Genomic DNA, 56,966 nt, shown 5'->3' on the forward strand with positions numbered 1-56,966 from the left:
AAAAAGCGCGGGCCATGGTACAACAAATCAACAAAGCCGCTGAAACCGACGGTTTCCGGCCGATTATCTTCGACACCATCGTCAATCAGGACATTCGTGAGATTCTCGCAACCTCCAATGGTTTCATGATCGACATTTTCTCGACGTTCCTCGCCCCGCTCGAGCAGGAACTGACCGAGCATTCTTCCTACACCGTCGGCAAATCCCACTCCATCGGTCACAACTCCAATTACATGGAGCGGATCGAGGCGGTGAACTTCGCCCTCGACAACGATGACGGCGCCCGCACCCACTATTACGACAAGGCCGATCTGATACTAGTGGGTGTGTCGCGTTGTGGTAAGACGCCGACGTGCCTGTACATGGCGATGCAGTTCGGCATCCGCGCGGCCAACTACCCGCTGACCGAAGACGACATGGAACGCCTGCAATTGCCGGCCGCCCTGCGCGCCCACCAGCACAAGCTGTTCGGCCTGACCATCGACCCGGACCGCCTCACCGCGATCCGCAACGAACGCAAGCCCAACAGCCGTTACTCGAGCTACGCCCAGTGCGAGTTCGAAGTGCGCGAAGTGGAAAACCTGTTCCGCCGCGAGAACATCCCGAACATCAACTCCACGCATTTTTCGGTGGAAGAAATTTCCGCGAAGATTCTCGTGGAAAAAGGCGTGGAGCGGCGCTTCAAATAGATTCTCGACGCCTGATCTATCGCTATCGCGAGCAGGCTCGCTCCCACAGGAGGTTTGCATTCCAGATGTGGGAGCGAGCCTGCTCGCGATTGAACGATAACGCGGTCTCTCAGATCACAAACAAATCGACAAACCGGTTCACCGGCGTGGCTTCAAGCCGCGCCTGATCCTTGCACAGCGCAAGAATCTCCCCGCTGCGCTGCCCGGTGAAACGGGTGGCCAGGTTCGCCCTGAACTTGTCCTCCAGCAATGGAATACCCTCGGCGCGACGCCGGCGATGGCCGATCGGGTACTCCACCACCACGTTTTCCGTGCTCGAACCGTCCTTGAAAAACACCTGCACCGCATTGGCGATCGAGCGCTTGTCGGCCTCCAGGTATTCGCGGGTGAAGCGCGGGTCCTCGACGATGACCATTTTTTCGCGCAGCACATCGATGACCGGATGGGCCTTATGGAAATCGTCTTCGTACTGCTCAGCCACCAGATTGCCGAACGCCAGCGGCACGGCGGTCATGTACTGGAGGCAGTGATCGCGGTCGGCAGCATTGGCCAGCGGCCCGACCTTGGAAATGATGCGAATCGCCGATTCGTGTGTGGTGATGACGATCCGGTCGATCTCATGCAGACGGTTGCGCACCTGCGGGTGCAGGGTCACGGCGGCTTCGCAGGCGGTTTGCGCGTGGAATTCGGCGGGGAAGCTGATTTTGAACAGCACGTTCTCCATCACGTAGCTGCCGAACGGTCGCGAAAAGCTGAAGGCGCGCTTGTCTTCAGGCTTGAGTGCCAGATCATTGTTGGTGTGGCTGAACAGAACGTCGTAAAAGCCCCACTGTCTGGCACTCAAGACGCCGGGAATGCCCATTTCGCCGCGCATCGCGATATCCGCCAGCCGCACGCCTCGGCTCGACGCATCCCCCGCCGCCCAGGATTTTCGCGAACCGGCGTTCGGCGCATGGCGGTAAGTGCGCAATGCCTGACCGTCGGCAAACGCATGGGACAACGCCGATAACAGCTGCTCGCGGTTGGCGCCCATCAGTTTGGCGGTCACGGCGGTCGAGGCCACTTTCACCAGAATGACGTGGTCGAGGCCTACACGATTGAAGGAGTTTTCCAGAGCGATCACGCCTTGAATCTCGTGGGCCATGATCATGGCTTCGAGTACATCATGCATGGTCAGCGGCGCTTCACCGTTGGCCAGACGCTTTTGCGACAGGTGATCGGCCACCGCGAGAATCCCGCCGAGGTTATCCGACGGATGGCCCCATTCCGCGGCGAGCCAGGTGTCGTTGTAATCGAGCCAGCGCACGATGCAGCCGATGTCCCACGCGGCTTTCACCGGGTCGAGGCGATAGGAGGTGCCTGGGACCCGCGCGCCGAATGGGACGACGGTGCCTTCGACCATCGGGCCAAGGTGTTTGGTGCATTCGGGAAAGCGCAGGGCCAGCAGGCCGCAGCCCAGGGTGTCCATCAGGCAATTGCGGGCGGTGTCGAGGGCTTCGGCGGATGTGATTTTGTAGCTGAGGACGTAATCGGCAATGTCCTGCAGGACACGGTCGTAGTCGGGGCGGTTGTTCAGGTCGACGTTGGCGCTCATGTTCGATTCACTCTTGAAAGTGGTTCGTTGATGGGACCTCGGTTCAGGACTAATTTTCTTCTTATTGAAATGCAGACAACTGTGGGAGCGAGCCTGCTCGCGATTGCGGTTTATCAGCCGACATCAATCCTGAATGTCAGTCCGTCATCGCGAGCAGGCTCGCTCCCACATGTGCTCGGTGTCGGGATCAGAAAGAGTCGCCAGGAACGCGGACGTAACCTTCCATCAGGACGCGCGCACTTCGGCTCATGATCGCCTTCTTCACCACCCACTCACCATTTTCCAGGCTAGCTTCTGCGCCAACACGCAACGTCCCGGACGGATGCCCGAACCGCACCGCATTCCGCTCCACACCACCAGCCGCCAGATTCACCAAAGTGCCCGAGATGGCTGCTGCGGTGCCAATCGCCACCGCCGCCGTCCCCATCATCGCGTGGTGCAGCTTGCCCATCGACAACGCCCGCACCAGCAAATCCACATCCCCGGCGCCAATGGCTTTGCCGCTGGACGCGACGTAATCCGCAGGCTTGGCGACAAACGCAACCTTCGGCGTGTGTTGTCGCTTGGCCGCCTCATCCAGATTCGAAATCAGCCCCATGCGCAGCGCGCCATAAGCACGAATGGTCTCGAACATCTGCAACGCTTTCGGATCGCTGTTGATCGCGCTCTGCAGTTCGGTGCCGGTGTAACCGATGTCTTCGGCGTTGACGAAGATCGTCGGGATACCCGCGTTGATCATGGTCGCCTTGAACGTGCCGACGCCCGGCACTTCCAGTTCATCGATCAGGTTGCCGGTGGGGAACATCGAACCACCGCCGCCCTCTTCTTCCGCCGCCGGGTCCATGAATTCGACCTGGACTTCGGCGGCCGGAAAGGTCACGCCGTCGAGTTCAAAATCACCGGTTTCCTGAACTTCGCCGTTGGTGATCGGCACGTGGGCAATGATGGTTTTGCCGATGTTGGCCTGCCACACGCGAACCACCGCCACGCCGTTGTGCGGAATGCGGCTGGCGTCCACAAGACCGTTGCTGATGGCGAACGAACCGACCGCCGCCGACAGGTTGCCGCAGTTGCCGCTCCAATCCACGAAGGGCTTGTCGATGGACACCTGACCGAACAGGTAATCGACGTCGTGATCGGCCTTGATGCTTTTCGACAGGATCACGGTTTTGCTGGTGCTGGACGTGGCGCCGCCCATGCCGTCGATCTGCTTGTCGTACGGGTCGGGGCTGCCGATTACTCGCAGCAGCAGCGCATCGCGGGCCGGGCCGGGAATCTGCGCGGCTTCGGGCAGATCCTTGAGGCTGAAAAACACGCCTTTGCTGGTGCCACCACGCATGTAGGTGGCGGGGATTTTTATTTGCGGTGCGTGAGCCATGGTGCTCCTTAACGAAGACATGGGACTTGAAGTCCCATGCCCACATCAGTTGATTTAAACGGCAACCGCCGACTCTTCGAGGAAGTCTTGGGCAAAGCGCTGCAACACGCCGCCGGCCTCGTAGATCGACACTTCTTCAGCGGTATCCAGACGGCAGGTCACCGGCACATCAACGCGTTCGCCGTTCTTGCGATGGATCACCAGCGTCAGGTCGGCACGCGGCGTGCGCTCGCCGATCACGTCGTAGGTTTCGCTGCCATCGATACCCAGGGTCTTGCGGTCGGTGCCCGGTTTGAATTCCAGCGGCAACACGCCCATGCCCACCAGGTTGGTGCGGTGAATGCGCTCGAAACCTTCGGCGGCAATCGCTTCCACACCCGCCAGCCGCACGCCTTTCGCCGCCCAGTCGCGGGACGAACCCTGGCCGTAGTCGGCGCCGGCGATGATGATCAGCGGCTGCTTGCGCTCCATGTAGGTTTCGATGGCTTCCCACATGCGCATCACTTGGCCTTCCGGCTCGACACGGGCCAGCGAACCCTGTTTGACCTTGCCGTTTTCCACGACCATTTCGTTGAACAATTTCGGGTTGGCAAACGTCGCGCGCTGCGCGGTCAGGTGGTCGCCACGGTGGGTCGCGTAAGAGTTGAAGTCCTCTTCCGGCAGGCCCATTTTCGCCAGGTATTCGCCGGCGGCGCTGTCGAGCATGATCGCGTTCGAAGGAGACAGGTGATCGGTGGTGATGTTGTCCGGCAATACCGCCAACGGACGCATGCCCTTGAGCGGCCGCGCCCCGGCCAACGCGCCCTCCCAGTACGGCGGACGGCGGATGTAGGTGCTCATTTCGCGCCAGTCGTACAGCGGCGTTACTTTCGGGCCGGTGTCTTCATGGATGGCGAACATCGGGATGTAGACCTGACGGAACTGCTCGGGCTTGACCGAGGATTTCACCACCGCGTCGATTTCTTCGTCGCTCGGCCAGATGTCTTTAAGGCGGATTTCCTTGCCGTCGACCACGCCCAGCACATCTTTTTCGATGTCGAAACGGATGGTGCCAGCAATCGCGTAAGCCACCACCAGCGGCGGCGAAGCGAGGAACGCCTGCTTGGCGTACGGGTGAATCCGGCCGTCGAAGTTGCGGTTGCCGGACAGCACAGCGGTGGCGTACAGATCGCGGTCGATGATTTCCTGCTGGATCACCGGATCCAGCGCGCCGGACATGCCGTTGCAGGTGGTGCAGGCAAACGCGACGACGCCGAAACCGAGCTGCTCCAGTTCCGTGGTCAGCCCCGCTTCATCGAGGTACAGCGCCACGGTTTTCGAGCCCGGCGCCAGCGACGACTTGACCCACGGCTTGCGGGTCAGCCCGAGCTTGTTGGCATTGCGCGCCAGCAGGCCGGCGGCGATCACGTTGCGCGGGTTGCTGGTGTTGGTGCAACTGGTGATGGCGGCGATGATCACCGCGCCGTCGGGCATTTGCCCCGGCACGTCCTCCCACTGGCCGGCGATGCCTTTGGCCGCCAGATCCGACACCGCCACGCGAGCGTGCGGGTTGCTCGGGCCGGCCATGTTGCGCACCACCGAAGACAGATCGAAGGTCAGGCCGCGCTCGTATTGCGCGCCTTTCAGGCTGTCGGCCCACAGGCCGATCTGCTTGGCATATTGCTCGACGAGTTGCACTTGCTGGTCTTCGCGACCGGTCAGTTTCAGGTAGTCGATGGTTTGCTGGTCGATATAGAACATCGCCGCCGTGGCGCCGTATTCCGGGGCCATGTTGGAGATGGTTGCGCGGTCGCCGAGGGTCAGTGCCGAAGCACCTTCGCCGAAGAACTCCAGCCATGCGCCCACGACTTTCTGTTTGCGCAGGTATTCGGTCAGGGCCAGCACCATGTCGGTGGCGGTGATGCCCGGTTGCAGCTTGCCGGTCAGTTCGACGCCGACGCTTTCCGGCAGGCGCATCCACGATGCGCGGCCGAGCATCACGCTTTCAGCTTCGAGACCACCGACGCCGATGGCAATCACGCCCAGCGCATCGACGTGCGGGGTATGGCTGTCAGTGCCGACGCAGGTATCCGGGAACGCCACGCCGTCGCGCACCTGGATCACCGGCGACATTTTCTCCAGGTTGATCTGGTGCATGATGCCGTTGCCCGGCGGGATCACGTCGACGTTCTTGAACGCCTTTTTGGTCCAGTTGATGAAGTGGAAGCGGTCTTCGTTGCGCCGGTCTTCGATGGCGCGGTTCTTCTCGAAGGCCTGCTTGTCAAAACCGCCCGCTTCCACCGCCAGCGAGTGGTCGACGATCAGTTGCGTCGGCACCACCGGGTTGACCTGCGCCGGATCGCCGCCCTGCTGGGCAATCGCGTCGCGCAGGCCGGCCAGGTCCACCAGTGCGGTCTGGCCAAGAATGTCGTGGCACACCACGCGGGCCGGGAACCACGGGAAGTCGAGGTCGCGTTTGCGCTCGATCAGTTGTTTCAGGGAATCGGTGAGCGTGGCCGGGTCGCAGCGACGCACGAGGTTTTCCGCCAGCACGCGAGAGGTGTACGGCAGGGTGTCGTAGCTGCCGGGCTGGATCCCATCGACAGCCGCGCGGACGTCGAAAAAGTCCAGCGGCGTGCCGGGCAGGTTCTTGCGAAATTCTGTGTTCATCGGTCAGGACTCGGTCACGGTAGTTTCAAAGAGGGGGCGCCTGTGCCGGCGCCCTCCCCGGTCAGCGCTGTTCGATTGGCACGAACTTGCGCTGTTCGACGCCGGTGTACTCGGCGCTTGGACGGATGATGCGGTTGTTGGCGCGCTGTTCGAATACGTGCGCCGCCCAGCCGGTCAGGCGCGAGCAGACGAAGATCGGGGTGAACAGCTTGGTCGGGATGCCCATGAAGTGGTACGCCGAGGCATGGTAGAAGTCGGCGTTGGGGAACAGTTTCTTTTGCTCCCACATGGTCTTGTCGATGGCTTCGGAAACCGCGAACAGCACCTTGTCGCCCACTTCGTCGGCGAGTTTTTTCGACCAGCCCTTGATTACCTCGTTGCGCGGATCGCTGTCCTTATAGATCGCGTGGCCGAAGCCCATGATCTTGTCCTTGCGCTCGAGCATGCCGAGGGTGCCCTTGATCGCTTCTTCCGGCGACGAGAAGCGCTCGATCATTTCCATCGCTGCTTCGTTGGCGCCACCGTGCAGCGGGCCGCGCAGCGAACCGATGGCCGCCGTGACGCAGGAATACAGATCGGACAGGGTCGAAGCGCACACCCGAGCAGTGAAGGTCGAGGCGTTGAATTCGTGCTCGGCGTAAAGGATCAGCGACACGTTCATCACTTTGACGTGCAGTTCGCTCGGCTTCTTGTCGTGCAGCAGGTGCAGGAAGTGGCCGCCGATGGACTGTTCGTCCGTCACGCAATTGATGCGTTTGCCGTCGTGGCTGAAGCGATACCAGTAGCACATGATCGCCGGGAACGCGGCCAGCAGGCGGTCGGTCTTGTCGCGTTGCTCGGAGAAGTCTTTCTCCGGCTCGATGTTGCCCAGGAACGAGCATCCGGTGCGCATCACGTCCATCGGGTGGGCGTCGGCGGGGATGCGTTCCAGCACTTCTTTCAGCGCTTGTGGCAGGTCACGCAGCTTGCTGAGTTTGCTCTGGTAGTCGGCGAGTTGCGCCTTGGTCGGCAGTTCTCCGTAGAGCAGCAGGTACGCCACTTCTTCAAATTGTGCGTCTGCCGCCAGTTCGCGCACGTCGTAGCCGCGATAGGTCAGCCCGGCACCGGCCTGGCCCACGGTGGACAGTGCGGTTTGCCCGGCAACCTGGCCCCGGAGCCCGGCGCCACTGAGTACTTTTGCTTCGGCCATTGTTGTCTCCAATCTTGAATTTATTAGGGAGTACGGTTGCGGCTTACTTCTTCGCCGCAAACAACGCGTCGAGCTTCTGCTCGAAGGTGTGGTAATCGATGCGATCGTAAAGCTCCATGCGAGTCTGCATGGTGTCGATGACATTTTGCTGAGTGCCGTCGCGGCGGATCGCGGTGTAGACGTTTTCCGCGGCCTTGTTCATCGCGCGGAACGCCGACAGCGGGTACAGCACCAGCGACACGTCGGCGCCGGCCAGTTGCTCGGTGGTGTACAGCGGCGTCGAGCCGAATTCGGTGATGTTGGCCAGGATCGGCGCCTTCACGCGGCTGGCGAACAGCTTGTACATCTCCAGTTCCGTGATGGCTTCCGGGAAGATCATGTCGGCGCCGGCCTCGATGCACGCGGCGGCGCGATCCAGTGCCGACTCCAGGCCTTCAACGGCCAGCGCGTCGGTGCGGGCCATGATCACGAAGCTGTCATCGGTGCGGGCATCGACGGCAGCCTTGATGCGGTCGACCATTTCCTGCTGGGTCACGATCTCTTTGTTCGGACGATGACCGCAGCGCTTGGCGCCGACCTGGTCTTCGATGTGAATCGCCGCCGCGCCGAACTTGATCATCGACTTGACGGTGCGCGCCACGTTGAACGCCGAGGCGCCGAAACCGGTGTCCACGTCCACCAGCAGCGGCAGGTCGCAGACGTCGGTGATGCGGCGCACGTCGGTCAGCACGTCATCCAGGCCGGTGATGCCCAGGTCCGGCACGCCGAGGGAGCCGGCAGCCACCCCGCCACCCGACAGGTAGATCGCCTTGAAACCGGCGCGCTTGGCCAGCAGCGCGTGGTTGGCATTGATCGCCCCGACCACTTGCAGCGGATGTTCGCTGGCGACCGCATCGCGGAAACGCTGGCCTGGAGTGCTCTTGTTGGAACTCATGACTCACCTCGTTCAGTGGCTGTCTTGTTGTCGGCGCCGTCCTGGTAGTGACGGGCGATGTTGCGTTTCGAGGCGCCGATGTGACGGCGCATCAACAATTCCGCGAGTTCGCCGTCACGGTCGGCGATGGCATCGAGAATCCGGTGGTGTTCGGCAAAGGCCTGGCGCGGGCGGTTGGGCGTGGTGGAAAACTGGATGCGGTACATGCGCACCAGTTGATAGAGCTCGCCGCAGAGCATTTGCGTAAGGGTGCGGTTGCCGCTGCCCTGGATGATCCGGTAGTGAAAGTCGAAATCGCCTTCCTGCTGGTAGTAGCCGACGCCGGCCTGAAACGCCGCATCGCGCTCATGGGTTTCCAGCACCCGGCGCAGTTCGTCGATTTCTTCGACGCTCATGCGTTCGGCCGCCAGACGGCAGGCCATGCCTTCGAGGGATTCGCGGATTTCGTAGAGTTCGAGCAATTCGGCGTGGCTCAGCGACACCACCCGCGCACCGACGTGCGGTACGCGCACCAGCAGACGCTGGCCTTCCAGACGATGGATCGCCTCGCGCAGCGGCCCGCGGCTGATGCCGTAGGTGCGCGCCAGTTCCGGCTCGGAGATCTTGCTGCCCGGGGCGATCTCGCCTTTGACGATGGCCGCCTGGATGCGTCGGAAGACGTTTTCCGAGAGCGTCTCGGAATCGTCGCCGCTGATCACCGGGGGATCGAGTTGATCCAGCATATTGTCGACACCTTCAAATCCAATGCGGCAAAAACTAGCGAATCAACCCGCATCAGTCAAAGGATAAATAGAGATTGTCGACAATCGTCTAATAAGCCTGCGTGTCAGCCCCAAGGGTTATAGACCGGCCCCGGCGCTGGCGCCATAAAACCACCGTGCTAGAATGCCGCCCGCATTTGCGAGTCATTTGCACGGCTTGTCATAAAAAGCTGATAGGCACACGAAGGCGCATGGGCAGACGGGATTTCCTGATGCCATGGCCCTGAACCGAGAACGGAACGCTGCTCGCCAGGATTTATGAGACTCAAGCCCTTCCCCACATTCTTTGCACTGTTTTGCCTGCCCGGCCTCGCTGCGGCGGGGGAAAAGACCGTGTACGGCCTCAACGAATACGCTGCCCTCGACGGGATCAACCTGGAAGTGGCGGCGAAACTCGACACCGGGGCGAAAACCGCCTCCCTGAGCGCCCGCGACATCAAACGCTTCAAACGCAACGGCGAGTCCTGGGTACGTTTCTACCTGGCCATCGACGCCGCGCATTCGCACCCGATCGAACGGCCGCTGGCCCGGGTCAGCAAGATCAAGCGCCGCGCCGGCGACTACGACCCGGAAGAAGGCAAGAAGTACACCGCCCGCCCGGTAATCGAGCTGGACATCTGCATGGGTTCGGCAATGCGCAGCATCGAAGTGAACCTGACCGACCGTAGTGCGTTCCAATACCCGCTTTTGATCGGCTCCGAGGCGCTGAAACGCTTCGATGCGCTGGTCGATCCCAGTCTTAAATACGCTGCCGGCAAACCCGCCTGCGCCATCGCCGCTCATACCGCCGAGTAATTTCCATGCGTTCTCTAACCTTCCACCTGAAAGTCCTGATCACCATCCTGGTGTTGCTGGGCGTTTCGGTTACGGCCTATCAGATTTTCGTGCTCGGCATCCCGGTGACCGAAGACGCCACCGACGACCTGTGGAACATCGACGCCAAGGTCGAGTTCGTCGCCAGCACCAAGGATCCGGTGAAGATCCAGATGTTCGTGCCGCCCCTGAGCCGCGATTACGTCAGCCTCAATGAAAGCTTCATCTCCAACAACTACGGCGTGGCGGTCAACCGCGTCGACGGCAACCGCAAGGTCACCTGGTCGGCACGCCGGGCCAAGGGCAATCAGACTCTTTATTACCGTCTGGTGCTGACCAAGCGTTACACCGCCGAAAAAACCAAGGTCAAGGGCCCGACCTTCCGCGACAGCATGGCCATCGAAGGCCCGGAAAAGATCGCCGCCGAAGCACTGCTCGCGCCGATCCGCCAGCACTCGGCCGACGTCGAGACCTTCATTGGCGAGGCGATCAAACGCGTCAACAACGTCAACGACGACAACGTGAAGCTGCTGCTGGCCGGCGATCCGTCGACGCCGCACAAAGCCAAGATCGTCGAGCTGCTGCTGTCCATCGCCCACGTGCCGGTGGAGAAAGTCCACACCATCCGCCTTGTCGCCGATCAGCCGCAAACCCCGGAACTGTGGCTGCGCAGCTTCAACGGCACCGACTGGCTGTATTTCAACCCGGAAACCGGCGAGCAAGGCCTGCCGACCGACCGCCTGCTGTGGTGGAGCGGTGATGAAAACCTGATCACCGTCGACGGCGGCAAGAAAGCCAACGTGACTTTCAGCCTGAACAACAGCGAGATGAACGCGATTCGTCTGGCCAAGCTGACCGACGAAAACACCGACGCCAATTTCCTCGAATACTCGCTGTACGGCCTGCCGCTGCAAACCCAGCAGACGTTCATGATCATGGTGATGATCCCGATCGGCGTGCTGGTGATCCTGATCCTGCGCAACCTGATCGGCCTGCAGACCCTCGGCACCTTTACGCCGGTGCTGATCGCCCTGGCCTTCCGCGAGACGCAGCTGGGCTTCGGCATCCTGCTGTTTACCGTGATCACCGCGCTCGGGTTATCGCTGCGCTCGTATCTGGAACACCTGAAGCTGCAAATGCTGCCGCGCCTGTCGGTGGTGCTGACCTTCGTGGTGGTGCTGATTGCGGCGATCAGCCTGTTCAGTCACAAACTCGGTCTGGAGCGCGGTCTGTCGGTGGCGCTGTTCCCGATGGTGATTCTGACCATGACCATCGAACGCCTGTCGATCACCTGGGAAGAACGCGGCGCCAGCCATGCCATGAAAGTGGCGATCGGCACGCTGTTCGCGGCGTCCCTGGCGCACCTGATCATGACCGTTCCGGAGCTGGTGTACTTCGTGTTCACCTTCCCGGCGATCCTGCTGATCCTGGTGGGTTTCATGCTGGCCATGGGTCGCTATCGCGGTTATCGCCTGACTGAACTGGTGCGTTTCAAGGCTTTCCTGAAGAAGGCTGACGCCTGATGTTCGGTTTCTGGAAGACCTGGAAGGCCCTGGAAGCCCGGGGCATCATGGGCATCAATCGGCGTAACGCGGACTACGTGCTCAAGTACAACAAGCGCAGCCTGTACCCGATCGTCGATGACAAGATCATCACCAAGGAACGCGCGATCGAGGCCGGCATTCACGTGCCGGAACTGTATGGCGTGATTTCCACGGAGAAGGAAATCGACAAGCTCGGCGAGATCATCGGCGGGCGCAACGACTTCGTGATCAAGCCGGCCCAGGGCGCCGGCGGTGACGGCATCATCGTTATCGCCGACCGTTTCGAGGGCCGCTATCGCACGGTATCGGGCAAGATCCTTGCCCACGAAGAGCTGGAGCATCACATTTCCAGCATCCTCACCGGCCTGTATTCGCTGGGTGGGCACCGTGATCGGGCGCTGATCGAATACCGGGTGACCCCGGACCAGATCTTCAAGAGCATCAGCTACGAAGGCGTGCCGGACATCCGCATCATCGTGCTGATGGGTTACCCGGTGATGGCGATGCTGCGTTTGCCGACCCGCCAGTCCGGCGGCAAGGCCAACCTGCATCAGGGCGCCATCGGCGTCGGCGTCGACCTGGCCACGGGCCTGACTTTGCGCGGCACCTGGCTGAACAACATCATCACCAAACACCCGGACACCACCAACGCGGTGGACGGCGTGCAACTGCCCTACTGGGACGGTTTCATGAAGCTCGCCGCCGGTTGTTATGAGCTGTGTGGCCTGGGGTACATCGGCGTGGACATGGTGCTGGACCAGGAGAAAGGCCCGCTGATTCTGGAGCTGAATGCGCGGCCGGGGCTGAATATCCAGATCGCCAACGATTGCGGGCTGACGTTGCGCACCCATGCGGTGGAAGCGCATCTGGAAGAGCTCAAGGCGCGCGGGGTGACGGAGTCGGTTGAAGAGCGGGTGGCGTTTGCTCAGGAGTTATTTGGGCATATTCCGGCGGTCGAGGGCTGACAGCCCACGACGATCTTTCCCACGCTCCGCGTGGTAACGCCGACATGGACGCTCCGCGTCCACTGTGACGCGGAGCGTCACGGGATGCATTCCCACGCAAAGCGTGGGAACGATCAAACGATCAAGCGTGATACCTGCCGCCAATCTGCCAATCCCCGACATCCCCTCTAGGAGCAATTCCCGGAGGGGACTACAATCCCCACCCCGCCTCAATGGCCGATCTGCCCCGCCCATGTTGACCTGTTCCGTACACCCGCTGCCCTACCGAGCCAACCCCGCCGACTATTTCGCGGCCGTCCGCCATGCGCCCGGCGCCGTGCTGCTCGACAGTGGCCGACCGAGTGCCGACCGTGGCCGTTATGACCTGCTCAGCGCCTGGCCGCTGGAACAACTGGCGGTGTTGCCGGACGAACACGGCGACGATTTCCTGCAACGCCTGCGGGAAAATCTGACCCGGTTGGGCGAGGCGCAATTGCCCGACGGCTACGAATTGCCCTTCGCCGGCGGCCTGATCGGTTACCTGAGCTACGACTTCGGCCGGCATCTGGAAAACCTGCCGAGCCAGGCCCGGGATGACCTGCAATTGCCCGATGCGCGTTTTGGTCTGTACGACTGGGCACTGATCAGCGATCACCAATCGGCAACCAGCCAACTGGTGTTCCACCCCTCGGTCAGCGCCAGCGAGAAACAACGGCTGATCGATGTGTTCAGCCAGCCGGTGGGCACCGCACTGACGCCTTTCAAGCTGAGCAGCCCGATGGCAGCCGATCTCTCGGCCGATGAATACCGTAAGGCGTTCGAGCGTATCCAGCATTACATCCAGGCCGGCGACTGCTATCAGGTCAATTTCGCCCAGCGTTTCCGCGCGCCGTGCCAGGGCGATCCATGGCTGGCCTACTGCAAATTGCGTGAGGCCTGCCCGACGCCGTTTTCCGGGTTCCAGAGCCTGCCCGACGGCAACGCAGTACTGAGCCTGTCGCCCGAGCGTTTCGTCAAAGTCAGTCAGCGCCAAGTGGAAACCCGTCCGATCAAGGGCACCCGCCCCCGTGGCGCGACCCCGGCCGAAGACGCGGCGAACGCCGCCGAACTGCTGGCCAGCCTTAAGGATCGCACGGAAAACCTGATGATCGTCGACCTGCTGCGCAACGACCTGGGCCGCACCTGCCGCATAGGCTCCGTGCGGGTGCCGGAGCTGTTTAGTCTCGAAAGCTATCCGAACGTGCATCACCTGGTCAGTAGCGTAACCGGTGAACTGGCGGAACATCGCGATGCGCTGGATCTGATTGCCGGCAGCTTCCCCGGCGGCTCGATCACTGGCGCGCCGAAGATCCGCGCGATGCAGATCATCGACGAACTGGAGCCGACCCGACGCGGCTTGTATTGCGGTTCGTTGCTGTATCTGGACGTGCGCGGCGAGATGGACAGCTCAATCGCGATCCGCAGTCTGCTGGTGAAGGATGGGCAGGTGTGCTGCTGGGGCGGTGGCGGGATCGTCGCCGATTCGGACTGGCAGGCGGAGTATCAGGAGTCGATTACCAAGGTCAGAGTCCTGCTAGAAACCCTGCAAAACCTTTAACCGTTGATCGTTGATCGTTGATCGTTCCCACGCTCTGCGTGGGAATGCAGCCCGGGACGCTCTGCGTCCCAAAGCGGACGCAGAGCGTCCATTGAGGCATTCCCACGCAGAGCGTGGGAACGATCATCAGGTTGCTAAAGGGATAAGTCGCGGTTCGAAGCTTTGAGAAACTCCTGCTTCAACTCGGCAAACGTATGCACCGCCGGAAACTGCGGAAACTCGCGAATAACGTTATCCGGCGCATGAAACAGAATCCCCGCATCCGCTTCGCCCAGCATGCTGGTGTCGTTGTAGGAATCCCCCGCCGCAATCACCCGGTAATACAGGCTCTTGAAGGCCAGGACCGACTGGCGTTTCGGATCTTTCTGACGCAACTGGTAGCTCGTCACCCGCCCGCTGTCATCGGTAATCAGTCGGTGGCAGAGCAAGGTCGGAAAGCCCAGCTGACGCATCAGCGGCTGGGAAAACTCGTAGAACGTGTCCGACAGAATCACCACCTGAAACCGCTCGCGCAGCCAGTTGACGAACTCCACCGCGCCGTCCAGCGGCTTGAGCGTGGCGATCACTTCCTGAATGTCCGAAAGTTTCAGGCCATGCTCATCGAGGATGCGCAGGCGCTGTTTCATCAGCACGTCGTAGTCGGGAATGTCCCGGGTGGTGGCCTTGAGCGATTCGATTCCGGTTTTTTCGGCGAAGGCGATCCAGATTTCCGGTACCAGCACCCCTTCAAGATCAAGACAGGCAATTTCCACAGGACACTCCATTTGTAATGTTTATTGAGCCGAGCGAGCCCGAACTCTAGCGGCTCGACCTGGAGCGCGCAACGCAGAGGCTGCCCCGGCGCGCGTTGCTTTTTGTTACCATCGCCGCCATATAGAGCGCCCAGCGCCACCGACCTGTAGGAAGCCGCCCTGATGAGCCCAACGTTCGACGTCGTGGAACTCGCCACGACCTATGCCAACAAATCCGCGCAGGACATCCTCAAACTCGCGTTCGCCGAGTTCGGCGATGACCTGTGGATATCTTTCAGCGGCGCCGAGGATGTGGTGCTGGTGGACATGGCCTGGAAGCTGAACAAGAACGTCAAGGTGTTCAGTCTCGACACCGGTCGCCTGCATCCGGAAACCTACCGTTTCATCGATCAGGTGCGCGAGCACTACAAGATCGACATCGAACTGGTCTCACCGGACTACACGAAACTTGAACCGTTCGTGAAGGAAAAAGGCCTGTTCAGTTTCTACAAGGACGGCCATGGCGAATGCTGCGGGATCCGCAAGATCGAGCCGCTGCGCCGCAAACTCTCCGACGTGAAGGCCTGGGCCACCGGCCAGCGCCGCGATCAAAGCCCTGGCACCCGCAGCGCCGTGGCGGTGATGGAAATCGATACAGCGTTCTCCACCCCGGAGCGCACCCTGTACAAGTTCAACCCACTGGCGCAGATGACCAGCGAAGAAATCTGGGGCTACATCCGCATGCTGGAGCTGCCGTACAACAGCCTGCATGAGCGCGGTTTCATCAGCATCGGCTGCGAACCGTGCACTCGTCCTGTCCTGCCGAACCAGCACGAACGTGAAGGCCGTTGGTGGTGGGAAGAAGCGACCCAGAAAGAATGCGGGTTGCATGCCGGGAACATCATCAGTAAGGCATAAGCATCGCTGTTGCCCCGTGGGAGCAATTCAGCTCCCACAGTGTTCACCGCCCGTCTTGAAAAATGTGTACACACGAATGTCACCATCGGTGCCATTTATGTGTGCACTTTTCGTTTCTGCGCCCTGAAAAGTTACATCAGGCTCCAAAAACACTCCCTCCCGGCGCCCGCCAAAATCCCTCCCGAAAAATAAATACCTGTTCGAACGGTCAACTTATATCGCCGGTATTTCAACGACTTGGTGTTCTTCAATAACTTTTCGAAATCAGCGGTGATTTTCATAGATCGCGGGCTGGCACAGATCTGGCTTTAGTGCATACATGTTTTGTATACAAAACCGCAAAACATGAACCCACACTTTCGATCCGCAAGCCTGAAGCGCCCTATCCCGTACAGGCTGCAGATGCCCCGAAACCAGTGATGTTTCACCGCCGCGACGAAGATCTGCCGAGCCCGAGCGCTCATGCACAGTCATCGCGACCCGGACATCAGGAGCCTGCCGGAATGCGTACGAGTCTCTCCAATAACAACATCGCGCTGAATCTGCCCGCCTCTTCAACCCTCGACCACAGCGTGGCCGGTGATGGCATCGCCGAACCGCTGCAATTGAGCCCGCGTCTGCACAACAGTGACCTCGCACCGACCAAGGTCGAAGGACGGCGTTGGGGCAAATACAGCATCTTTGCCCTGTGGACCAACGATGTGCACAACATCGCCAATTACTCGTTTGCCATCGGTCTGTACGCCCTGGGCCTGGGCGGCTGGCAGATTCTGCTGTCGCTGGGGATCGGCGCGGCGCTGGTGTATTTCTTCATGAACCTGTCCGGCTATATGGGGCAGAAAACCGGCGTGCCGTTTCCAGTGATCAGCCGGATCAGTTTCGGCATTCACGGGGCACAGATTCCTGCATTGATCCGGGCGGTGATCGCCATCGCCTGGTTCGGAATTCAGACGTACCTGGCGTCGGTGGTGTTTCGCGTGCTGCTCACGGCGATCCATCCCGGTTTCGCAGACTACGATCACAACTCGATCCTCGGCCTGTCGAGCCTGGGCTGGGTGTGTTTCGTGGCGATCTGGTTCGTGCAACTGGCGATCCTCGCCTACGGCATGGAAATGGTGCGCCGCTACGAAGCCTTCGCCGGGCCGGTGATTCTGCTGACCGTCGCCTGCCTCGCCGCGTGGATGTACACCCAGGCCAACGCGACCATTGCCTGGTCGATCCGCGAACCCCTGACCGGCGGTGAGATGTGGCGCAACATCTTTGCCGGCGGCGCCTTGTGGCTGGCGATCTATGGGACGCTGATCCTCAACTTCTGCGACTTCGCCCGCTCTTCGCCGTGCCGCAAAACGATCAAGATCGGAAATTTCTGGGGCCTGCCGGTGAATATTCTGGTGTTCGCCGGGATCACCGTCTTGCTGTGCGGTGCGCAATTTCAGATCAACGGGCGGATCATCGAAAGCCCGACCGAAATCATTGCTTCGATTCCCAACACGTTCTTTCTGGTGCTCGGCTGCCTGGCCTTCCTGATCGTCACCGTGGCGGTGAACATCATGGCCAACTTCGTCGCCCCGGCCTTCGTGCTGAGCAACCTGGCGCCGAAGTACCTGACCTTCCGCCGCGCGGGGCTGATCAGTGCCACCATCGCCGTGCTGATCCTGCCGTGGAATCTCTACAACAGCCCGCTGGTGATCGTGTACTTCCTGTCCGGCCTCGGCGCCCTGCTCGGCCCGTTGTATGGCGTGATCATGGTCGACTACTGGCTGATCCGCAAAGGCCGGATCCACGTGCCGCAGCTGTACAGCGAACACCCGAACGGCGCGTATTACTACAGCCGCGGGGTCAATCTGCGGGCGGTCGCAGCGTTTATTCCGGCCGCCTTGATCGCGATCGTTCTGGCGCTGGTGCCGGGCTTCCACAGCGTTTCGCCCTTCTCCTGGCTGATCGGCGCCGGCATTGCCGGGATGCTCTACCTGATCATCGCCAAACGCCAGCCGCACTACGCCGACGTCGACGGTGAAGCCATCGCCGTCGACAACGTCAGCCACTGAATCTTTTGGCGGCCCCTCGCGGGGCCGCAGAACCAACCGCAATAAGGACTTCCCATGCGCATTCTCGTGGTCAACGTCAACACCACCGAATCCATCACTCAGGCCATCGCTCGTTCGGCGCAGGCTGTCGCTTCCCCCGGCACCGAGATTGTCGGCCTGACGCCATACTTCGGCGCCGATTCAGTCGAGGGCAATTTCGAAAGTTATCTGGCGGCCATCGCCGTGATGGACCGGGTGATGTCCTACGACCAGCCGTTCGACGCGGTGATCCAGGCCGGCTACGGCGAGCACGGTCGCGAAGGCTTGCAGGAGTTGCTCAACGTGCCGGTGGTGGACATTACCGACGCGGCGGCCAGCACCGCGATGTACCTTGGCCACGCCTACTCGGTGGTGACCACGCTGGATCGCACCGTGCCGCTGATTGAGGATCGGCTGAAACTGTCCGGCCTGTGGGATCGCTGCGCCTCGGTGCGTGCCAGTGGCTTGGCGGTGCTGGAGCTGGAACACGAGCCGCAACGGGCGCTGGAAGCGATCGTCCATCAGGCGGAACTGGCGGTGACTCAGGATAAAGCCGAAGTGATCTGCCTCGGTTGCGGCGGCATGGCCGGGCTCGACGAGAAGATCCGTCAGCGCACCGGGGTGCCGGTGGTGGATGGCGTCACAGCGGCCGTGACCATCGCCGAATCGCTGGTGCGGCTGGGCTTGTCGACCTCCAAGGTACGCACCTATGCGACGCCACGGCCAAAAACCATCATCGGCTGGCCAGCACGTTTTGCGCGTTGAACCGTTCGGCGAGGCCCTGGGTTGAAAACTGCTCGATGACAAAATCGACGAACGCCCGAGTCTTGCCCGGTAGCAGTTTGTGTTCGGCGTAATAAATGGAGATGTTGCCGTCGTCGACGTACCAGTCCGGCAGGACCCGCTGCAACGTCCCCGCCTCAAGATAGCCGACGGCGAACGGCATGCTCACCAGCGCAATCCCCAACCCCTGCGCCGCCGTGGCGCAGGCGGCTTCGGAATCGCTCATGGTCATTCGCGCCTTGAGGGTCAGCGGGCTGTGTTGTCGGGTGCGATGCGTCAATTGCCAGGAGCGCACGCGACCAGTCTGCGGTGAGCGGATCAGGATGCCGTCGTGCAGTGTGAGGTCGTCCGGTTCGCTGATCGGTGCGTACCGATCCAGATAATCCTTGGAAGCCACCAACACCCGATGCGCTGGTGTCAGCCTGCGCGCCACCACGCCTTGGGGCAGTTCGAAGCCACCGCCAATCGCTGCATCGAAACCCTGGCCGATCAGATCGACCTGGCGGTTATCGAAGTGCCAGTCCGGGTTGATCGCCGGAAATCTTTTCAGGAATTCCCCCAGCAACGGCACGATGTACAAACGGCCGAACACCGTGCCCATGCTGACTTTCAGCGTACCCGCCGGTTGGCCGCCGGCGCTGGCCAGATTGTTCACAGCGTTCTGGATGGTGGTCAGGCTGCCGCTGACCTCACTCAGAAACAATTGCCCCGCTTCCGTCAGGGTCAACCGACGGGTGCTACGCTGGAACAGCCTCACGCCGAGGCGCGCTTCCAGTTTCGCAACACTCTTACCCACGGCGGCCGGTGTCAGGCTCAGGCGTCGCGCAGCCTCGGCAAAGCTGCCGACTTCGGCGCTACGCACGAAGCATTCGATACTGCTAAAGGTTTCCATGGCCGCCACTCTAAACTTTTGGTTTACACAGACTATAGCAACCACGGTCTACCCGCCTATTGGCGAGGGGCAGATACTCGACACCACACCAAGGCAGCCTGCCTTGAAACTTCTGGAGATCGAACATGACCACTCAACACCTCAGCGGTAAAGTCGCTCTGATTCAAGGCGGCTCTCGCGGCATCGGTGCCGCCATCGTCAAACGCCTGGCTGCTGAAGGCGCCGCGGTTGCCTTTACCTACGTCAGCTCGGCCGCCAAGGCTGAAGAACTGCAAAACAGCATCACCGCTACCGGCGGCAAAGCCTTGGCGATCAAGGCTGACAGCGCCGACGCCGGCGCCATCCGCAACGCGGTGAACGCCACTGTCAAAACCTTTGGCCGCCTCGACATCCTGGTCAACAACGCCGGCGTGCTGGCCGTCGCGCCGCTGGAAGACTTCAAACTGGAAGACTTCGACCAGACCCTGGCAATCAACGTGCGCAGCGTGTTCATCGCCAGCCAGGAAGCCGCCAGATACATGGGCGAAGGCTCGCGCATCATCAACATCGGCAGCACCAACGCCGACCGGATGCCCTTCGCCGGTGGCGGCGTGTATGCGATGAGCAAGTCCGCACTGGTCGGCCTGACCAAAGGCCTGGCCCGCGACCTCGGCCCACGCGGCATCACCATCAACAACGTGCAGCCTGGCCCGGTTGACACCGACATGAACCCGGCTCACGGCGAGTTTGCCGACAGCCTGATCCCGCTGATGGCGGTGGGTCGTTACGGTAAAGCCGAGGAAATCGCCAGCTTCGTCGCCTACCTCGCAAGCCCGGAGGCCGGTTATATCACCGGTGCGAGCCTGACCATCGATGGTGGTTTCGGCGCCTGATTGATCAGATAGTCGATAACGAAAAACGCCGCCCCTCCTTTGACAGAGGGGCGGCGTTTTTATGTCGGCGGTTTGATCAGGCCCAGTCGAGCGCCGGCAATCCGCATGCACTCGGCGTGAACGCTTTCAACGTACGAAGAATCCCGTCGGCGTGTGCGTATTTTTCATCGGCCATGGCGGCATCGGGAATGGCGATGGCAGTCATGCCGGCTGCTTTCGCGGCTGTCACGCCGAATGGCGAATCTTCGAACACCAGGCAATCTTCCGGCGCCACACCCAGGCGACGCGCTGCGGTAAGGAAGATGTCCGGTGCCGGTTTGGCTGCGCCGACTTCCGGGTCGTCAGCGGTGACGATGAAGTCGAACAGCGCGAACCAGTCGCGGTGCAAGGTGGTTTTCTGACCGAACGACTGACGCGATGAGCTGGTACCGACCGCAATCGGAATGTTGTGCGCCTTGAGGTGACGGATCAGTTCCTCGGCGCCCGGCATCGCTTGCGCGGTGGGAAAACGCTCGCGCATCAGCGGCTCGCGGATTACCAGAAACTCTTCGGCGGTGATCGGCAGGTCCAGCGCCTCAACCACGTAGCGCGCCAGATCGCCGGCGCCACGGCCGATGATGTTCTGCTTGATGCTCCAATCGAAGGTGCGCCCGTAACGCTCGGCAATCAGCGAGGTGACCTCGGTGTAGATGCCCTCGGTGTCCAGCAGCAAACCGTCCATATCGAAAATCACGGCCTTGATCGGGCCGAACGCCTTCAGCGGTGCATTCATCATCGGATCCGTTATCAAAGACATCCCGGGCGGCGTGGGTAGCGCCGCTGCTTGGATCTGATTAAAGGGTTCAGCAGCATAACGAGCGCGGCCGAGGTTGAGCAACGGGCAATGTCGGTTGTCCGCCGAACGCCCTCCCGCACATTTAGAGAATCGCCCTACAGACATCGCCTACTCGGCTGACTTCTTTCCTGTTCGATCCCCCGCAAAGTTTCGCGCCATTCCCCCGATGCGCGCGAGTGACTGCCAATGCTTCCACCTGATCCACTCCTGAAATTGAACAACAGCATTGGTTTGCTGGTGGTCGCTGCGCTGAACCCTGATCAGCCCGATGTCGAAAAGCTGTTTCAGGAGTTTCGCCTCTGTCTCAACAACTATGACGCCTGGGCCGAACAGTTCTGGACAGGCACCGCGCTGGGTGTCGAGCAAGTGTTCCAGGTCGGCAACGATGTCCGGCTCAGTGCACCGGTTGGCAGCCGCAGACCCATCAGTTCCTCCGTGGTCATGTGCCCCGCCACCGGCCCCCTGACGCTGGTGCACATGTTCGAAGCCGCACGGTTTGTGCCGATCGGCAACACGCCGGTGATCCTTGAACCGGTGATTTCCGATGTCGACGGCGTTTTGGGGTTCGGCGAACCGCTGCATCACACCATCGGCCCCACCGGCATTCTCGAGGTCAGCGACTGCGACCGGGGCCAGCGTTATCGCATCACCTTCTTTCCCGATGTTTCCACCGCGCATATCCAGACGTTGTACGCCTCGTATCAGGGCCTTGTTGATGGCCTGGAAGGCTGGCTGCGTGAGGAATGGAAAGGGTTTCAACCGCAGTGGACGGCGTTTTCCAGCGCCGGTTTCACCGAGCGTTACGGGCAGCTGCAACGGGCTGACTGGCACGGTTTCGAATCTGCGCTGAATGGCGTCTGGGATGACGTGAAACAGCTGTTTGCCCTGCTTGCAGACTTGCAGGCCAACAGCGAAAAGCTTCTGCAATACCTGTCCAGCGCTGAACTGGATGCTTTGCTCGCGGCGTCCTCCGAGGCCATCGCCAATGGCCTGCTGATGCTCGGCGACGAGCCGTTGCTGTTCATTTATCTGGCGGCCTTTACCAGCTGGCTGAAGATGCTGCCGCCGCAGTATCTGGCCGAGGTGCTGGCTGAAGTTCGGACTGAGCTGCTGGTCAGTTTTCTGCTGATGTGTGTGTCCGGTGGCATGGGTGTGCCGCTGCGGTTGAGCACCCAGGTACTGGGCAAGATCAAGTCGCCGCGTGCGCGGGAATGGCTGGCGGCTTCGGCGCTGCGGCTGGCGGAGCTGACCTCCGCGCCTGATCTGACCCGGCATGCGAGCGCGTTGAAACCGCTGATGGTCAATGCAGGCCCGGCACCGTTGCGGCCGACACCGGCTATTCCGCTGGAGGTTCGCACGGGGGATGCGCTGGTGCTGAAGGTGCCCAATCCGGCGGCCATTGCCCGCGACAAGTCCCACGGCATGACACGAATGGAACGGCACGAGCCTCGGGATGATGCTTCGGATCAGGCAAAAAATCCCAACGGTGACAGTGCCGATTGTGCACCGAGGACCTGCACCAATGGCTGTCCGGTTTCGATGGTCACCGGTGAAGAGCTGCTAACGCTGACCGATGGTGTGCTCGATGGGCTGCTTCCATTTGAGTTCAGCCGGTTGTACCGCAGCAGTGCGGCCGAGATCGATGTTGGGTTGGGGTTTGGCTGGAGTCATTCGCTGGCGCATCGGCTGGAGATTGATGGCGCTTCGGTGGTCTGGGTCGACCATGAGAACCGGCGGACGCGGTTTCCGTTGCCGAATGTCGAGCGGCCGGAAATCCACAACAGCTTGTCGCGGGCGGCGATCTTTCTGGGAGATGAGCCGGAGGAGTTGATCGTTGCGCTGGCGGGGGACGGGGCGCGGTTTTATCACTTTCGGGTTGGGCGTCTGACGGCTGTCAGCGATGCGTATGGCAATCGTCTGACGGTGCATCGGGATCTTTCCGACCGGATTCAGCGGCTGGATAACGGCGCTGGCCGGTCCTTGTTGCTGCGCTACGAGCGGGCGCATCTGGTCGCGGTCGATTATCAGGTTTTTCGGGAGTCGACCTGGCGCACCGAGCAGACCCTCGCCCGTTATCGGTACGACGCCCGTCATCGATTGATCGAGGCGACCAACGCGGTCGGCGAAAGCGAGCGTTACGACTACGACGACCAGCACGTCATCCTGCAACGGCAGCTGGCCGGTGGCGCGAGCTTTTTCTGGGAGTGGGAGCGTGCCGGCAAGGCAGCACGTTGCGTGCGGCACTGGGCCTCGTTTTCGCAGATGGACACGCGTTACGTCTGGGATGACGCCGGCCGTGTCACGGTGCATTACGTCGATGGCACTGAGGAAACTTACGTCCACGACGACACCGCGCGGCTGGTGCGTCAGGTCGCGGCGGACGGTGGCGAACAGCTCAAGGCTTATGACGCGCAGGGTCGGCTGGTCGCCGAGCAGGATGCGCTGGGGGCGGTTACCGAGTACCGCTACGACGATGCCGGACGGCTGATCGCGCTGATTCCGCCGGACGATGCGCCGACGTCCTACGAATACCGCAACGGTTTCCTGCACAGTCGTTCACGTGGCGATGCCGTGTGGACGTACCGGCGTAATGCCCAGGGTGATATCACCGAGGCGGTCGATCCGGACGGCCACGTCACCCATTACCACTACGACGCGCAGGGGCGGTTGCTGTCGGTCCGTTATCCGGACAGTGGCCGGCACGTGTTCATGTGGAATGACCTGGGCCAGTTGGTCGAGGAGAGTCTGCCGGACGGCGGGGTTCGCAAGTTTTCCTACGATGCCTTGGGGCGGCGGACGACGGTTCAGGACGAACATGGCGCGGTCACCCGTCATGCCTGGGACGCCGTTGGCCGGCTGATCCAGACGACGCTGCCTAACGGTGCCACCCGCGCCTGGTCCTACAGTGCCTACGGCCAGATCACCGCCGAACGCGATGAACTGGGGCGCATCACCCGCTACGAATATGACGACGACCTGCATTTGGTCAGCCGGCGGATCAACCCCGACGGCACGCGTCTGCAATACCGCTACGACCATGCGCAGCTGCTGCTCACGGAAATCGAGAACGAGTCCGGCGAAAAGTATCGGCTGGACTACACGCCCACCGGACTGATCCGACAGGAAACCGGCTTCGATGGCCGGCGCACCGCCTACGCCTACGACCGCAACGGTCATCTGCTGGAGAAGACCGAGTTCGGCGACGACGGCTCGACGCTGGTCACCGCTTACCAACGTGACAGCGCCGGACGATTGCTGCTCAAGACCCTGCCGGACGGGGTCGAGGTCAGCTACCGCTATGACCGTTTAGGCCGTTTGGTCGGCGTGGATGACGGCCAGGATCACCCGCTGGCCTTCGAATACGACCTGCAGGACCGGCTGGTGCGCGAGCATCAGGGCTGGGGCACCCTGCGTTACGCCTACGACGCCTGCGGCCAGCTCACCCGCCTGCGTCTGCCGGACAACAGCAAACTCGATTACCACTACGCCAAGGGCGGGGCGCTGACCGCGATCGACCTCAACGGTGCCTTGCTGACCCGCCACGTCTACCAGAACGGCCGCGAACAGCAGCGCCAGCAGGGCCTGCTGCTCAGCGAATACACCTACGACGAACAGGGCCGCTTACGCGCCCACGCCGTAGGCCATCAACGCAGTGCGCTGTACCGCCGCGACTTTGCCTACAGCGCCAACGGCAACCTCGAACACATCGCCGACACCCGCCACGGCCAGCGCAGCTACACCTACGACGCCCTAGACCGGCTGATCCGCGTACGCCACACCCGCGACGATGTGCCGGAAAACTTTGCCCACGACCCGGCCGGCAACCTGCTGCTGCAGGACCGCCCCGGCCCGACGCAGATCAAAGGCAATCGCCTGCGGATGCAGGGCGACCGCCATTACGACTACGACGCCTTCGGCAACCTGATCCGCGAACGCCGCGGCCGCGCGCAGATACTGATCACCGAATACCGCTACGACAGCCAGCACCGCCTGATCGGCCTGACCCGCCCCGACGGCAACAGCGCCAGCTACCAGTACGACGCCTTTGGCCGGCGCATCCGCAAGACCGTCGACGGCCAGACCACCGAATTCTTCTGGCAAGGCGACCACCTGATCGCCGAAAGCAGCAAGGAACAACACCGAAGTTTCATCTACGAACCCGGCACCTTCCGCCCGCTGGCGATGCTCGACGGCAAAGGCCCGAAACGCGCCTGCCCGTTCTACTACCAACTCGACCACCTCGGCACTCCGCAAGAGTTGACCGACTACAGCGGCGACATCGTCTGGTCGGCCAAATACAGCGCCTACGGCAAGGTCACCTCGCTGGAGCTGGCAACCGAGGACTACCTGAATCAGCCGCTGCGGTTTCAGGGGCAGTACTTCGATGACGAAAGCGGGCTGCATTACAACCGGCACCGGTATTACGACCCGGACGTGGGGCGGTATCTGACGCCGGATCCGGTGAAGCTGGCGGGTGGGTTGAATCAGTACCAGTACGTGCCGAATCCGACGGGGTGGGTGGATCCGTTGGGGTTAAGTAATTGCCCCGGAGCCGATGGCTGTAAAAAAACCTCAACTGAAGCAGTCGAGCCAACAAAAAAATCCAAGGTGGCGATATACCCCCTGCGCCCCCCACCCCAAAAATAGAACAAAGATATCTGTACCGTGGAGACCAGAGAGACCCAACAGAAATTTTTGAGAACGGTTTTACAAGCAAGGGAAACAGCAATGACTTGCTACTGCACTCGATTGATAGTGATTACCCTCCAAGCAACTTTATTAGCACATCGCTCTCCAGGGACATGGGCAAAGAATTCGCGACATCCAGCTTCACAACACCTGGATTTCTTTACACACTAAAAAGAGTCCCAGGACATGACTTAAAAAAGGAGCTGGGATCTGCTTATAGATTTGGCAGAGAACAAGAAATTGCGATCCCTAACAAGATAAAGAGGGAAGACATTCTAGGCGCTACTCTTATCATCGATGACGGCAGAGAGTTTGGTTATTCGATTCCAAACCCCTACAGGACAATAGACAAATGATCTCAAAATTCACCATATGCATAGGCATGAAGAACGAAAAAAAAGACATAGAATTGATATGCGACAGTGACGCAAAAGCCATAACAATAAAACTCGAAAACACCCCAAAAACATATGAGGCCAGCGACTTCTATAAGTGCTTTGGCTTACTACGGAAAGACAATCCAGAAATTACGTTTTTCTGCAAAGGATCCAAACTAAACGTCCACACATCAAGCATGTCTTCACAGATGTCACTAGGACTAAAAGCATACGAACTTTCATTAGGTAAAGAAGCGACATTGGACGACATTGTTTTTATTTTTGACTATGAAGATGAAAATCTAACAAACGATCCAGAGCTTCAGCGTTCCTTCTACCTCGAATGGATAAAATACTGAAAGTCAACATTAACCTGAAAGGGCCTGACCTCTGGCCCTAAAAATCTATAGGAGCCAATTACTCATCATCATCAAAATCCTCATACTCAAGCTCCTCCTCACCCTCCATAAGCGGAACCGTCGCATCATCCATCAACGACCCCGGATCTTCATTCCCCGGATCATTGATAAACGGCAATCCGCTCGGGCCTTTTTCTTCCTTGCCTTCGGTTTCGGGAGTCATGGCGCACCTCATTAATCTCAAATGTGTAAACGTTCGAAAAGTATGGTCGCTATTCGTTCCTGCGCATGACGCGCAGGCGCAAAAAACCCGGCATAAAGCCGGGTTTTCGTAGAACCGATCACTCAACGATGACGATTCTTGTGTTTGTACTTGTGCTTATGACCACCGCCGGAGTGCGACTTGCCGCCATCGTCACCCAGGTTGTTGCCGACCGCACCACCCGCTGCGCCGCCCAACCCTGCGCCGATGGTCGAACCGGTGGAGCCGCCGAGGCTGTTGCCGATCACTGAACCGCCTGCGGCGCCGAGGCCACCGCCAATGGCGGCTTCCGTGCGATTGCGTTTGTTCGCGCCGACAGCACTGCCGGCTGCACCACCAACACCAGCGCCCACCGCAGCACCGGTGCTGCCGCCGAGCTGGCCGCCGACCACGTTGCCCAGCGCGCCACCCAATCCGCCACCCACGGCGGCTGTGCCATCACCAGCGGCCATGGCGCCTTGAGCTACCAGTAATCCCAAAACCAATGCGGATAATGTCAAGCGCATACAGACCTCACAGGTCCCGAGTCGGGACGGTTCGCCCGCGGAGGGGGCTACGTAGCATTGGAGGCGAATTCGGGAAAAACGTTCAGCAACGAAAAGGCCCGGCATCAAACCGGGCCTTTTCAGACATGCGTTGGCAATCAGTGACGCTTGTGACCCTTGGACAGATTGCTGCCCACCGCGCCACCGGCTGCGCCGCCCAGGCCTGCACCGATGGTGGCGCCAGTCTTGCCGCCCAGGCTGTTACCGATCACCGAACCGCCCGCCGCACCGACACCGCCACCGATGGCTGCTTTGGTACGGGCACCTTTCTTGGCAGCCAATGCGCTGCCGGCAGCACCGGCTACACCAGCACCAATCGCTGCACCGGTGCTGCCGCCCATTTTCTGGCCAACCACGTTACCCAGCGCGCCGCCGAGACCGCCACCCAGTGCGGCGGTACCGTCACCAGCCATTGCACCTTGAGCAACCAGAAGCCCCAGAACCAGAGCAGGCAGAGTTAAACGCATGACGAAAACCTCAACAGAAGGAAGAAAAAAGGGCGCAGATTGAATGCTGTTGTCGCGGCAATGTCCAGCGTTGCAGCGCACTTGGCGCCGATTGGACAGCGGATATGGAAAAGGTTTTATGACGGACAAAAAAAAGCCCGCTGGGGAGACGGGCTGGAGACTTGCTTTCTAACGGATGGCTTCACCCTACTCAGGCGGGTGTGAAAAGTTTGTGAAAAAACCGGACAAAAGCTTCAATCAATGTAGGACGCTTCTCTACCAGGCAGGCATAAAAAACCCCGTTCAATGACGGGGCTCTGCGGGACAGGACTCACTTTCTGGAGCGGGTGGTGACCTTGGGCAGAAACTTCGCCTTCGGGCCCTTGGGTGCCGTGGACTTGATCTTGCCGGTCTGCACCGGATCCTCGCCAAATCCGGCCTGATACTCCGTCTGGCCGCAGCGCACGCAATTATTGAATGAAAATTCAGCCCCGTCGTCTTCGATGTACGGATCAGTCATCTTTGCTCCCCTTCTCAAATGCGGGCCGACACCGGCGAACCCTTTCGCCTGAAAAAATATCGACCTCCAAGGCTTTTGAGACTAGCCGGTCATTCCTGGACTTGTGGTTCAGATCACCCGGAGCCCGACGAATGGCCCACGGAAATTAAACACAATGACGAACCGTTGGTGTCACGCGGCTAAAGATTCCCGGCGACCGGCCGCTGCCCTTTTTCCTACGCAATAAATCTCAAGGAGAGAACATGGAAATCAAAGGATTACCGACACTGCCTGTTGTAAAGCTCACGGATGAACAGATCGCCGCCGGCAAGGCCGGGGCGGAGAAACTCAAGGAAAAGATCGCTTCGGGTGAAATCGTCATCAAGCAGCCAACCGGACCGAGTCCGTTGCAGCCTGGCGTGATCTACCACCCAGACCCGGTTCAGCCAGTTCAACCCGGCGATACGCCGCCTCTCGTCGCGAACGACACGCCGCTGACCTACGATTCGAAAGGCACCATCCTGCTCAAACCGCAGGGCTGATTATCAGCACAGAGCCCATTCCGTTGAATGGGCTCACTAGCCTCAGCGCAACTTGACCGCCGTAACGGTCGCAAACACCACAACCATGCCACCCTTCCCTGCGGGCATGCTGATCTCGAAATCCACCCCGACCACCGCATCCGCCTGCAAAGCCCGCGCACGTTCCTTGATCTCATCAGTCGCCTGGATACGTGCCTCCTTCAATGCCCGCTCCAGCGTCTGCGAACGCCCGCCAAAAAAGTCCCGCATGCCCGCGAACATATCGCGAATCACATTCACGCCCTGCACCGACTCGGCACTGACGATGTCCAGATACGCCGTAATCTGCCGGCCTTCGATGGAGTGGGTGGTGGAAATGATCATGGAGGTCGTCCTTTTACATGCCGGATAAAACCGCGATTGTAATGCCCTGGCAAAGGGATGCCGAACCGATCTCTGTGACCAAAAAAATCCGGACGCCAGAATGCACAAAACCCCTGGTTTCTTTCGAAACCAGGGGTTTTGTTTACATCGAATTTGGCGGTGAAGGAGAGATTCGAAACCGCCCGATTGAGATTTTCACGAGGCCAGTGCCCGGTTTATAAGGGGGTTTAGGCCGATAGTTAGCGCGCAAGCGTTCCCATGGCAGTCCCATGTTTTTTTGAGACAAACGACCGCGCAGATAGCTATAGGGGGCTCCTCGCTTTTTGGGGAGCGACATCGGAAAAAGGTAATTTCGAAAACTTAATCCACTGCCTAGCCTGAGAGCCTTGATTTATCTAGCCTGCAGAGGATCGGCATCAGGTAATTTTTGAGTAATGTAGAGGTAAGGTAATCACCTCTTTAAGAAGTAATTTTTTTACATATTAATCCATTATGAATCAATAGCTTACGCCAACATTACATTTTTCATTACTCAAAATCACTGTCTGCGGTAATCCAGTAGAGCCAATGAATACGGGGCTTTCAGCGGTCTACCGATATCCGAATTATCACATTACTTTTTTCCGACCGCGCTCCTGAAAATCAACACAAAATGGGGAGCGAAAGGCTTATTTTGAAGAGGCGCAATTGAAGTGGACCAACACCTACGGCGTCCCCAATTGCCCCTGAGCTATCGGTGGACTCGAGTCAAAAAAGGATTGACCAGAAGCCATGCAATACATAGTATGCGCATGAACGCATACAACGTATGCAACCTTCAATGCAACATCGTCGAGAATAGATATGTTATCCGTACGACTAAATGACACTGTCAGAGACCAACTGGATCTTTGGGCGCTACGCACGGGAGAACCGCGCAACTCTATCATTACCAAAGCCGTCACCCAGTACCTGAGCAGCCTCACATTGGGCGGTATTCCGCTCGAGGAAAGCGTTCAAGAAAACGCGTCCGAGCTGTTCAACAGCTGGTTTTCCAAGCCGGATGAAATGAATGAAAAATTTATGGAGATAAAACGCTGGATCGAAAATGAGGTGATCTGGACGAAAAAGCACTCCCATCCCGAAACGATGACGGGAGCGCCGACTCCAGGCATTTATGGGCGGAACGTCGTAACAGGCTACTACTTCAATCCTGACCGCGAAATTTTTGTGATCAGTAAACACGTAACCTGGCCACCGGCTTCCGGGCTGGACAGCCATCACCTATACGTTACGCCTTATGCTGACTGGACCGAGTACATGCAGGAGGTCAACCGTAAGGCCTAATAGTGCTCCGCCAATGCACTTCGGCTCGAAGGCGACGTGTCTTGATGACGTCGACAATCCGACCCGAAGTGCTTACGTGCGTTGTAGCTGAGCTGCCGCTCCCCTACCTTCACTTGAGTATTTCTATCCAGACTGTCACCTCGGGATACACTGGTGAGTAGATGTAACCGGTGAGCCAGTTCATATGCAATTGATTGTTCAGCGAAGTTTCAGATCAGTCCCTATCCCTACGACTAATCCGGCGTGTCCTTTGCAGGGATTCGCAGGCTTTCTCCCACCACACGATTATCATGACAACGCCCAACCGTGGCTGTCTTAAGTCTTCCGCAGAACTGCGGAAAAAAAGACCTATTTGTACCGCGGGCGAGGTGGGGGGACGACGGCGCGCGCTGTACTAAAGCACTCAAACTACAAACGGCAAACGGCAATCATTATCAGGCGCACGCGCAATTCGTATTGTGGAGTGTGAAAGGCCCTAGAGGGGCATGCAGGGAGACAATTTGCGCTGTAGTATCAAAATGTGGGCACGCGCAGGGCGCAGCCAGAGGTAAAGTCAGGAGAGGTAAATGCAAAGAGAAATGGATCTTATGCGACGGGTTGTTTTAGAAGTAGAGAGCGATCACCAAGGGCCAAACGATTTGGTTTCTTATGAAAATTTTGAGACCGATATGGTGATCGACGGATATACCCCTGCTCAAGTCGAGTATCACCTCAAACTTGCTATAAGTAGTGGTCTCTTTGAACAACCACGAAATGCTGGTGGCTTGTACATATTTTCGGGACTTACTCCTCTTGGGCACGATTTTGCCGACTCTGTCAGAGACGAGAAAATTTGGAGTCTGACAAAAGACGGTGCGCTCAAAGCGAGTGGCTTCACTTTCGACTTATTGGCTCAGTTGGCCAAAGGCTTGATAAAACAAAAGCTCGAAAAACATACAGGAGTCACGCTTTAACGAATAAATAAAAAAACTTGAGTGAATGGAGGCCACGTGAGCGAAGACGAAGAAATCCCTAAATACGACGCACTACTAGTTGATACGTCAATTTTTGATCGGCATGGCCTGCGCTTAGAGCGAGGTCTGCTGGGAAAACTGACTCAGTTTAAAGAGAGCAAATACATATACATACTTCCCGATGTAATAAAAAGCGAAATTAGTAGTCACCTAGAGCGGCATATCAAAACCGCACGCTTATCACTGGAAAAGTCCTTAAGCGATGCATCAGAACATCTTTTTTTCGACGGAAGTGCTTTAACCGATGCAAAAGACAAATTAATTTCAGAAGAAATAATTGAATCACTTGCAAAAAAAAGACTCGATGGATTCATAGAAAAAACTGGCGCACTGGTATTAAACTCTGAAAACCACGTTAGCCTTTCAAAAATCCTAGAAAAATATTTCTCTAATTGCCCTCCGTTTGCTGAAGCCGGGAAAAAGAAAAATGAATTCCCCGACGCAATCACTTTATTCGCTGTAGAGGGATGGGCGTCGAGTAATAATTACCAAGTTTTAGCGGTCGCTGACGATAAAGACTGGGAGGGTTTTTGTCATAACTCTCGGTTCATCACCTACGAAAAAGATCTAGCCGCAGCATTAGCACAACTGAACAAATCAGACCCTAAAATGGTGTTCAACTTGTTAGCAAATTTGAAACAAGCATTAACGGGGGATGAAGCCCAAGATTTTATTGAGAAAGTAGAATGGCTCTTTGAATCAGAGTTGGATAAATACACTCCCGACCAAGAGGCTGATGCATATCATTACTGGGAGGCGGATGGGTGCAGCGTAAAATTCTCTTCCTTCGAGTTCCAGACTTATGACTTTCGTGTAATTGTAAGAAAGCCAGAATATGTAGTACTTGAAACGGACGCCATTATTGCCATTGAGGTTACCGGTGAGTTTTCTCTGTCGGCGGAAGATCCTTATGACGGAGACTACGTCTCACTCGGGAGCATAAGCAAAAGCACAGAAGTAGAATTTGAATCCGAAGTACTTATAACCATTTCCGGCGATCTCAACGGGGATGTAAACCATTTAGATATCCATGACATCGAAATCGTTACAAAGCCAAGCAGCGTCAACTTCGGCACGCTCGAATTTGAGAGTTTTGAAGAATAACAAAGGACCGTTATACTTCACGAAACTTAGAAAGCTTGCAATTGAACATACGGCTAAATCACCGGTACGTCGCAATTGATGTATGTGTTCGGCATTCATTGAAACGACTCTGTATAACGTGCACCATAAATTGACGCTAAAGGATGTGACGATGGAGCAAGACTTTGCGATACTGGTAAGCGAAGCAGCGAATTCGCTTTTTAATATAGTTTTCAGCATTTCACAAGATTGCATCGCTTACGCCACTCTTATACTTCAGGCTCTCCAAGCATGGATTAAAGAAAATGGCTTCTGGTATCAACTTTCGCTATCACTATTCTCCGCCGTAGTTTTTTACACGATCTTCAATTTACTCCCACAGAGAGCGAAAAGAAAAAAACTACGACCTATAGTCATCAGAGACCTAAACTCTCTCAAACAAGATTTATTTTTTTTATTCTGCACAACCATGAAAGACACTTATTACAACTCTTCAAGCGACTTTCAATCAGAAATAAGATCGGGAAACTTAAACGAACACGATCTAAAGTTAGGACTTCAGAACAAATGCTTCACCCTAAAGCATGTCAGCGATATAAATCTGCAAAAAATAATGATACCCATCGGAGACACATTACTTGAGCACAAAATAACTTGCGAAGAAATCATTGATAAGATTTTTAACCTTAGTGACTACACAACTGCTAAAGAAATACTTTTGATTGAGGAAATACGACTAAAGTTAAACACTTACCGGATCGAAACCACTCCGGGGCCATTCATGGCACTTATTCCAAGCTGCTCATATTTAGCATACGCATATTACCCACTTTATTTGCTTTACCTAGAATTACAGGCCTCGCTTTTGAATCACACCCCGAAAAACGAAAAACAAGCTATAGATAAAATTGCCTTTCTATACGACTCAGGGAAATTCAAAGCATGCGCTAAACTAGCAAGAAAATGGCTAAAAAATGGCGACAAACACACATCACTCTATCAAATGAGGTTAATCGAGAGTCTCTATAAACTTGGACACTTAAAAAAAGCTTACAAACTCTTGAGAGGTTTTTATCACGACAAAGGGCCATACGGTAGCCTCATGTCAATGCGCAATCATCTTGATTTTTTTAAGGATGACGAGATTGCCTTATCAATTATAAAACAGGCTTTTGACACAAGTGAATATGAACAAGCAAAGGCCCAATTAGAAAAAGAAAAAAACAACCAAATAGCCTTCATAGAAAATAACAAAAAGCTTTCACAACTTTTTGCGTCAATTAGTCCGGGCTATGAAGCTTTCAAATAAAACGTCATACGCTATCGGTTGCTCAACGGTGGGGCATTAAGCCCCGCTAATCTCATACAACTTAAATTTTACAACCTCTTCGCCAAGCCATTCATTTATCTGCGTCATCCGAGTCTGAATCGGTTCCAACTCATTGGCCGCATAGATCTGTGCTGCCTCCCGAATTGATCCAAACCCACCCGCGTTTTGAGGAACGATGCCCATCAACTGCGGTGGAATGCGCAGGCTTGCCAACACGTCATCCCGCGTCTGATTCTTGATCGAATTGAATTCATCCTTCGCCGCCACCTCGCTGACCGGGATCAGCTGAATCCCGTCCTTCTTGCCAGTAGGCGAGTAGACGAACAGGTTGCGGAAGTTGCCTGGCCCCTTCGACTCCTTCAGCGCCTTGCGTAGCGCATCAATGTCAGCCTCGGTCTGCGCCGCGTCCGTCATGTACAGAATGAACCCTGCATGACTGCCATTCTCGTAATACTTGCGTCGAAACAATGTCGCCGACTCGTTCAATAACGCCGACTGCAAAGCGCTGATCCACTCCGGCAACCCATAAATCTCCTGGTGCAGATCCGCCTCACGCAGGTGAAAAATGCTGTCCGGCTCAAACGCATGCTCATCCTTCCACCCGCGCACCTGGTAAAACTGCCCGTCCGGCCCCGCGCGCATGTACTTAGCCAACGGCGTCTCCAGCTTCCGAACCCCGCCCAACCGCGAACGCCGCCCCTCAAAATACCCATTGCCCAGACACAAGAAGTCCAGGGCGAACTGCTCAAACGAAGCCCGCGACAGCAGCGGATGCGGGATAAACGTCTTGCTCAACAGGTTGCGCTTGAACATCAACCCCGAGTGCAGATGCACGCTCGCCCCCACTGATCGAGCCAACCCGTCCAGCGACAACGGCGGCTCATACCACCGCCCGTTGAACCAGCACTCCAGATAATCGAAGACCTCCCGGCCACCCAACACCGGCGTCGGCTCGCCGAAAGAAAACACCTGCGTCCCGGCGCCGGTAGCGGACGTGGTTGCGGGCAAAAGCGTCTGGTTGGCCATTTGTTCGGTCATCAGTAAATCTCCATGCGCCCGGTGTTGGCAGTGGTCTGCCCCTCAAGCGGTTCGTGGTGCAATGCGTGGAAGAGCGCCCAGGCCAGGTCGGCGTGGCCGGTGTTGTCGTTGCGGCCGGCGGTGTAGGTGTACTGGCGACCGCCAGCGGTGACGGTCTTGCGGATTGCCATCAGCGACTGCGCCATGTCGGTCCAGCCGGCGTCGAATTCGAGCCGCCCCTTGTGGATCACGTCGTAGGCCTTGAGTACGAGGCGGGTTTTGACTTCGGGGGAGTAGCTGAAGGTGGCCACCGCCGGGAAGAACTGGCGCACCAGTTGGGCCACGCCGCTGCCCAGGCCGGTCACGTCGATGCCGATATAGGTCACCCAGTAGCGGTCGCAGACGCTTTTGATGAACGCGGCCTGCGCGGCGAAGTCCATGCCCCGGAATTGGTGGCGCTCGAGGATGCGAAACTTGCCACCCGGTACCAGGGGCGGCGCGACCACGACCATGCCGGAACAGTCGCCCGTCTCGGCCGGGTCGTAGCCAATCCAGACCTGGCGGTCGCCGAACGGGCGCATGGCGAAAGGTTTGTAGTCCTCGGCCCACTCGACCCAGCTATCCACCATGCAGGACTGCAACAGGGTCAGCGGGAAGATGCTCGCGCCGTCATCGACAAACTCGCACATCAGCAGGTTGGCGAACGCCTCGGGGCTGTATTCGCGGCGCAGTTCTTCGATGTCGAACAGGTCACAACCGCCCCGCTCCGCGTCGAGGATCGTGACGATCTGCCGCCACAACCGATCCTCACAGAACCGGCCCTGCTGGAGCGCGCTGTGGGATACATCCACCTTCGTATGCTGCGCGGCGGGCTTGCCCTTGTTGAAGCGCTCGCCCGTCCAGAATGTGTACGCCTCATGGGCCATGCTCGACGGCGTGGAAAAGTAGGTTTTGCGCCACTTCTTGTGCATCGCCATGCCCGAGGCGACCTTATTCAGCTCTTCAAACTTGAACGTCCAGAAGAACTCGTCGAAGTAGAAATTGCCGTGGTAGCCCTGGGCGGTCCGAGCGTTGGTGCCGAGGAAAAACAGCTCGGCACCGTTGGGCAGAACGATGGGATCGCCAGTCAGCTCGACACCGATAATCTCGCGGCAGAACGCCTGAATGTAGCCCCGGAACAGGTAGGCCTGGTTCTTCGAAGCCGACAAGAAAATCTGGTTGCGCCCGGTCTCCAGCGCATCGATGAACGCCTCGCGGGCGAAGTAGTAAGTCGCGCCGATCTGCCGGCTCTTGAGGATGACGCGAGTGCGCTGATTGCCGGCGCGGTACCAATCCTTCTGGTAGTCGAAACAACCATCGACGAAGGCCTCACGCAGCAGCTCGATCTGGTCTTCGTCAATCTCGTTCTTGATGGCCTTTTTCTTCGGCTCGGCGTTGCGCTTGGCAAGGTTCGGGTTGAGGTCGGTTTCGGTACCGCCTCCCTGAAAGCGCTGGATCCGAGCTTGGCGCTCCAACTGCCGGTGCAGCAGGTCGATCTCTTTGAAGTCACCGCCGCTCTTATTGTCCTTGAGGATCAACTGCACCAACCGCGCTTCCAGTGCCCCGCCGATGCGCTCGACGTTGTCGGCCCGGTCCCACTCGTCGCGGGCCTTCCAGCTGTGTAGCGTTTTTTCCTTTTCGCCCGTAGCCTCGGCAATCTCGCAGATGCGCCAACCCATCCAGTACAGGAACTTGGATTGGCGGCGGGGATCGATGGGCAACAGTGCGGTCGTAGTCATGGCCGCGATGCTGCCGCCCGCGCCCGCGACTCAATAGCGCCGCCCCTTGTAGCCCCCCTCCCTACAGTCCCGCCTCGTTGCCGCAACTCGCGCGCGTCACGACCATGCCCCTCATCGCACAGCTTTCAGCGCCCCACGCATTGAGGATTCCCGGCATGAAGAAATTTCGCAGCAATTGGTTCCGCGTCGCCGTCGAGGGCGCCACCTCCGACAAACGCCACATCAAACGCACCTGGCTGGAACAAGCCGCGAAGAACTTCAGCACGTCCACCTACGGCGCCCGCATCTGGCTGGAGCATTACCGCAGCGTTTTGCCGGATAGCCCTTTCAAAGCCTATGGCGACGTGCTCGCGGTGAAGACGGAGGAAGTCGATATCGGCGGCCAGAAGAAACTGGCGTTGTTCGCCCAGGTCGAGCCAACGCCCGAGCTGATCGCCATGAACAAGGCCAAGCAAAAAATTTACACCTCAGTCGAAATTGACGAGAGCTTCGCCGACACCGGTGAGGCCTACATCGTCGGTCTGGCGGTCACCGATTCGCCGGCCAGCCTGGGCACCGACGTCCTGGCGTTCTCAGCCCAGAAACCTGACGTCAGCCCGTTCAAGGATCGCCACTACTCCGCGACCTCGATGTTCACCGAGGCGGTCGAAATCGAACTCACCTTCGAAGAATTTGAAGAAAAGCCAAGCATCGGCGCCCAATTGTTCAACAAGGTGCAAAACCTGCTCAAGGGCAAGCAAGCCAAGGACGAGAGCGAGTTTTCGCAGATCAGCGATGCCGTCGAAGCCGTCGCCGAACACGTCAAGGATCTACCCGACCAACTCGCCGCCGAGAAGAAATTCTCTACCGGTTTGAAAAGCCAGCTCGATCAACTGAGCAAGGACTTCACCGAGCTGAAAACCAAACTCGCCAACACCCAAGACCACAACCAAAAGACGCGTCCACCGATAACCGGCGGCGATCACTCGGTCGTGACCGACTGTTAACAGTCCCCCCACTGCCGCCCCGAATATCCAAGGACGACCACCATGCGCAACGACACTCGAGTACTGTTCAACGCCTACCTGCATCAGCTTGCTCAACTGCACGGCGTAAGCGACGTCACCACCAAATTCACCGCAGCACCAAGCGTTGCTCAGACGCTGGAAACCCGAATTCAGGAATCCAGCTCGTTCCTCAGCTCGATCAACATTTACGGCGTGTCTGAGCAGTCCGGCGAAAAGATCGGCATCGGTATCGACGGCACCATCGCCAGCACCACGGACACCACCGTGAAGGATCGCGAACCGCGTGACCCGAGCAGCCTGGACAACCGTGGATACACCTGCACCCAGACGAACTTTGACACTGGCCTGCGTTACCAGAAGCTGGACCAGTGGGCAAAATTCAAAGACTTCCAGGCACGCATCCGCGACGCAATCATCAAGGCTCAGGCACTCAACCGGATCATGATCGGCTGGAACGGCACCAGCCGCGCCGCCACCTCGAACCCGACAACCAACCCGCTGTTGCAGGACGTGAACGTCGGCTGGCTGCAAAAGATGCGCGTAGAGAACGAAGCGCGCGTCATGGCCGAGGTCTCGGCCGGTAGCGGCAAAATCGAAATCGGCGCAGGCAAAGACTTCGAAAACATTGACGCGCTGGTCATCAGCATGGTCAACGAATTCATCGACCCGTGGTATCAGGAAGACACCGATCTGGTGGTTATCTGCGGGCGTCAACTTTTGGCCGACAAATACTTCCCGATCATCAACAAAACTCAGGCGCCGACTGAAATGCTGGCTGCCGACATCGTCACCAGCCAGAAACGCCTGGGCAACCTGCCGGCGGTGCGGGTGCCGCACTTCCCCCCGAACGGTCTGCTAGTCACTCGCCTCGATAACCTGTCGATCTACTGGCAAGAAGGCACCCGCCGCCGCACCGTCGTGGACAACGCGAAACGCGACCGCGTCGAGAACTATGAGTCGGTCAATGAAAGCTACGTGATTGAAGACCTGGGCTGCGCAGCCATGGCCGAAAACATCACCCTGAGTTGAGGCCGACACCATGACCAATCCTTGCCGGCGCCATTTTATGCGTGTCAGTGCGGCCATCGAAGCGGCAGCGGCCAATCCCACTCAAACCATGGCCGGCGCCACGGCTTACGAACATCAGCTCAACCAACTGCTGCAAGACCGTCTGCGCCTGAAACAGGTGCAATCGAACCAGGGCAAGGCGGAACTCAAACGGCTGCTACTGCCCGAATACATCCCCTATGTGCAGGGTGTACTGGAACGTGGCCAAGGTGCGCAGGACGATGTGATGACGACCATCATGGTCTGGCGTATCGACGCTGAGGACTATAGCGGCGCTCTGGATATTGCCGACTATGTCCTCAAACACAAACTGGTTATGCCTGACCGGTTCGAGCGCACCACCGGATGCCTGGTTGCGGAAGAAGTAGCCACCGTTGCCCTCAAGGCGCAGAAGGTCGGCGAACCGTTCGACCTGGCCATCCTGCATCGCACCGCCGAACTGACCGACGCCGAAGACATGCCGGACCAGGCCCGCGCCAAGCTGTTCCTCGCCATGGGCCGCGCGACACTGGAGGGCATAACCGACGACAAACCCGGCCAGCCCGGACAGGTGCAAGCCGGCATCGAACTGTTGAAAAAAGCCATCGACCTGCACGACGCCTGCGGTGGCAAGAAGGATCTGGAGCGGGCCGAACGCCTGCTCAACAAACTCGCCGCCAATGGCGGCTAACCGAGCGTCTCCACGCACCCCGCCGGCTCGGGGCGGCTCGGCCAGGCCGCTCCTCCTGAATGTGAAGCCCCGACCACCGGCGACCTACAGCAGAGCGCAGATTCATGAGCGGATTCGTAGCGGGCGGTACCGGCACCACCTCCCCGGCCGGCCACATCAACACCGACCCCTTCTGGCCATCGATTGATCTTGACGACGTGCGCGGCACATTACGCATCGACGCCAGCGTCACCCCGATCCGCCTTGAGACTGCGACCATCGCCGCCGCGATCATCGTAAACCGCGAGTTCGCCGAATGGCGCCGCGCCCAACAGGCCAACGGCTACGCCACCCTCGACGAAGTCCCGGCCGAACTGATCAAGGGCATTTCAGAGCGCGTCCACCTCTACCAGCGAGCGATCTGCGCCGCGACCGGCGCGGAGATCTGCGAACGCTACCGCTCCTACGACAGCACCAACAGCGGCAACCAGAACGCCGAGCAACTGACCCCTAGCATCGACGAACTGCGCCGCGACCAACGCTGGGCCGTGCGCGACTTCCTCGGTCTGGGCCGCACCACCGTGGAGTTGATCTGATGACCGTCAGCATCCGCGCCCAGCAGAACGACACTGTCGATGCCCTGTGCTGGCGTCACTATGGGCGCACCGCCGGCGTGACCGAGGCGGTACTCGAAGCCAACCCCGGCCTCGCCGATCACGGCCCGACCTTGCCGCAAGGCCTTATGGTGCAAATGCCCGAAATCCAGGCTGCTGGCCCGCAACGGCAGACGGTGAACCTATGGAACTGAGAAACAACGATGAACAAACCTGAAAACCTGCGTGCTCATTTACTCGCCACTGTCAGTGAGCTGAAGCACAACCCTGACCGGCTGTTGATTTTCATCGACAACGGCAAGGTCCGCTGCACCGCAGCGCATACGTTCTCGTTCGAGTACAGCTTCGACCTGCAGGTCATCCTCACCGACTTCGCCGGTCACCCCGATAGCGTCATGCTGCCGCTGCTTGGATGGCTGAGCATCCACCAATCGGATTTGCTGGAGAACCTGAGCAAGGCCTCAACTGGTATCCGGTTCGAGGCCGACATCCTCGATAACAGCAAGGTCGATATGAGCCTGACGCTCCCCTTGACCGAGCGAGTGGTGGTGGGCAAGGACGACCAGGGCAACACCACCATTCGACATCCCGGCGAACCGCAACGGGCTGCCGACTTTCTCGATCCTAACTGGATACCTGGCGCACAGGGCACTGGCAGTGAATGGGGGCTTCCGCAATGACCAACCGGTTGGAGGCGCTGGAAGAATGGGCAGCGGGATTGCTTGGGCAGCTTGAGCCGGCATCCCGCAACAAGTTGGCGCGGAGCATCGGCCAGGAGTTACGGCGCAGCCAGCAGCAACGAATCATTGCCCAGCAGAACCCGGATGGCAGCAAGTATGCGCCGCGCAAAAAGCGCAACCTGCGTGAGAAACGGGGCCGTGTGAAGCGGAAAGTGAAGATGTTTCAGAAGCTGCAGATGGCAAGTTTTATGAGAGTGCATGTTGATGGGAATGCTATCAGTGTTGGCTTTACCGGACGAATCTCTTGGATCGCAAAAGTTCATCAATTCGGTTTGAATGATCGCGCCGAGCGGGATGCCCCAAAGGTTACTTACGAGCGTCGAGAGCTACTCGGGTTCACCGAGTCAGACTTAGCATTGATACGCGACAGTCTTCTCACCCATTTCACCTGACTCGGACCATCAAATCGCTATTTTTGTTTTTGTTACGAAGATAGACTCACCAGCATCATTACCCGCTTCCCAAGGTGAAGACATGTCAAGCTGGTCTGGTGTATCTCTCGATGGAATGCCGATATTTGATTCGCAAAACCATTATAGCGAATGGTATTTTAGAAAGTCCGAACGAGTTATAGAAAGTTACAGAGCAGAGGAGCTGTACAAGAACTCACCCTATGAGCCGGGGACAGTTGTAAAAAAATACCTTTACAAAATGACAGCTGAAAAACTGCGCAGACGGCTCGACTTAGATGGATACAACTACAACACTTTAGAGCAAGAATTCAATGAGCAACATCAACAGCTTTGCTTCGACATTGAAGAAACGCTCACCATAGCGCCCGAGAGAATTTCCGAGTTTGCTGATACGGTCAGGAACTCTACCCTTAAAGATTGGATCGATTGCCTGAAAGTAATAAAACAGGAAAAGAAATCCTTATACCTACCTATCTCAACATCGCTCAACGAACACAATGAAAAACTATTGAAGTTCATGCTCGGAGTTGATCTTTATTTTACAAATCGGCCTACCGCGGGCGACTATGACTTTCCGTGCAAAACATATGAAAGCTATGCAGTAGCACTTTTGGAGATTACCTCTCCCGACGCAGAATGCGTTCTAGACATTACAGAACTGGTCGATGGTGGCTGGACTGAAGCGTTCGATGACCTAGTTGAATTCCACCAAGAGCATACGAAATTCTATGAAGTATTCACTACGGCGATAGAGGATATCAACGAGGTTTCCAGCTTATCCACTAGCAACCCAACACTCGCAAGAATGTTATATGCAGCGGTAATTACCGCACTGGAAACTTACCTTTCCGACACTTTAAAAAAACAAGTAATCAATAGGGAGGCGATTAAAAAGAAATTCGTAAAAAGCCATGATGCATTTAAAGAGAAAAAGTTTACCCTGTCGGAATTTTATGAAAAACAAGCGATAATGAATGACTCAATAATTTCCGAAATTGACAGAATTAGCTTCCACAATCTCGATAGGATACCAGGACTGTATAAATCAGTACTTTCTACGACATTTCCAGCAGAACACCTACCAAAGTTAAGATACGCAATAACCAATCGCCATGACATTGTGCATCGCAACGGGAAGAATATTCAAAACAAACCGTTGGCCGTTACGAGCGCTGATGTAAACGAGCTAATCCAACTCGTAGATACAACTGTCAGATACATCGACAGGCAAATCAAAGATGGATTGCTCGATGACTTGGATCAAGCTGGAGATTAATCGAGGTCAATTCACCGAAACGCCTGGACAGTAGTTGTAGTCAGGGCTCATACAAACTTCCAACGCTGCACTCAGTCTGTCATGGCGCCACCATCGGCGCCATGAACGACTTAGCCACCCTCGCCCGCCTGATCGAAAACCTCATCCGCCTCGGCACCATCGCTGCCGTCCAGATGAAGCCCCCGCGCGTTCAGGTCAAAACCGGAACGCTCACCACCGGCTGGCTCCCATGGATCGCCGCCCGCGCCGGTGCCGACCGCGAGTGGAACCCGCCCACCATCAAAGAGCAGGTCATCCTGTTTAGCCCCTCCGGCCAGCTCGGCAACGGCATCGTCCTGACCGGTCTGTTCAGCGACCAGATTCCTGCGAATGGCGACCGCGAAGGCCTGCATCGCTGCACCTACCGCGACGGCACTGTCATCGAGTACGACAGCGTCGCCCACCACCTGAACGTCACGCTGGCCGAAGGCGGCACCACCAACCTGACCAGCACGGGCGGCATCCACATCGTCGGCCCGATCACCCATGAGGGCGACTACACCCAGACCGGCAACCAGAACATCACCGGCAAAGTCACCGTGTCTGTGGACGTGGTCGCGGCCAACATCAGCCTGGTCAACCACCCGCACGGCGGCGTCATGCCCGGCGGTGCGAAAACAGGTAAGCCGGAATGAACCGAGAAACCGGCGCGGCCCTCGGCTTGGTCGAACACATCGCCCAATCCATCACGGACATCCTGACCACACGCATCGGCACCCGCGTGATGCGCCGTGAATACGGCAGCCTGCTGCCTGAGCTGGTCGATCAGCCGTTCAACGACTTCACCCGTTTGCAGGTCTACGCAGCCACGGTCATGGCGCTGATGCGATGGGAAACCCGCATCAGCCTAAGTCGTATCCAGTTCATCGGCGCGAACCTTCAGGGCCAGGCGTCGCTGGAGTTCGAAGGCACCATTGTCGATAAAAATCAGCCGCTGAGTCTGAACGTGCCTCTGCAACTGGGAGGCAGCGTATGAATAGTTTTGTCGCCATCGACCTCGGCCAACTGCCGGCGCCGCAGATCGTCGAACAGATCGATTACGAGCAGATCCTCGCCGAACGCAAGGCCCACGCCATCAGCCTCTGGCCAGCCGAGGAACAGGCCGAGATTGCCGCGCGCCTCAACATGGAGTCGGAGCCGCTGACCAAGCTGCTCGAGGAAAATGCCTACCGCGAAACCATCTGGCGCCAGAGAGTCAACGAAGCCTCCGTTGCCAACATGCTCGCCCTGGCCAGGGGTACCGACCTCGAACAGCTCGCCGCCAACTTCAACGTGAAGCGACTGGTCATTCAAGCCGCAAACCCGACAGCTGTGCCGCCCTTACCCAAGCTGATGGAAAGCGACGACAGCCTGCGCGAGCGCGCACAGATGGCATGGGAAGGCCTCAGCACTGCGGGCCCGCGCAACGCCTATATCTTCCACGCTCGTTCCGCTGACGGTCAGGTCGCCGACGCCACCGCTGAGAGTCCGGCGCCGGCCGAGGCGGTAGTCACGGTGCAATCCGTGCTGGGCGATGGCACCGCTTCACAAGCTCTGCTGGATAAGGTCGAAGCCTATCTCAGTGACGACGACCGTCGGCCCGTGGCGGATCGTCTGACGGTCCAGGGCGCGGAGGTCATCAACTACCAGGTCAAAGCCAAAATTTACCCGCTGACCAGTGGCCCCGAAACCGAACTTGTCCTCGCCGCTGCCGAAGCTCAGCTACTCAAATTCGTGCACCAACGGCGGCGCCTCGCGTTGGAGGTCTCTGAATCCATTGTTCACGCCGCGTTGCACGTAGAAGGCGTGCGCAAGGTCGTGCTGGAAGATTGGGAAGACATCGTCGCCACCAAATACCAAGCGCCGTACTGCACGAAAATCGAATTGGCGTTGGGGATCGAATGATGACCTATCAAACGTTGCTGCCAAGCAATTCGACGCCGCTGGAATTACAGGCCGCGGAAGCTCTAGCACAGATCCAACGCGTACCCATTCCCCTACGCACGCTGTACAACCCGGACAAATGCCCCCTGCCCTTGCTGCCGTATTTGGCCTGGTCGTTTTCAGTCGATCGCTGGGACTCTCAATGGTCCGAATCCGCCAAGCGCTCAGCCATCAGCTCGGCGTATTACATCCACTCCCGCAAAGGCACGCTCGGCTCACTGCGACGCGTCGTCGAGCCGCTGGGTTTTGCGATTGAAATCGTGGAATGGTGGCAGACCATTCCGCTCGGTCCGCGTGCGACGTTTGCCCTGAACATCAGCGTGTCCGGAACCGGCATCACCGAACAGATGTACCAGGAACTGACCTGGCTCATCGATGACGCCAAGCCTCTCACCCGCCACCTGACGGGCCTCGACATCATTCTGGAAACACGCGTCGAGTCCTATGCGGCGATTGCTACCGATGACGGCGACGAAATCGATGTTTACCCGTGGATAAACCCGGACATCGACGTGTTCATTCAGAGCTACGGCGGCGCAAGTATTTACACCCTCGATGAAATGGAAGTGTACCTTCATGGTTGATAAGAACACCCTGTTCGGCGGCATGCTCACCACCCTCGGAGCCGCCAAGAAAACCAATTGCGACGCCCTCGGCATTCCTTGGGAGCCGAGCCATATGTTGATCGGTGATGCCGATGGTGCCGATCCTGTGCCTGACCCTGCGCAAACTCGGCTCATCAACCCGGTACACCGCGCTCCGCTCAATCAGCTGCGCGTCTCTCCTACCGATCCGAACGTTCTGATCGCTGAAGTGGTGCTCCCCCCGGAAGTCGGCGGTTGGTGGATGAGAGAGCTGGCGTTGGAAGACAAGGACGGCGTCTTTTCTGCGGTGGCGAATCTTGCTCCCAGTTACAAGCCGCTGCTGGCCCAAGGTTCGGGACGCAACCAAGTGGTGCGCATGCACATCATCACCAATGGCACCGCCAACATTCAGTTGAAAATCGATCCCTCAGTTGTACTGGCTACCCGCGATTTTGTGGATCGCTCTATACGAGATGCCTACTCGCGGCCCTACACGCTGATTCGCGAAGGCAAAAGCCTCACCTCCGAGCACATGGGTCTGGTGCTCTGTGACGCCAACAATGGTGCGGTGACGTTGGAGCTCCCACCTTCCGATTCGAAATTGACGAGACGAGAAATTCTGATACGTCGCAAAGACCACTCAGGCCATCGCGTGGTGGTTCGAGCGCATGGTTCAGATCGCATCCTGTTCCATACGCATCTTTCCCATAACGGGTATCCGTTTCTACCCCTGATGGGTACGGGCGATTGGTGGCACTTGTGTGCGGACGGGCGTGGCCACTGGTGGCCCCTCGGGCGACTGGATACGTTGCCGCTGGGGCATCCCGTTTTTGAAACCACTACCCAGTTCAGTCCGGGTGGATACGCCGCGTTGAATGGTCGAACGTTTGAACGCTCAGAGTGGCCTTGGCTTTGGGATCACGCGCAGCAGTCAGGAATGCTCAACACCGAGCAACACAGCATAGGTAACGAGGGCGGATGGATCGCACAAGATGACGGTTTAACCTTTCGCGGACCAGAAGGCAGGGGCGAATTTCTACGAATACTGGACGAGTCACGCAACGTGGATGCAGGTCGGAAACCTGGTTCTTGGCAAAAGGGCTCAAGACAAACCTACGACGCCAGGGGTGACGAGATTGTCGCGCTAACAACAAGCCTCACCCAAGAGTATTTGGTACGAGCCCACGACATCCATGGGTTCGACCTGGGTGAAAACGCGAATTATGAAGAAAGCCTACTGGCATTTGAACAATCTGACATTTTGGAAGGAAGCGAAGTCGGTGCAATTGCAACATCGCGCCCTCGAAACATCGCCTATCCAGGACGGATCAAAATCATTTGAGGCAGCGATGACGAATTACTTGATTGATAACGCGGGTGTCTTGACAGGGCCGATCGAGTTTCCGGTCGTGCCGGGGCTTGGGGTCGAAATACCAAGCAACGCAGTACGACTGACACGGCCACTGGGGCCTGCAAAACCAGGTCATGTCTGGGTCATGGTTGATGGCTTGCCGGAGGAACGGGTAGACCACCGTGGCATCCTCTACCGAACCGATACCGGGAAATCATTGCTATGGCGAGAGGTCGGCGAACTCCCCGATACGGTGACGATAAAAGCGTGGCCTGGCCCCCACCATCACTGGACAGGTGAGGATTGGAAGCTGGATCAGTCGGACCTGGCGGAGAAAAAAAGGTCTGAGGTACTGAGGGAGCGTGACGCCTTGATGCAGCACGCCCAGCTGCGCATCGCCCCGCTGCAGTATGCAGAGCAACTGCAGTTGATAACGCCGGACGAACAAACGGCTCTAATGGGCTGGATGCGTTATTGCGTCGAACTCAATCGAATTGAGCAAAGCACTGGGTTTCCCATCAGCATGGAGTGGCCCGTTCCTCCAACCGCAGGTACACCCTGAATCAGTTGCAATTGCCAGTCGCACCTTGTTGACCTGCTCGATACAACTGCCGCGCCTCGTCAGCTTTTGATAAGCGCGGCAGCCTGTGTGGTGTCTTCTCTCACCACGCAGATTAACCATGTCCGATTATCTACACGGCGTGCGAGTCATCGAACTCAACGATGGCTCTCGCCCGATTCGCACCATTCCGACGGCTGTCATCGGCATGGTCTGCACCGCCGATGATGCCGATGCGGCGACCTTCCCGCTGGATACGCCTGTACTGGTCAGCAGCATTCAGACAGCCATTGGCAAGGCCGGCGTGAAAGGCACTCTCGCCACCAGCCTGCAAGCCATCTCCGACCAGACAAAACCTTACGTCATCGTTGTGCGCGTGAAAGAAGGTGAGGACGAATCGGCAACCGCGAGCGCCTTGATCGGCACTACCACGGAAACCGGTAAATACACCGGCATGAAAGCCTTACTCGCCGCCAAGTCACGGCTGGGCTTGGTGCCTCGTATTTTGGGCGTGCCGGGCCTCGATTCATTGCCTGTCGCCACCGCCCTCACCTCTATCGCCCAGCAACTGCGAGCTTTTGCCTATGTCAGCGCCTGGGGCTGCCAAACCAAAGAAGAAGCCGTTGCCTACCGCCGCCATTTCGGTGCTCGGGAAGTGATGGTTATCTGGCCTGACTTTCAGAGCTGGAGCACCGCCACCAACAAGACCACCACTGCCAGCGCCGTGGCCAACGCACTCGGTTTGCGCGCCAAGATCGATCAGCAAGTTGGCTGGCACAAAACCCTGTCCAACGTGACCGTCAACGGGGTTACCGGCATCAACGCCGACGTGTTCTGGGACCTGCAAAACCCGGCCACCGACGCCAACTACCTCAACAGCCACGACGTCACCACGCTGATCAACGAAGGTGGCTTTCGCTTCTGGGGTAGCCGCACTTGCAGCGACGACCCGTTGTTCGCTTTCGAGAGTTACACACGCACCGCGCAAGTGCTGGCTGACACCATGGCCGGCGCGCAGATGTGGGCAATGGACAAGCCGCTGCACGCGTCGCTGGTGCGCGACATGATCGAGTCAGTAAACGCCGAGTTTCGTACCAAAATCGCTGGCGGCTATCTGGTCGGCGGAGGCTGCTGGTATCCCGAAGACATCAACACCAAAGACACGCTCAAGGCCGGCAAGCTCTGGCTCGATTACGACTACACACCGATCCCGCCGCTGGAAGACCTGACCCTGCGCCAGCGCATCACCGACCGTTACCTCATCACCTTCGCCAGCCAGATCAACCGCTAACCGGAGAACGGCGCCATGGCCCTGCCGCGCAAACTGAAAAACCTCAACCTGTTCAACGATGCCAACAGTTACGTGGGCGTGGTCAAGACCGTCACCCTGCCCCCGCTCGGTCGCAAGATGGAAAGCTATCGCGGCGGTGGCATGAACGGCCCGGTCAAGGCTGACCTGGGTTTCTCCGATGACGGTATCCAGTTCGAATGGAAGACCGGCGGACTGGATCTGATTTCTCTACGTCAGTTCGGTGCGGTGAATGCTTCAGGTGTTGCGCTGCGTTTTTCCGGCGCGTTTCAGCGGGACGACACTGGCGACGTCAGCGCCGTGGAAGTGGTCATGCGCGGCCGTCACGAAACCATCGAAATGGGCGAAGCCCAACCCGGCGAAGACACCGAACACAGCATCACCACCACTTGTTCCTACTACAAGCTCGTCGTCGATAACGAGGACATCATCGAGGTCGACCTGCTGAATTTCATTGAGAAAGTGAGCGGTGTGGACATGCTCGAAAAGCAACGCGCCGCCCTCGGTCTCTGACTTTCCCTAGCCCTGTGGATACTTCCCATGCAGAACATTGAATCAGTCGAAATCACATTGCCGGACGACAACACCGTCACGCTCGACAGCCCGATTACTCGCGGCAAAACCACAATCGATTCGCTCACGTTGCGTAAGCCGCAGTCCGGCGAGCTGCGCGGCCTTCAATTGGTCGAGCTGCTGAACATGGATGTCGGAACCCTGATCAAACTGCTACCGCGCATCACGTCGCCCAGCATTACCGCACCCGAGGCGGCGGGAATGGATCCGGCGGACCTTCTGGCGTGCGGCAGCAAGATCTCCGGTTTTTTGTTGCAGAAGTCGGTGAAGACGGATGTCTGCCTCGTTGCGTAGAGGACGCCATGGCTGACCTGGCCGTGGTCTTTCACTGGGCGCCGGCGGACATGGGTTCGCTGGGCCTGCAGGAGCTGATGGAATGGCGCGAGCGCGCCAGGTTGCGGAGTGTCGCCGATGGCGAATGATCTGAAACTGAGGGTGTTGCTGAGCGCGATCGATCAAGCCACGCGCCCACTCAAGGCCATCAATAGCGGCAGCATCGGTGCGGCCCGTGCTTTGAAAGAGGCCCGTGAGCGCCTGAAGGCACTCAACGCCCAGCAGAAAGATGTCAGCGCATGGCGTTCGCAGCGGGCGGCTGCACATGCGACCGCTCAGGCACTCAGCGCTGCGCGCGACAAGGTCAAAACCCTGAGCCAGCAGTTCGCTTCAACCGGCGTTCCCACCAAGGCCATGACGCAGGACTTTCGCAATGCCGTGCACGAAGCACAACGGCTCAAGCAACAGCATCAGCATCAAAGCGAACACCTGCAACGCTTGCGCACTCGGCTGCACGACGCCGGTATTCACACCAAAGACCTGAGCCAGCATGAACGCCGATTGCGTGAACACACCGACGTCGCCAATCAAAGCATTGCTGAGCAAACCCGGCGATTGGCGGCGTTGGGTGCTCAACAGCGAAGGCTGGCAGCCGAACGCGTCGCATTGGAAAACCAACGGAACGTCACCCGCTCCCTCGCTGAAAAAGGCGCCGTCGCCACTGCCAGTGGTGGCGCAGCTCTGTACGCCGGCGCGAAGACGATCATGCCGGGAATCGACTTCGACGCCAGCATGAGCAAGGTGCAAGCCATCACTCGGCTCGATCACTCTTCCGCCGAGCTGACGGCGTTGCGCAAGCAAGCTCGGAGCCTGGGCGGGTCAACGCAGTTCACGGCCGGTCAAGCTGCTGATGCACAGGGTTTTCTGGGCATGGCCGGCTTCGAACCGAAAGCAATCAGAGCGGCCATGCCCGGCATGCTCGACCTCGCATCAGCCGGTGGCACAGATCTCGCTCTGACCGCCGATATCGCGTCGAACGTTCTCTCCGGGCTCGGTATGGAGGCCGCGCACATGAGCAAACTGGGCGATGTGCTGGTGGGTACGTTCACCCGCTCCAACACCAACTTGCAGATGCTCGGCGAGACGATGAAATACGCCGCGCCGATGGCGAAAACTTACGGTGTTGAGCTGGAAACGGCGGCCGCGATGGCGGGCAAATTAGGCGATGCAGGTCTGCAAGGCAGCATGGGCGGCACCGCATTGAGTTCGATCATGAACCGTCTGGCAGCCCCGCCGAAAGCCGCTGAGAAAGCGCTGGCCCAACTGAAAATCCACACCGCCGATGCTCACGGCAATCTGCGGAAAATGCCGGACATCCTCAAGGAGATCCATGACAAAACCAAAGGTCTGGGCACCGCCGAAAAAGGTGGATTGCTCAAGGCCATCGCCGGTGAAGACGCCGTCAAAGGCATGGCCCAGCTGGTTGAACAAGCTGGCACCGGTGAGCTGCAAAAGCTGATCGCCAGTTTGCGCACCAGCCAAGGCGAAGCCACCCGCACCGCGCGGGTGATGGCGGACAACCTGAAAGGCGATCTGACAACGCTCGGCAGTGCCTGGCAGGACCTGGGGATCGAATTGCAGGACCAACAGGATGGATCTTTGCGCTCATTGGTCCAGTCGGTAACAGAGGTCGTACGTGGCGTGAAAACGTGGGCCGCCGAAAACCCGAAGCTCGCGGCCGGGATCGTGAAAACTGTCGCGATTATTGCGACGCTGGCGGTAGTGCTTGGCGGTCTGATGGTGACAGTTGCCAGCGTGATGCTGCCGTTCGTGGCGTTTCGTCTGATGTTTTTGAGCTTGGGTATTCGCCTGCCTAGGCTGATCAGTTTGCTCTGGAAACTCGGCCGAAAGGTACTGCCATTTGTGGGCCGCGCCCTGCTCATCCTCGGGCGAGCGCTGGCGTTGAACCCGATCGGCTTGGCAATCACCGCCATTGCCGGCGCGGCCTATTTGCTCTACGAAAATTGGGACGCTGTGAAGCAGTATTTTTCCGAGACGTGGAAAGAGATCAAGGCCAGCTTCAACGGCGGCACCGCCGACATACTCAAAACCCTGATCAACTTCAGCCCCGTCGGAATGCTCTACAAGGCCTTCGCTGGCGTCATGAAATACCTGGGCATCGAGCTGCCCGGACGCTTCACCGAGTTTGGCGGAATGATCATCGATGGACTGGTAAAAGGACTGAAAGCCGGATTCGGCCAGCTTAAGAATGTGATGGGCGAAATTGGTGATTCAACCGTCGGTTGGTTCAAGGAAAAACTCGGGATTAATAGCCCTTCACGTGTTTTCGCCGAATTGGGCGGCTTCACCATGGCGGGGCTCGCACAGGGACTGGAACAGAACCAAAATCATCCGACTCGTGTGCTGAGCGGATTGGCTCAGCAGCTCAGTTCTGCGACCGCGTTAATCAGTTTTGAACCTGGCCAGTTCACCCATTCGCTGACGGTCGATGACCGCGCGCCCCTCAGACCGGTGACACCTTCGATCCAAGACAGTCACGACACCTACGAGATCAATATCCACGCGGCTCCAGGCATGGATGCGTTGGCAATTGGCCGCGCTGTGCGGATCGAGATGACCCGCGTCCAGCAAGAAAAAGAAGCCCGCCGACGCAGCCGCTTAGCTGATCTGGAGTAGAGCCAATGATGCTTGCATTGGGCATGTTCGTTTTCAGCCTTTCCACCGCCGCCTACCAAGAGCTGCAACGCCAAACCGAATGGCGCCACGCGAGCAGCAACCGAGTCGGCGCCGCGCCAGCCCGGCAGTTTGTCGGGCGCGGTGAGGACTCGATCACCCTACCCGGCGTCATTCTGCCGGAGCTGGCTGGCAGCGCTCTCAGTCTCGATGCCCTGCGTCTGATGGCCAACACCGGCAAGGCTTGGCCCATGGTCGAGGGCAGCGGCCGGATTTACGGTCTGTGGGTCATCGAAAGCCTGAGCGAAACCAAGACGATTTTCTTCCGCGACGGCACGCCACGCCGGATCGAATTTACGCTCAACCTTAAGCGCATTGATGACGACCGGATCGACCTGATCGGCGCCGGTACCAGCGCCGGCGTCAGTATCATGAGGGCGCTGCTGTGATCGATGCCGCCCTCTCCCGTGTCACTGGCTTTCTGGACAACATCATCGACCGCTACAAGCGCGAGGCAGCCTACCCAGTGCCCGCCTTCCGCATCACGGTGGACGGCAAGGATATCGCTCAACTGATCAGCCCGCGCCTGATGAGCCTGGAGCTGACTGACAACCGTGGCATTGAGGCCGATCAACTCAGCATCACCCTCAGCGACCATGACGGGCTGCTGGCGATCCCACCCAAGGGCGCGGTAGTTCGGTTGTGGCTCGGTTGGAGTGATACCGGACTCGTCGACAAGGGCACCTACATCGTCGACGAAACAGAACACTCCGGAGCGCCCGATGTGCTGAGCATTCGCGCCCGCTCAGCCGATCTACGTAAAGGCCTGAAGACCAAACGCGAACGCAACTGGAGCAACACCACGCTCGGCGACGTGCTGGGTGACATCGCCCTGGGCAATGGCTTGACCGCCACCATCGCCAGCCCCCTCGACGGGCTGCCCATCCTGCAGCTCGACCAGGCCAACGAATCCGACGCCAACCTGATCAGCCGCGTCGGCGAAGAATTCGATGCCGTGGTGACCGTCAAGGCCGGCCGTCTGTTATGCCTGCCAGCGGGCGGCGGCAAGACTGCCAGCGGCGCCGATCTACCCCACATCACCCTCACCCGCGCTGACGGCGATCAGCACCGCTATCTGCGAGCCGACCGCGACAGTTACGACGGCGTGCGGGCCTACTTCTACGACGTGAACAGCGCCAAGAAACAAGAAGCCATCGCCGGCGGTGGCGAGAACCTCAAGGATCTGCGGCACACCTACAGCGACCGACAGTCGGCCCTGCGTGCCGCTCGGGCCGAATTCAATCGCCTGCAACGTGGAAGCGCGACGCTCAGCTACACCCTGGCCATGGGCCGGCCCGATCTGATCCCGGAGCTGACCTATACGCTCGAAGGGGTGAAGACGGAGATTGACGAGATCATCTGGTACGGCGGCAACGTGCAGCACACCCTCAGCGCAGACAGTGGCTACACCGTCAGCCTGGAAATGGAGAGCAAGCTGCCGGAAGACACTGTTGAGCATCTGGCCGAGCAGAACCGAAACGATTACACGGGGATCATTGCGTATTACCGCGACAAGAAAACCGGGAAGGAAAAATCGGTGACATCCGGCGATCAGAGCAAGGCGCGTCGATCGCGCTGGTTATACGCCACGGAAAATGCAGCCAAGCGCGCTGCTGACCGCGAATGGAAAAAGATGCAGAGATAACAAGGACGACTCATGCAAGACATCCGCTGCGGCCACTGTTGCCGCAAACTCGCCGCCGCCAGCGGCTTCACCGAACTACAGATCAAGTGCCCGCGTTGCCGGACACTCAACCACCTGAAGGACCCGAGCCTCCCCCCAGCGTGCCGCGAGCATCCAGAACAACGAGTTCCTGAATGCAGCAACCCACCCTTGGAAGCCTGTTCGCAGGCATAGGAGGCTTTGATCTTGGATTTGAAAACGCCGGATACCGCAGCGCCTGGCAAGTCGAACTCAACCCCATCAACCGGGCTGTGCTTGCCGATCGATTTCCCCATGCACAGCAATTTGAAGACGTGCGCCAATGCGGCGCTCACAACCTCTGTTCAGTCGATGTCCTCACCGCCGGATTCCCCTGCCAGGACATCAGCGTCGCCGGCGCCCGCGAAAGCAACCGAGACACCCGTGGACTGCGCGGCGCCCGCAGCGGCCTGTTCTGGGAAGTCATACGAATCCTCAAGGAAATTCAACCTCGCTGGGTGGTGCTTGAGAACGTCGTTAACCTGCTCGCTGTCAACGATAGCCACGACTTTGAAACAGTCATCCGGGCCCTTGCGGACTGCGGGTATGTGGGATTTTGGCGAGTGCTTAATGCTCAATATTTCGGAGTCCCCCAGCAGCGTCGTCGAATATTCCTGGTCGCGGGTTTTAGACGCATGCCCCCCTTCGAGTTGCTGGCTGACGCCGCGCCAGTGGACGCAATACCTCCAGCGTCTCGATCGCAGCGCTGGCCTCGGCCGGCGGATGCCTGGGCTGCCAATACTTTATTGGCCAACAGCGACGGATCCCAGATCCCTCTGGGCTGTACCACTTTCGTCGCTCACGCGCACGGATGGGATCAGATGGCTGAGCGGCAGCGAGCGTCTGAGGATGATGGGTTTTGCCTCGGACTGGATGCGGCCAACCTTGCGGAGGCTTTCGCTGCCGGAAATGCCGTTGTTGCGCAGGTCGCGGAGTGGCTGGGAAAAAAACTGATCAACGTTAGTTAACAAGAAAACTAGCAGGCCAATCGTCATTACCCTGTGTTTTTTGGAACCAACTTGGTCTGTGATGCGGCAAGGTCACGACTACAAATAACCGTGACCGATCCGCACATTACATAAAAGCCTACACTTGTTTTCGTTCAATCTAGTGTGATTATTTCGCCAACAGGTCCTGTTGTAACTGTATAGGTAACCCTCTCTCCAGCAGAGACAAGTCTACCATAGCTACTAGCAATGACTACCGGGCCTCCATCGTCGGGCTTGATTTCGGTAATAGTCTTAACACGATCTTGCGTATAATACTCAGAATCAGAAGTAGCGGTACCCGAGTAATGTTTAGTCACAATTGGAGTAGGCATTCCATTCACCTCACATTCAAATAATAAGATATTTTTTGCATCTCAATTGATGCAAATTCGTATATACACCCACCAACAACTCGTCACCACTGTCAGAAATAACAGGTTCATCGTATTTCATAGAGGAACCAATACCACTTGTCTGAAATTGGCGATAGCGCAGCATAAATACTTCCACATATGGAGGCGCCTCGATGCTCGGCTTTTCTGCCGCTTGTGGTTGACATATTTTCGCGAGTTCGTGAATGAAGGCCTTGGAATTTCAACGTCCAGCAGCTCCAGTGGACGCGTCTCTGTCGCAGCGCTGGTCCCATACTTTGCTCGCCGAGAGCCCCTCCCAGATAGCTATGGGCTGTAACACTCTTGTCGCTCACCCGAACGGATGGCATCAGATGTCTGAGCGGCAGTGAGCGGCAGTGAGCGGCTTAAGATGATGGGTTTGCCTCGGCCAGGATGCGGCCAACCTTGCGGAGGCTTTTGGTGCCGGAAATGCCATTGTTACGCAGGTGGCAGAGTGGGTTGGGCGACGGTTAATTTCGATGAAATAAGCTTTCTTAGGCGTTGGGGTAATCACCCGAACGCCTTGAAGATTGCCAGCATATCCATGGAACTGCCGTCACAGTTCGAGCTAGTAAAAAATCGTTAACCTTCGTCGAAGGTCCTGATATCATAAAGCCACCAAACCCTTTACACGAATAAACACGGAAGTTAAATGCCCTCTATATTAAAGTTGGTCGCTTACATCACAGGCCCACTGATAATAAGTATCACTCCTTTATCAGCTATCTACTGGGTAATTAATATCTACTATTCCAGAATATCAAAAACCTATAAAAAACGACATGTTTTTCTGTTAGACGCCGAGCGCGGCTTAGCTGAGCAAGGATATCTCTGGCTTAGTATTATTGCGCCTACACTTTACTTTCTTACCTTTGGCTCGTTAGCCTGGAATGGATACTCTCCCCAATTGGACAGCGACGGCTTTAGTGAATTTATAAAAATAAGCACTTTGCCTATAGCACTCCTATCATTATCTATATCCCTTTCCGTTTTAGTTGCAAGAATACACGCAACACACCAAACATCAGTACAGATTACGACAGCACGCCACAAAAACAACATTGACACTTACTACGCTCACCGCAAAGCAATGTCTGAATACTTTAATAGCTTAAAGGAAATTAAATCCCCTGGTGAAATAACTGGAGACTTCTATGCACACCCAAGATTGCACCTACGTTTCTTTATAGACATGGGCCCATCCAATGGAACTCCAGAAATAAATACAGATAGATTTGAAAATTCAATAAAAAATATATCCGAGATCCAGGAACATATACATCGCGCTCTTGACCCCGCTGCAAGCCCAATAAAAAGCATAGAAGAGTACGCGCACGCCTGCACCAAACTATTCACACTTTCAGAAACTCTAAATCTGCCTTGCATATATGAAGATCTAAAGTCAAAAGGTCGAAAATTAATTATATGCACAGATAGTTCCGCAAAGGAGGATGACGACTTGAATTTTAATGTATTAGGAACAGGAAGCACACACCAACTCATTGGCAGCTACCGATACACTAGATCATTTCTTAGAGTCTTATGTGAGTTTGCAGGTTACGACGTATCCTTTTTCGATAAAAAGCAGCACCCACTTATCGACAAAGGCGCGAACTACAACAATGCGCCGTATTCAATTTACGACATGAATGAAATCATAGAGGATGCGGTACACACGAGCAGACAACTGAAGACAGATCGCTCAGAACGACAAAAAACTTTAGAACAGACGGACTGAGCACTTCCTACTCAAAAACAAAATCAGCGTACTTCAATGAAAATTGACAATCAAAATACAATTTTGTACATATTAGTTTTTTTCTTTTTGGCAGTTGTTGTATTTCACTGCATAGACAAACACTTCAACAACAAAAAAATCTGGATAAGAAACCCAAAATTAAAACTAAATTACAGTTTTAACAACTGGAGAGTT

General features: G+C 57.7%; 55 protein-coding genes and 1 pseudogene (1 of these 56 running past the window's edge). 40 read left to right on the forward strand and 16 right to left on the reverse strand.

The window, feature by feature from the left end:
- Positions 1-689: the 3' portion of a pyruvate, water dikinase regulatory protein gene (locus tag ACM6JM_RS22725; RefSeq protein ID WP_007951980.1), read on the forward strand. Its footprint begins 130 nt before the window's first position; 689 of the gene's 819 nt are visible here — the last part of the coding sequence; its start codon lies beyond the left edge, outside the window; it ends in the stop codon at positions 687-689.
- Positions 690-798: 109 nt separating this feature from the next.
- Here the strand turns inward: ACM6JM_RS22725 and prpD are convergent, their stop codons facing one another.
- The 6 genes from prpD to ACM6JM_RS22755 all read right to left on the reverse strand — a co-directional run bounded on the left by prpD (position 799) and on the right by ACM6JM_RS22755 (position 9,152).
- Positions 799-2,283, reverse strand: coding sequence for a 2-methylcitrate dehydratase (prpD, locus tag ACM6JM_RS22730; protein ID WP_134334378.1), 1,485 nt, complete (start codon positions 2,281-2,283; stop codon positions 799-801).
- A gap of 187 nt (positions 2,284-2,470) precedes the next feature.
- Complete coding sequence (gene prpF, locus ACM6JM_RS22735) at positions 2,471-3,661, reverse strand: 2-methylaconitate cis-trans isomerase PrpF (RefSeq protein WP_039769985.1); 1,191 nt, start codon at positions 3,659-3,661, stop codon at positions 2,471-2,473.
- Positions 3,662-3,715: 54 nt separating this feature from the next.
- Positions 3,716-6,310, reverse strand: a complete 2,595-nt coding sequence (gene acnD, locus ACM6JM_RS22740; protein WP_103386415.1) for a Fe/S-dependent 2-methylisocitrate dehydratase AcnD — start codon at positions 6,308-6,310, stop codon at positions 3,716-3,718.
- A gap of 61 nt (positions 6,311-6,371) precedes the next feature.
- Positions 6,372-7,499 carry a 2-methylcitrate synthase gene (gene prpC / locus ACM6JM_RS22745; protein ID WP_039769981.1) on the reverse strand — a complete coding sequence of 376 codons (1,128 nt, stop codon included), beginning with the start codon at positions 7,497-7,499 and terminating at the stop codon, positions 6,372-6,374.
- Positions 7,500-7,542: 43 nt separating this feature from the next.
- Positions 7,543-8,433: a methylisocitrate lyase gene (prpB, locus tag ACM6JM_RS22750; protein WP_007951973.1), complete on the reverse strand. Its 891-nt coding sequence runs from the start codon at positions 8,431-8,433 to the stop codon at positions 7,543-7,545.
- Positions 8,430-9,152 carry a GntR family transcriptional regulator gene (locus ACM6JM_RS22755; RefSeq protein ID WP_169432611.1) on the reverse strand — a complete coding sequence of 241 codons (723 nt, stop codon included), beginning with the start codon at positions 9,150-9,152 and terminating at the stop codon, positions 8,430-8,432. Before ACM6JM_RS22755 ends, prpB begins: the two co-directional genes overlap by 4 nt.
- A gap of 300 nt (positions 9,153-9,452) precedes the next feature.
- Between ACM6JM_RS22755 and ACM6JM_RS22760 the strand changes: the two genes are divergently transcribed.
- The 4 genes from ACM6JM_RS22760 (at position 9,453) to pabB (ending at position 14,092) form a co-directional block, all read left to right on the forward strand.
- Complete coding sequence (locus tag ACM6JM_RS22760) at positions 9,453-9,989, forward strand: ATP-dependent zinc protease (RefSeq protein ID WP_011333239.1); 537 nt, start codon at positions 9,453-9,455, stop codon at positions 9,987-9,989.
- Positions 9,990-9,994: 5 nt separating this feature from the next.
- The gene (locus ACM6JM_RS22765; protein ID WP_039769978.1) at positions 9,995-11,530 is read left to right on the forward strand and encodes an inactive transglutaminase family protein; all 1,536 of its coding nucleotides are present in this window, start codon (positions 9,995-9,997) and stop codon (positions 11,528-11,530) included.
- Positions 11,530-12,516: an alpha-L-glutamate ligase-like protein gene (locus tag ACM6JM_RS22770; protein ID WP_039769976.1), complete on the forward strand. Its 987-nt coding sequence runs from the start codon at positions 11,530-11,532 to the stop codon at positions 12,514-12,516. Before ACM6JM_RS22765 ends, ACM6JM_RS22770 begins: the two co-directional genes overlap by 1 nt.
- 232 nt (positions 12,517-12,748) lie before the next feature.
- Entirely contained in the window at positions 12,749-14,092 is a 1,344-nt protein-coding gene (gene pabB / locus ACM6JM_RS22775; protein WP_414882525.1) for an aminodeoxychorismate synthase component I, read from the forward strand.
- A gap of 134 nt (positions 14,093-14,226) precedes the next feature.
- On the opposite strand, the gene thrH is transcribed toward pabB, so the two are convergent.
- Entirely contained in the window at positions 14,227-14,844 is a 618-nt protein-coding gene (thrH, locus tag ACM6JM_RS22780) for a bifunctional phosphoserine phosphatase/homoserine phosphotransferase ThrH (RefSeq protein WP_011333236.1), read from the reverse strand.
- A gap of 162 nt (positions 14,845-15,006) precedes the next feature.
- Here thrH and ACM6JM_RS22785 point away from each other — a divergent pair, with 162 nt between their 5' ends.
- The 3 genes from ACM6JM_RS22785 (at position 15,007) to ACM6JM_RS22795 (ending at position 18,572) form a co-directional block, all read left to right on the forward strand.
- Positions 15,007-15,741 carry a phosphoadenylyl-sulfate reductase gene (locus ACM6JM_RS22785; RefSeq protein WP_039769972.1) on the forward strand — a complete coding sequence of 245 codons (735 nt, stop codon included), beginning with the start codon at positions 15,007-15,009 and terminating at the stop codon, positions 15,739-15,741.
- A gap of 503 nt (positions 15,742-16,244) precedes the next feature.
- Complete coding sequence (locus ACM6JM_RS22790) at positions 16,245-17,789, forward strand: NCS1 family nucleobase:cation symporter-1 (protein WP_039769970.1); 1,545 nt, start codon at positions 16,245-16,247, stop codon at positions 17,787-17,789.
- Positions 17,790-17,843: 54 nt separating this feature from the next.
- The gene (locus tag ACM6JM_RS22795; protein WP_039769968.1) at positions 17,844-18,572 is read left to right on the forward strand and encodes an aspartate/glutamate racemase family protein; all 729 of its coding nucleotides are present in this window, start codon (positions 17,844-17,846) and stop codon (positions 18,570-18,572) included.
- Here the strand turns inward: ACM6JM_RS22795 and ACM6JM_RS22800 are convergent.
- Positions 18,541-19,482, reverse strand: a complete 942-nt coding sequence (locus ACM6JM_RS22800) for a LysR family transcriptional regulator (RefSeq protein WP_103386418.1) — start codon at positions 19,480-19,482, stop codon at positions 18,541-18,543. The two genes, ACM6JM_RS22795 and ACM6JM_RS22800, sit on opposite strands and share 32 nt — an antisense overlap.
- A 125-nt stretch (positions 19,483-19,607) precedes the next feature.
- Here ACM6JM_RS22800 and ACM6JM_RS22805 point away from each other — a divergent pair, with 125 nt between their 5' ends.
- Positions 19,608-20,354, forward strand: a complete 747-nt coding sequence (locus tag ACM6JM_RS22805) for a 3-oxoacyl-ACP reductase family protein (protein ID WP_414882526.1) — start codon at positions 19,608-19,610, stop codon at positions 20,352-20,354.
- A gap of 76 nt (positions 20,355-20,430) precedes the next feature.
- Here ACM6JM_RS22805 and ACM6JM_RS22810 read toward each other — a convergent pair whose 3' ends face one another.
- On the reverse strand, positions 20,431-21,126 hold the full coding sequence (locus tag ACM6JM_RS22810; protein WP_007960113.1) for an HAD-IA family hydrolase: 696 nt from the start codon (positions 21,124-21,126) through the stop codon (positions 20,431-20,433).
- A 249-nt stretch (positions 21,127-21,375) separates the two neighbouring features.
- Between ACM6JM_RS22810 and ACM6JM_RS22815 the strand changes: the two are divergent.
- Together ACM6JM_RS22815 and ACM6JM_RS22820 are read left to right on the forward strand one after the other, a co-directional pair.
- Positions 21,376-26,234, forward strand: a pseudogene (locus ACM6JM_RS22815) (RHS repeat-associated core domain-containing protein).
- Positions 26,231-26,614 (forward strand): hypothetical protein, encoded by a 384-nt coding sequence (locus ACM6JM_RS22820; RefSeq protein WP_414882527.1) that lies wholly within the window; start codon positions 26,231-26,233, stop codon positions 26,612-26,614. Before ACM6JM_RS22815 ends, ACM6JM_RS22820 begins: the two are co-directional and overlap by 4 nt.
- Before the next feature lie 58 nt (positions 26,615-26,672).
- Here ACM6JM_RS22820 and ACM6JM_RS22825 read toward each other — a convergent pair whose 3' ends face one another.
- The 4 genes from ACM6JM_RS22825 to ACM6JM_RS22840 all read right to left on the reverse strand — a co-directional run bounded on the left by ACM6JM_RS22825 (position 26,673) and on the right by ACM6JM_RS22840 (position 28,387).
- Positions 26,673-26,837 (reverse strand): hypothetical protein, encoded by a 165-nt coding sequence (locus ACM6JM_RS22825; RefSeq protein ID WP_169429543.1) that lies wholly within the window; start codon positions 26,835-26,837, stop codon positions 26,673-26,675.
- Between the two features lie 122 nt (positions 26,838-26,959).
- A complete protein-coding gene (locus tag ACM6JM_RS22830; protein WP_039769957.1) occupies positions 26,960-27,382 on the reverse strand; it encodes a YMGG-like glycine zipper-containing protein in 423 nt (140 codons plus the stop codon).
- 137 nt (positions 27,383-27,519) lie between these two features.
- Positions 27,520-27,888 (reverse strand): glycine zipper domain-containing protein, encoded by a 369-nt coding sequence (locus ACM6JM_RS22835; protein WP_039769955.1) that lies wholly within the window; start codon positions 27,886-27,888, stop codon positions 27,520-27,522.
- 310 nt (positions 27,889-28,198) lie between these two features.
- Complete coding sequence (locus ACM6JM_RS22840) at positions 28,199-28,387, reverse strand: hypothetical protein (RefSeq protein ID WP_039769953.1); 189 nt, start codon at positions 28,385-28,387, stop codon at positions 28,199-28,201.
- A gap of 242 nt (positions 28,388-28,629) precedes the next feature.
- Between ACM6JM_RS22840 and ACM6JM_RS22845 the strand changes: the two genes are divergently transcribed.
- Entirely contained in the window at positions 28,630-28,908 is a 279-nt protein-coding gene (locus ACM6JM_RS22845) for a hypothetical protein (protein ID WP_039769951.1), read from the forward strand.
- Positions 28,909-28,950: 42 nt separating this feature from the next.
- Here the strand turns inward: ACM6JM_RS22845 and ACM6JM_RS22850 are convergent, their stop codons facing one another.
- Entirely contained in the window at positions 28,951-29,271 is a 321-nt protein-coding gene (locus tag ACM6JM_RS22850) for a YbjQ family protein (RefSeq protein ID WP_414882528.1), read from the reverse strand.
- Between the two features lie 843 nt (positions 29,272-30,114).
- Between ACM6JM_RS22850 and ACM6JM_RS22855 the strand changes: the two genes are divergently transcribed.
- The 4 genes from ACM6JM_RS22855 (at position 30,115) to ACM6JM_RS22870 (ending at position 34,002) form a co-directional block, all read left to right on the forward strand.
- A complete protein-coding gene (locus tag ACM6JM_RS22855) occupies positions 30,115-30,597 on the forward strand; it encodes a hypothetical protein (RefSeq protein ID WP_414882529.1) in 483 nt (160 codons plus the stop codon).
- A 566-nt stretch (positions 30,598-31,163) separates the two neighbouring features.
- Positions 31,164-31,550 carry a DUF2513 domain-containing protein gene (locus tag ACM6JM_RS22860; protein WP_414882530.1) on the forward strand — a complete coding sequence of 129 codons (387 nt, stop codon included), beginning with the start codon at positions 31,164-31,166 and terminating at the stop codon, positions 31,548-31,550.
- Positions 31,551-31,586: 36 nt separating this feature from the next.
- Complete coding sequence (locus ACM6JM_RS22865; protein WP_414882531.1) at positions 31,587-32,714, forward strand: PIN domain-containing protein; 1,128 nt, start codon at positions 31,587-31,589, stop codon at positions 32,712-32,714.
- 151 nt (positions 32,715-32,865) lie between these two features.
- A complete protein-coding gene (locus ACM6JM_RS22870) occupies positions 32,866-34,002 on the forward strand; it encodes a hypothetical protein (protein WP_414882532.1) in 1,137 nt (378 codons plus the stop codon).
- 36 nt (positions 34,003-34,038) lie between these two features.
- Here the strand turns inward: ACM6JM_RS22870 and ACM6JM_RS22875 are convergent, their stop codons facing one another.
- Together ACM6JM_RS22875 and ACM6JM_RS22880 are read right to left on the reverse strand one after the other, a co-directional pair.
- On the reverse strand, positions 34,039-35,049 hold the full coding sequence (locus ACM6JM_RS22875; RefSeq protein ID WP_414882620.1) for a phage portal protein: 1,011 nt from the start codon (positions 35,047-35,049) through the stop codon (positions 34,039-34,041).
- An 11-nt stretch (positions 35,050-35,060) separates the two neighbouring features.
- Positions 35,061-36,818, reverse strand: a complete 1,758-nt coding sequence (locus ACM6JM_RS22880; protein ID WP_414882533.1) for a terminase ATPase subunit family protein — start codon at positions 36,816-36,818, stop codon at positions 35,061-35,063.
- A 155-nt stretch (positions 36,819-36,973) separates the two neighbouring features.
- Between ACM6JM_RS22880 and ACM6JM_RS22885 the strand changes: the two genes are divergently transcribed.
- The 24 genes from ACM6JM_RS22885 to ACM6JM_RS23000 all read left to right on the forward strand — a co-directional run bounded on the left by ACM6JM_RS22885 (position 36,974) and on the right by ACM6JM_RS23000 (position 56,771).
- Positions 36,974-37,804, forward strand: a complete 831-nt coding sequence (locus ACM6JM_RS22885; RefSeq protein WP_414882534.1) for a GPO family capsid scaffolding protein — start codon at positions 36,974-36,976, stop codon at positions 37,802-37,804.
- 42 nt (positions 37,805-37,846) lie between these two features.
- Entirely contained in the window at positions 37,847-38,854 is a 1,008-nt protein-coding gene (locus ACM6JM_RS22890; RefSeq protein ID WP_074690443.1) for a phage major capsid protein, P2 family, read from the forward strand.
- A gap of 10 nt (positions 38,855-38,864) precedes the next feature.
- On the forward strand, positions 38,865-39,563 hold the full coding sequence (locus ACM6JM_RS22895; protein WP_414882535.1) for a terminase endonuclease subunit: 699 nt from the start codon (positions 38,865-38,867) through the stop codon (positions 39,561-39,563).
- Positions 39,564-39,667: 104 nt separating this feature from the next.
- Positions 39,668-40,138 carry a head completion/stabilization protein gene (locus ACM6JM_RS22900; RefSeq protein ID WP_414882536.1) on the forward strand — a complete coding sequence of 157 codons (471 nt, stop codon included), beginning with the start codon at positions 39,668-39,670 and terminating at the stop codon, positions 40,136-40,138.
- The gene (locus tag ACM6JM_RS22905; protein WP_414882537.1) at positions 40,138-40,350 is read left to right on the forward strand and encodes a tail protein X; all 213 of its coding nucleotides are present in this window, start codon (positions 40,138-40,140) and stop codon (positions 40,348-40,350) included. Before ACM6JM_RS22900 ends, ACM6JM_RS22905 begins: the two co-directional genes overlap by 1 nt.
- Positions 40,351-40,359: 9 nt before the next feature.
- Positions 40,360-40,836, forward strand: coding sequence for a phage tail protein (locus ACM6JM_RS22910; protein ID WP_414882538.1), 477 nt, complete (start codon positions 40,360-40,362; stop codon positions 40,834-40,836).
- Positions 40,833-41,288 carry a phage virion morphogenesis protein gene (locus ACM6JM_RS22915; protein ID WP_414882539.1) on the forward strand — a complete coding sequence of 152 codons (456 nt, stop codon included), beginning with the start codon at positions 40,833-40,835 and terminating at the stop codon, positions 41,286-41,288. The genes ACM6JM_RS22910 and ACM6JM_RS22915 overlap by 4 nt, the downstream gene beginning before the upstream one ends.
- An 82-nt stretch (positions 41,289-41,370) precedes the next feature.
- Positions 41,371-42,585, forward strand: a complete 1,215-nt coding sequence (locus tag ACM6JM_RS22920) for a HEPN/Toprim-associated domain-containing protein (protein WP_414882540.1) — start codon at positions 41,371-41,373, stop codon at positions 42,583-42,585.
- Between the two features lie 101 nt (positions 42,586-42,686).
- On the forward strand, positions 42,687-43,259 hold the full coding sequence (locus ACM6JM_RS22925) for a phage baseplate assembly protein V (protein ID WP_414882541.1): 573 nt from the start codon (positions 42,687-42,689) through the stop codon (positions 43,257-43,259).
- Entirely contained in the window at positions 43,256-43,600 is a 345-nt protein-coding gene (locus ACM6JM_RS22930; protein WP_414882542.1) for a GPW/gp25 family protein, read from the forward strand. Before ACM6JM_RS22925 ends, ACM6JM_RS22930 begins: the two co-directional genes overlap by 4 nt.
- A complete protein-coding gene (locus tag ACM6JM_RS22935; protein WP_414882543.1) occupies positions 43,597-44,508 on the forward strand; it encodes a baseplate J/gp47 family protein in 912 nt (303 codons plus the stop codon). Before ACM6JM_RS22930 ends, ACM6JM_RS22935 begins: the two co-directional genes overlap by 4 nt.
- Positions 44,508-45,131 carry a phage tail protein I gene (locus ACM6JM_RS22940; protein WP_414882544.1) on the forward strand — a complete coding sequence of 208 codons (624 nt, stop codon included), beginning with the start codon at positions 44,508-44,510 and terminating at the stop codon, positions 45,129-45,131. The genes ACM6JM_RS22935 and ACM6JM_RS22940 overlap by 1 nt, the downstream gene beginning before the upstream one ends.
- Positions 45,124-46,473, forward strand: coding sequence for a phage tail protein (locus ACM6JM_RS22945; protein ID WP_414882545.1), 1,350 nt, complete (start codon positions 45,124-45,126; stop codon positions 46,471-46,473). Before ACM6JM_RS22940 ends, ACM6JM_RS22945 begins: the two co-directional genes overlap by 8 nt.
- 7 nt (positions 46,474-46,480) lie before the next feature.
- On the forward strand, positions 46,481-47,044 hold the full coding sequence (locus ACM6JM_RS22950; RefSeq protein ID WP_414882546.1) for a tail fiber assembly protein: 564 nt from the start codon (positions 46,481-46,483) through the stop codon (positions 47,042-47,044).
- Between the two features lie 118 nt (positions 47,045-47,162).
- Entirely contained in the window at positions 47,163-48,332 is a 1,170-nt protein-coding gene (locus ACM6JM_RS22955; protein WP_414882547.1) for a phage tail sheath protein, read from the forward strand.
- 15 nt (positions 48,333-48,347) lie between these two features.
- Positions 48,348-48,863, forward strand: a complete 516-nt coding sequence (locus ACM6JM_RS22960; protein WP_414882548.1) for a phage major tail tube protein — start codon at positions 48,348-48,350, stop codon at positions 48,861-48,863.
- 27 nt (positions 48,864-48,890) lie between these two features.
- The gene (locus ACM6JM_RS22965) at positions 48,891-49,217 is read left to right on the forward strand and encodes a phage tail assembly protein (protein WP_414882549.1); all 327 of its coding nucleotides are present in this window, start codon (positions 48,891-48,893) and stop codon (positions 49,215-49,217) included.
- A gap of 8 nt (positions 49,218-49,225) precedes the next feature.
- Complete coding sequence (locus tag ACM6JM_RS22970; RefSeq protein WP_414882550.1) at positions 49,226-49,345, forward strand: GpE family phage tail protein; 120 nt, start codon at positions 49,226-49,228, stop codon at positions 49,343-49,345.
- On the forward strand, positions 49,335-51,893 hold the full coding sequence (locus ACM6JM_RS22975) for a phage tail tape measure protein (RefSeq protein ID WP_414882551.1): 2,559 nt from the start codon (positions 49,335-49,337) through the stop codon (positions 51,891-51,893). The genes ACM6JM_RS22970 and ACM6JM_RS22975 overlap by 11 nt, the downstream gene beginning before the upstream one ends.
- 5 nt (positions 51,894-51,898) lie before the next feature.
- Positions 51,899-52,339: a phage tail protein gene (locus ACM6JM_RS22980; protein WP_414882552.1), complete on the forward strand. Its 441-nt coding sequence runs from the start codon at positions 51,899-51,901 to the stop codon at positions 52,337-52,339.
- Positions 52,336-53,595 (forward strand): phage late control D family protein, encoded by a 1,260-nt coding sequence (locus tag ACM6JM_RS22985; protein WP_414882553.1) that lies wholly within the window; start codon positions 52,336-52,338, stop codon positions 53,593-53,595. Before ACM6JM_RS22980 ends, ACM6JM_RS22985 begins: the two co-directional genes overlap by 4 nt.
- A gap of 12 nt (positions 53,596-53,607) precedes the next feature.
- Positions 53,608-53,808 carry a Com family DNA-binding transcriptional regulator gene (locus tag ACM6JM_RS22990; protein ID WP_414882554.1) on the forward strand — a complete coding sequence of 67 codons (201 nt, stop codon included), beginning with the start codon at positions 53,608-53,610 and terminating at the stop codon, positions 53,806-53,808.
- Positions 53,769-54,620: a DNA cytosine methyltransferase gene (locus tag ACM6JM_RS22995; RefSeq protein WP_414882555.1), complete on the forward strand. Its 852-nt coding sequence runs from the start codon at positions 53,769-53,771 to the stop codon at positions 54,618-54,620. The genes ACM6JM_RS22990 and ACM6JM_RS22995 overlap by 40 nt, the downstream gene beginning before the upstream one ends.
- A gap of 1,065 nt (positions 54,621-55,685) precedes the next feature.
- Positions 55,686-56,771, forward strand: coding sequence for a hypothetical protein (locus tag ACM6JM_RS23000; protein WP_414882556.1), 1,086 nt, complete (start codon positions 55,686-55,688; stop codon positions 56,769-56,771).
- Positions 56,772-56,966 lie beyond the last annotated feature (195 nt).

This window comes from Pseudomonas sp. IT-P2 (assembly GCF_949767575.1).
In the GTDB taxonomy this organism is placed as follows: domain Bacteria; phylum Pseudomonadota; class Gammaproteobacteria; order Pseudomonadales; family Pseudomonadaceae; genus Aquipseudomonas; species Aquipseudomonas pharyngis.

Bases quoted from the DNA above. Each gene is read 5' to 3' on its own strand.
- ACM6JM_RS22895 (WP_414882535.1), top strand. From the start codon at position 38,865: ATGACCAATCCTTGCCGGCGCCATTTTATGCGTGTCAGTGCGGCCATC.
- ACM6JM_RS22870 (WP_414882532.1), top strand. From the start codon at position 32,866: ATGGAGCAAGACTTTGCGATACTGGTAAGCGAAGCAGCGAATTCGCTT.
- ACM6JM_RS22995 (WP_414882555.1), top strand. From the start codon at position 53,769: ATGCAGCAACCCACCCTTGGAAGCCTGTTCGCAGGCATAGGAGGCTTT.
- ACM6JM_RS22890 (WP_074690443.1), top strand. From the start codon at position 37,847: ATGCGCAACGACACTCGAGTACTGTTCAACGCCTACCTGCATCAGCTT.
- prpF (WP_039769985.1), bottom strand. From the start codon at position 3,661: ATGGCTCACGCACCGCAAATAAAAATCCCCGCCACCTACATGCGTGGT.
- ACM6JM_RS22920 (WP_414882540.1), top strand. From the start codon at position 41,371: ATGTCAAGCTGGTCTGGTGTATCTCTCGATGGAATGCCGATATTTGAT.
- acnD (WP_103386415.1), bottom strand. From the start codon at position 6,310: ATGAACACAGAATTTCGCAAGAACCTGCCCGGCACGCCGCTGGACTTT.
- ACM6JM_RS22820 (WP_414882527.1), top strand. From the start codon at position 26,231: ATGATCTCAAAATTCACCATATGCATAGGCATGAAGAACGAAAAAAAA.
- ACM6JM_RS22810 (WP_007960113.1), bottom strand. From the start codon at position 21,126: ATGAATGCACCGCTGAAGGCGTTCGGCCCGATCAAGGCCGTGATTTTC.
- ACM6JM_RS22825 (WP_169429543.1), bottom strand. From the start codon at position 26,837: ATGACTCCCGAAACCGAAGGCAAGGAAGAAAAAGGCCCGAGCGGATTG.
- ACM6JM_RS22830 (WP_039769957.1), bottom strand. From the start codon at position 27,382: ATGCGCTTGACATTATCCGCATTGGTTTTGGGATTACTGGTAGCTCAA.
- ACM6JM_RS22785 (WP_039769972.1), top strand. From the start codon at position 15,007: ATGAGCCCAACGTTCGACGTCGTGGAACTCGCCACGACCTATGCCAAC.
- ACM6JM_RS23000 (WP_414882556.1), top strand. From the start codon at position 55,686: ATGCCCTCTATATTAAAGTTGGTCGCTTACATCACAGGCCCACTGATA.
- ACM6JM_RS22940 (WP_414882544.1), top strand. From the start codon at position 44,508: ATGACCTATCAAACGTTGCTGCCAAGCAATTCGACGCCGCTGGAATTA.
- ACM6JM_RS22930 (WP_414882542.1), top strand. From the start codon at position 43,256: ATGAACCGAGAAACCGGCGCGGCCCTCGGCTTGGTCGAACACATCGCC.
- ACM6JM_RS22800 (WP_103386418.1), bottom strand. From the start codon at position 19,482: ATGGAAACCTTTAGCAGTATCGAATGCTTCGTGCGTAGCGCCGAAGTC.
- ACM6JM_RS22970 (WP_414882550.1), top strand. From the start codon at position 49,226: ATGGCTGACCTGGCCGTGGTCTTTCACTGGGCGCCGGCGGACATGGGT.
- ACM6JM_RS22880 (WP_414882533.1), bottom strand. From the start codon at position 36,818: ATGACTACGACCGCACTGTTGCCCATCGATCCCCGCCGCCAATCCAAG.
- ACM6JM_RS22850 (WP_414882528.1), bottom strand. From the start codon at position 29,271: ATGATCATTTCCACCACCCACTCCATCGAAGGCCGGCAGATTACGGCG.
- ACM6JM_RS22910 (WP_414882538.1), top strand. From the start codon at position 40,360: ATGAACAAACCTGAAAACCTGCGTGCTCATTTACTCGCCACTGTCAGT.
- ACM6JM_RS22760 (WP_011333239.1), top strand. From the start codon at position 9,453: ATGAGACTCAAGCCCTTCCCCACATTCTTTGCACTGTTTTGCCTGCCC.
- ACM6JM_RS22935 (WP_414882543.1), top strand. From the start codon at position 43,597: ATGAATAGTTTTGTCGCCATCGACCTCGGCCAACTGCCGGCGCCGCAG.
- ACM6JM_RS22975 (WP_414882551.1), top strand. From the start codon at position 49,335: ATGGCGAATGATCTGAAACTGAGGGTGTTGCTGAGCGCGATCGATCAA.
- ACM6JM_RS22790 (WP_039769970.1), top strand. From the start codon at position 16,245: ATGCGTACGAGTCTCTCCAATAACAACATCGCGCTGAATCTGCCCGCC.
- prpD (WP_134334378.1), bottom strand. From the start codon at position 2,283: ATGAGCGCCAACGTCGACCTGAACAACCGCCCCGACTACGACCGTGTC.
- ACM6JM_RS22805 (WP_414882526.1), top strand. From the start codon at position 19,608: ATGACCACTCAACACCTCAGCGGTAAAGTCGCTCTGATTCAAGGCGGC.
- pabB (WP_414882525.1), top strand. From the start codon at position 12,749: ATGTTGACCTGTTCCGTACACCCGCTGCCCTACCGAGCCAACCCCGCC.
- ACM6JM_RS22770 (WP_039769976.1), top strand. From the start codon at position 11,530: ATGTTCGGTTTCTGGAAGACCTGGAAGGCCCTGGAAGCCCGGGGCATC.
- ACM6JM_RS22955 (WP_414882547.1), top strand. From the start codon at position 47,163: ATGTCCGATTATCTACACGGCGTGCGAGTCATCGAACTCAACGATGGC.
- ACM6JM_RS22835 (WP_039769955.1), bottom strand. From the start codon at position 27,888: ATGCGTTTAACTCTGCCTGCTCTGGTTCTGGGGCTTCTGGTTGCTCAA.
- ACM6JM_RS22860 (WP_414882530.1), top strand. From the start codon at position 31,164: ATGCAAAGAGAAATGGATCTTATGCGACGGGTTGTTTTAGAAGTAGAG.
- ACM6JM_RS22765 (WP_039769978.1), top strand. From the start codon at position 9,995: ATGCGTTCTCTAACCTTCCACCTGAAAGTCCTGATCACCATCCTGGTG.
- prpC (WP_039769981.1), bottom strand. From the start codon at position 7,499: ATGGCCGAAGCAAAAGTACTCAGTGGCGCCGGGCTCCGGGGCCAGGTT.
- ACM6JM_RS22925 (WP_414882541.1), top strand. From the start codon at position 42,687: ATGAACGACTTAGCCACCCTCGCCCGCCTGATCGAAAACCTCATCCGC.
- ACM6JM_RS22990 (WP_414882554.1), top strand. From the start codon at position 53,608: ATGCAAGACATCCGCTGCGGCCACTGTTGCCGCAAACTCGCCGCCGCC.
- ACM6JM_RS22960 (WP_414882548.1), top strand. From the start codon at position 48,348: ATGGCCCTGCCGCGCAAACTGAAAAACCTCAACCTGTTCAACGATGCC.
- ACM6JM_RS22905 (WP_414882537.1), top strand. From the start codon at position 40,138: ATGACCGTCAGCATCCGCGCCCAGCAGAACGACACTGTCGATGCCCTG.
- ACM6JM_RS22900 (WP_414882536.1), top strand. From the start codon at position 39,668: ATGAGCGGATTCGTAGCGGGCGGTACCGGCACCACCTCCCCGGCCGGC.
- ACM6JM_RS22875 (WP_414882620.1), bottom strand. From the start codon at position 35,049: ATGGCCAACCAGACGCTTTTGCCCGCAACCACGTCCGCTACCGGCGCC.
- ACM6JM_RS22945 (WP_414882545.1), top strand. From the start codon at position 45,124: ATGGTTGATAAGAACACCCTGTTCGGCGGCATGCTCACCACCCTCGGA.
- ACM6JM_RS22950 (WP_414882546.1), top strand. From the start codon at position 46,481: ATGACGAATTACTTGATTGATAACGCGGGTGTCTTGACAGGGCCGATC.
- ACM6JM_RS22965 (WP_414882549.1), top strand. From the start codon at position 48,891: ATGCAGAACATTGAATCAGTCGAAATCACATTGCCGGACGACAACACC.
- ACM6JM_RS22915 (WP_414882539.1), top strand. From the start codon at position 40,833: ATGACCAACCGGTTGGAGGCGCTGGAAGAATGGGCAGCGGGATTGCTT.
- ACM6JM_RS22840 (WP_039769953.1), bottom strand. From the start codon at position 28,387: ATGACTGATCCGTACATCGAAGACGACGGGGCTGAATTTTCATTCAAT.
- ACM6JM_RS22845 (WP_039769951.1), top strand. From the start codon at position 28,630: ATGGAAATCAAAGGATTACCGACACTGCCTGTTGTAAAGCTCACGGAT.
- prpB (WP_007951973.1), bottom strand. From the start codon at position 8,433: ATGAGTTCCAACAAGAGCACTCCAGGCCAGCGTTTCCGCGATGCGGTC.
- ACM6JM_RS22980 (WP_414882552.1), top strand. From the start codon at position 51,899: ATGATGCTTGCATTGGGCATGTTCGTTTTCAGCCTTTCCACCGCCGCC.
- ACM6JM_RS22795 (WP_039769968.1), top strand. From the start codon at position 17,844: ATGCGCATTCTCGTGGTCAACGTCAACACCACCGAATCCATCACTCAG.
- ACM6JM_RS22855 (WP_414882529.1), top strand. From the start codon at position 30,115: ATGTTATCCGTACGACTAAATGACACTGTCAGAGACCAACTGGATCTT.
- ACM6JM_RS22885 (WP_414882534.1), top strand. From the start codon at position 36,974: ATGAAGAAATTTCGCAGCAATTGGTTCCGCGTCGCCGTCGAGGGCGCC.